General features: G+C 46.6%; 56 protein-coding genes and 1 riboswitch (2 of these 57 cut by a window edge). Of the genes, 41 read left to right on the forward strand and 15 right to left on the reverse strand.

What is annotated here, in order from left to right; translation table 11 throughout:
- Both pheT and zapA read left to right on the forward strand, forming a co-directional pair.
- Nucleotides 1-836 carry the end of a phenylalanine--tRNA ligase subunit beta gene (pheT, locus tag ACIFO6_RS12450; protein ID WP_430040954.1) on the forward strand. 1612 nt of this gene lie to the left of the window's left edge, so 836 of the gene's 2448 nt are visible here — the last part of the coding sequence; its start codon lies off the left edge, out of view; it ends in the stop codon at nucleotides 834-836.
- A 208-nt stretch (nucleotides 837-1044) separates the two neighbouring features.
- Nucleotides 1045-3069 carry a cell division protein ZapA gene (gene zapA, locus ACIFO6_RS12455; protein WP_430040955.1) on the forward strand — a complete coding sequence of 675 codons (2025 nt, stop codon included), beginning with the start codon at nucleotides 1045-1047 and terminating at the stop codon, nucleotides 3067-3069.
- Nucleotides 3070-3220: 151 nt separating this feature from the next.
- On the opposite strand, the gene ACIFO6_RS12460 is transcribed toward zapA, so the two are convergent.
- On the reverse strand, nucleotides 3221-3580 hold the full coding sequence (locus tag ACIFO6_RS12460; RefSeq protein ID WP_430040956.1) for a phage holin family protein: 360 nt from the start codon (nucleotides 3578-3580) through the stop codon (nucleotides 3221-3223).
- 152 nt (nucleotides 3581-3732) lie between these two features.
- Here ACIFO6_RS12460 and ACIFO6_RS12465 point away from each other — a divergent pair, with 152 nt between their 5' ends.
- The 4 genes from ACIFO6_RS12465 to ACIFO6_RS12480 all read left to right on the forward strand — a co-directional run bounded on the left by ACIFO6_RS12465 (nucleotide 3733) and on the right by ACIFO6_RS12480 (nucleotide 8679).
- Nucleotides 3733-6102: an endonuclease MutS2 gene (locus ACIFO6_RS12465; RefSeq protein ID WP_430040957.1), complete on the forward strand. Its 2370-nt coding sequence runs from the start codon at nucleotides 3733-3735 to the stop codon at nucleotides 6100-6102.
- A 59-nt stretch (nucleotides 6103-6161) separates the two neighbouring features.
- Nucleotides 6162-6575, forward strand: coding sequence for a DUF350 domain-containing protein (locus ACIFO6_RS12470; protein ID WP_007429540.1), 414 nt, complete (start codon nucleotides 6162-6164; stop codon nucleotides 6573-6575).
- 54 nt (nucleotides 6576-6629) lie between these two features.
- A complete protein-coding gene (locus ACIFO6_RS12475; protein ID WP_430040958.1) occupies nucleotides 6630-7310 on the forward strand; it encodes a hypothetical protein in 681 nt (226 codons plus the stop codon).
- Between the two features lie 115 nt (nucleotides 7311-7425).
- The gene (locus tag ACIFO6_RS12480; protein WP_430040959.1) at nucleotides 7426-8679 is read left to right on the forward strand and encodes an MFS transporter; all 1254 of its coding nucleotides are present in this window, start codon (nucleotides 7426-7428) and stop codon (nucleotides 8677-8679) included.
- A gap of 75 nt (nucleotides 8680-8754) precedes the next feature.
- On the opposite strand, the gene ACIFO6_RS12485 is transcribed toward ACIFO6_RS12480, so the two are convergent.
- Nucleotides 8755-9993, reverse strand: a complete 1239-nt coding sequence (locus tag ACIFO6_RS12485) for an NAD(P)/FAD-dependent oxidoreductase (RefSeq protein ID WP_430040960.1) — start codon at nucleotides 9991-9993, stop codon at nucleotides 8755-8757.
- A gap of 471 nt (nucleotides 9994-10464) precedes the next feature.
- Here ACIFO6_RS12485 and ACIFO6_RS12490 point away from each other — a divergent pair, with 471 nt between their 5' ends.
- The 12 genes from ACIFO6_RS12490 to ACIFO6_RS12545 all read left to right on the forward strand — a co-directional run bounded on the left by ACIFO6_RS12490 (nucleotide 10465) and on the right by ACIFO6_RS12545 (nucleotide 19119).
- A complete protein-coding gene (locus ACIFO6_RS12490) occupies nucleotides 10465-10701 on the forward strand; it encodes a hypothetical protein (protein ID WP_430040961.1) in 237 nt (78 codons plus the stop codon).
- A 34-nt stretch (nucleotides 10702-10735) separates the two neighbouring features.
- Nucleotides 10736-11122: a spore coat protein gene (locus ACIFO6_RS12495; RefSeq protein WP_430040962.1), complete on the forward strand. Its 387-nt coding sequence runs from the start codon at nucleotides 10736-10738 to the stop codon at nucleotides 11120-11122.
- A gap of 144 nt (nucleotides 11123-11266) precedes the next feature.
- Nucleotides 11267-11767, forward strand: coding sequence for an Lrp/AsnC family transcriptional regulator (locus ACIFO6_RS12500; RefSeq protein WP_014280586.1), 501 nt, complete (start codon nucleotides 11267-11269; stop codon nucleotides 11765-11767).
- Nucleotides 11768-11779: 12 nt separating this feature from the next.
- Nucleotides 11780-12991, forward strand: coding sequence for an aminotransferase class I/II-fold pyridoxal phosphate-dependent enzyme (locus ACIFO6_RS12505; protein WP_430040963.1), 1212 nt, complete (start codon nucleotides 11780-11782; stop codon nucleotides 12989-12991).
- Between the two features lie 113 nt (nucleotides 12992-13104).
- On the forward strand, nucleotides 13105-13311 hold the full coding sequence (locus ACIFO6_RS12510; protein ID WP_430040964.1) for an aspartyl-phosphate phosphatase Spo0E family protein: 207 nt from the start codon (nucleotides 13105-13107) through the stop codon (nucleotides 13309-13311).
- A 103-nt stretch (nucleotides 13312-13414) separates the two neighbouring features.
- On the forward strand, nucleotides 13415-13987 hold the full coding sequence (locus tag ACIFO6_RS12515; protein WP_044646648.1) for a hypothetical protein: 573 nt from the start codon (nucleotides 13415-13417) through the stop codon (nucleotides 13985-13987).
- Between the two features lie 18 nt (nucleotides 13988-14005).
- Nucleotides 14006-14569, forward strand: a complete 564-nt coding sequence (locus ACIFO6_RS12520; RefSeq protein ID WP_430040965.1) for a cob(I)yrinic acid a,c-diamide adenosyltransferase — start codon at nucleotides 14006-14008, stop codon at nucleotides 14567-14569.
- 21 nt (nucleotides 14570-14590) lie between these two features.
- On the forward strand, nucleotides 14591-15553 hold the full coding sequence (locus ACIFO6_RS12525) for an RluA family pseudouridine synthase (protein ID WP_430041037.1): 963 nt from the start codon (nucleotides 14591-14593) through the stop codon (nucleotides 15551-15553).
- A gap of 2 nt (nucleotides 15554-15555) precedes the next feature.
- Nucleotides 15556-15921 (forward strand): arsenate reductase family protein, encoded by a 366-nt coding sequence (locus tag ACIFO6_RS12530; protein WP_430040966.1) that lies wholly within the window; start codon nucleotides 15556-15558, stop codon nucleotides 15919-15921.
- 75 nt (nucleotides 15922-15996) lie between these two features.
- Complete coding sequence (locus ACIFO6_RS12535) at nucleotides 15997-16893, forward strand: 5'-3' exonuclease (RefSeq protein ID WP_283655235.1); 897 nt, start codon at nucleotides 15997-15999, stop codon at nucleotides 16891-16893.
- A 168-nt stretch (nucleotides 16894-17061) separates the two neighbouring features.
- Complete coding sequence (locus ACIFO6_RS12540) at nucleotides 17062-17940, forward strand: ROK family protein (protein WP_430040967.1); 879 nt, start codon at nucleotides 17062-17064, stop codon at nucleotides 17938-17940.
- A gap of 165 nt (nucleotides 17941-18105) precedes the next feature.
- The gene (locus tag ACIFO6_RS12545; RefSeq protein ID WP_430040968.1) at nucleotides 18106-19119 is read left to right on the forward strand and encodes an HRDC domain-containing protein; all 1014 of its coding nucleotides are present in this window, start codon (nucleotides 18106-18108) and stop codon (nucleotides 19117-19119) included.
- 79 nt (nucleotides 19120-19198) lie between these two features.
- Here ACIFO6_RS12545 and corA read toward each other — a convergent pair whose 3' ends face one another.
- Nucleotides 19199-20134 (reverse strand): magnesium/cobalt transporter CorA, encoded by a 936-nt coding sequence (corA, locus tag ACIFO6_RS12550; RefSeq protein WP_430040969.1) that lies wholly within the window; start codon nucleotides 20132-20134, stop codon nucleotides 19199-19201.
- 553 nt (nucleotides 20135-20687) lie between these two features.
- Nucleotides 20688-20813, forward strand: a riboswitch (SAM riboswitch).
- Between the two features lie 121 nt (nucleotides 20814-20934).
- On the opposite strand from corA, the gene metA reads away from it, so the two are divergent.
- From metA to ACIFO6_RS12575, 5 genes are all read left to right on the forward strand, one after another.
- Nucleotides 20935-21852, forward strand: coding sequence for a homoserine O-acetyltransferase MetA (gene metA, locus ACIFO6_RS12555; RefSeq protein ID WP_430040970.1), 918 nt, complete (start codon nucleotides 20935-20937; stop codon nucleotides 21850-21852).
- A 123-nt stretch (nucleotides 21853-21975) separates the two neighbouring features.
- Complete coding sequence (locus ACIFO6_RS12560) at nucleotides 21976-23160, forward strand: PLP-dependent transferase (protein WP_430040971.1); 1185 nt, start codon at nucleotides 21976-21978, stop codon at nucleotides 23158-23160.
- Entirely contained in the window at nucleotides 23157-24335 is a 1179-nt protein-coding gene (locus ACIFO6_RS12565) for a trans-sulfuration enzyme family protein (RefSeq protein ID WP_430040972.1), read from the forward strand. The genes ACIFO6_RS12560 and ACIFO6_RS12565 overlap by 4 nt, the downstream gene beginning before the upstream one ends.
- A 407-nt stretch (nucleotides 24336-24742) precedes the next feature.
- Nucleotides 24743-25876: a cyclic dehypoxanthinyl futalosine synthase gene (gene mqnC / locus ACIFO6_RS12570; protein WP_430040973.1), complete on the forward strand. Its 1134-nt coding sequence runs from the start codon at nucleotides 24743-24745 to the stop codon at nucleotides 25874-25876.
- A gap of 321 nt (nucleotides 25877-26197) precedes the next feature.
- A complete protein-coding gene (locus tag ACIFO6_RS12575) occupies nucleotides 26198-27628 on the forward strand; it encodes a PLP-dependent aminotransferase family protein (protein ID WP_430040974.1) in 1431 nt (476 codons plus the stop codon).
- Between the two features lie 97 nt (nucleotides 27629-27725).
- On the opposite strand, the gene ACIFO6_RS12580 is transcribed toward ACIFO6_RS12575, so the two are convergent.
- The 4 genes from ACIFO6_RS12580 to ACIFO6_RS12595 all read right to left on the reverse strand — a co-directional run bounded on the left by ACIFO6_RS12580 (nucleotide 27726) and on the right by ACIFO6_RS12595 (nucleotide 31165).
- On the reverse strand, nucleotides 27726-28955 hold the full coding sequence (locus ACIFO6_RS12580; RefSeq protein WP_430040975.1) for a benzoate/H(+) symporter BenE family transporter: 1230 nt from the start codon (nucleotides 28953-28955) through the stop codon (nucleotides 27726-27728).
- Nucleotides 28956-28976: 21 nt separating this feature from the next.
- Complete coding sequence (locus ACIFO6_RS12585; RefSeq protein ID WP_430041038.1) at nucleotides 28977-29720, reverse strand: YggS family pyridoxal phosphate-dependent enzyme; 744 nt, start codon at nucleotides 29718-29720, stop codon at nucleotides 28977-28979.
- Between the two features lie 292 nt (nucleotides 29721-30012).
- Nucleotides 30013-30549 carry a pyridoxamine 5'-phosphate oxidase family protein gene (locus ACIFO6_RS12590; protein WP_430040976.1) on the reverse strand — a complete coding sequence of 179 codons (537 nt, stop codon included), beginning with the start codon at nucleotides 30547-30549 and terminating at the stop codon, nucleotides 30013-30015.
- Between the two features lie 505 nt (nucleotides 30550-31054).
- Entirely contained in the window at nucleotides 31055-31165 is a 111-nt protein-coding gene (locus tag ACIFO6_RS12595; RefSeq protein WP_430040977.1) for a hypothetical protein, read from the reverse strand.
- A gap of 237 nt (nucleotides 31166-31402) precedes the next feature.
- Here ACIFO6_RS12595 and ACIFO6_RS12600 point away from each other — a divergent pair, with 237 nt between their 5' ends.
- A complete protein-coding gene (locus ACIFO6_RS12600; RefSeq protein WP_430040978.1) occupies nucleotides 31403-31861 on the forward strand; it encodes a hypothetical protein in 459 nt (152 codons plus the stop codon).
- A 121-nt stretch (nucleotides 31862-31982) separates the two neighbouring features.
- Nucleotides 31983-32072, forward strand: coding sequence for a putative holin-like toxin (locus tag ACIFO6_RS12605; RefSeq protein WP_007429455.1), 90 nt, complete (start codon nucleotides 31983-31985; stop codon nucleotides 32070-32072).
- 206 nt (nucleotides 32073-32278) lie between these two features.
- On the opposite strand, the gene ACIFO6_RS12610 is transcribed toward ACIFO6_RS12605, so the two are convergent.
- From ACIFO6_RS12610 to ACIFO6_RS12625, 4 genes are all read right to left on the reverse strand, one after another.
- Entirely contained in the window at nucleotides 32279-33142 is an 864-nt protein-coding gene (locus tag ACIFO6_RS12610; RefSeq protein WP_430041039.1) for a YitT family protein, read from the reverse strand.
- Between the two features lie 90 nt (nucleotides 33143-33232).
- Nucleotides 33233-34459 (reverse strand): cation:proton antiporter, encoded by a 1227-nt coding sequence (locus ACIFO6_RS12615; protein WP_430040979.1) that lies wholly within the window; start codon nucleotides 34457-34459, stop codon nucleotides 33233-33235.
- Nucleotides 34460-34463: 4 nt separating this feature from the next.
- Nucleotides 34464-34958, reverse strand: a complete 495-nt coding sequence (locus ACIFO6_RS12620; protein WP_430040980.1) for a cation:proton antiporter regulatory subunit — start codon at nucleotides 34956-34958, stop codon at nucleotides 34464-34466.
- Between the two features lie 202 nt (nucleotides 34959-35160).
- On the reverse strand, nucleotides 35161-35556 hold the full coding sequence (locus tag ACIFO6_RS12625) for a hypothetical protein (RefSeq protein WP_430040981.1): 396 nt from the start codon (nucleotides 35554-35556) through the stop codon (nucleotides 35161-35163).
- Between the two features lie 239 nt (nucleotides 35557-35795).
- On the opposite strand from ACIFO6_RS12625, the gene ACIFO6_RS12630 reads away from it, so the two are divergent.
- The 12 genes from ACIFO6_RS12630 to ACIFO6_RS12685 all read left to right on the forward strand — a co-directional run bounded on the left by ACIFO6_RS12630 (nucleotide 35796) and on the right by ACIFO6_RS12685 (nucleotide 48582).
- Nucleotides 35796-36677 (forward strand): putative sporulation protein YtxC, encoded by an 882-nt coding sequence (locus ACIFO6_RS12630; protein WP_430040982.1) that lies wholly within the window; start codon nucleotides 35796-35798, stop codon nucleotides 36675-36677.
- A gap of 61 nt (nucleotides 36678-36738) precedes the next feature.
- Nucleotides 36739-37314: a 3D domain-containing protein gene (locus ACIFO6_RS12635; protein ID WP_430040983.1), complete on the forward strand. Its 576-nt coding sequence runs from the start codon at nucleotides 36739-36741 to the stop codon at nucleotides 37312-37314.
- Nucleotides 37315-37399: 85 nt separating this feature from the next.
- On the forward strand, nucleotides 37400-37708 hold the full coding sequence (locus ACIFO6_RS12640; RefSeq protein WP_430040984.1) for a hypothetical protein: 309 nt from the start codon (nucleotides 37400-37402) through the stop codon (nucleotides 37706-37708).
- A gap of 195 nt (nucleotides 37709-37903) precedes the next feature.
- The gene (locus tag ACIFO6_RS12645; protein WP_430040985.1) at nucleotides 37904-39499 is read left to right on the forward strand and encodes a S1C family serine protease; all 1596 of its coding nucleotides are present in this window, start codon (nucleotides 37904-37906) and stop codon (nucleotides 39497-39499) included.
- A gap of 147 nt (nucleotides 39500-39646) precedes the next feature.
- Nucleotides 39647-40336 carry a response regulator transcription factor gene (locus ACIFO6_RS12650; RefSeq protein ID WP_044647436.1) on the forward strand — a complete coding sequence of 230 codons (690 nt, stop codon included), beginning with the start codon at nucleotides 39647-39649 and terminating at the stop codon, nucleotides 40334-40336.
- Nucleotides 40337-40338: 2 nt separating this feature from the next.
- Nucleotides 40339-41817 carry a sensor histidine kinase gene (locus tag ACIFO6_RS12655; RefSeq protein WP_430040986.1) on the forward strand — a complete coding sequence of 493 codons (1479 nt, stop codon included), beginning with the start codon at nucleotides 40339-40341 and terminating at the stop codon, nucleotides 41815-41817.
- 110 nt (nucleotides 41818-41927) lie between these two features.
- A complete protein-coding gene (locus ACIFO6_RS12660) occupies nucleotides 41928-42884 on the forward strand; it encodes a 4-hydroxy-3-methylbut-2-enyl diphosphate reductase (protein WP_430040987.1) in 957 nt (318 codons plus the stop codon).
- Nucleotides 42885-43153: 269 nt separating this feature from the next.
- Entirely contained in the window at nucleotides 43154-44191 is a 1038-nt protein-coding gene (gene aroF, locus ACIFO6_RS12665; RefSeq protein WP_430040988.1) for a 3-deoxy-7-phosphoheptulonate synthase, read from the forward strand.
- 271 nt (nucleotides 44192-44462) lie between these two features.
- Nucleotides 44463-45887 (forward strand): type I glutamate--ammonia ligase, encoded by a 1425-nt coding sequence (gene glnA / locus ACIFO6_RS12670; RefSeq protein WP_430040989.1) that lies wholly within the window; start codon nucleotides 44463-44465, stop codon nucleotides 45885-45887.
- A gap of 320 nt (nucleotides 45888-46207) precedes the next feature.
- Nucleotides 46208-47299, forward strand: coding sequence for a 3-phosphoserine/phosphohydroxythreonine transaminase (serC, locus tag ACIFO6_RS12675; protein WP_430040990.1), 1092 nt, complete (start codon nucleotides 46208-46210; stop codon nucleotides 47297-47299).
- Nucleotides 47300-47498: 199 nt separating this feature from the next.
- Nucleotides 47499-47963 carry a tRNA (uridine(34)/cytosine(34)/5-carboxymethylaminomethyluridine(34)-2'-O)-methyltransferase TrmL gene (gene trmL / locus ACIFO6_RS12680; protein WP_283655253.1) on the forward strand — a complete coding sequence of 155 codons (465 nt, stop codon included), beginning with the start codon at nucleotides 47499-47501 and terminating at the stop codon, nucleotides 47961-47963.
- A 373-nt stretch (nucleotides 47964-48336) separates the two neighbouring features.
- Nucleotides 48337-48582, forward strand: coding sequence for an AbrB/MazE/SpoVT family DNA-binding domain-containing protein (locus ACIFO6_RS12685; protein ID WP_430040991.1), 246 nt, complete (start codon nucleotides 48337-48339; stop codon nucleotides 48580-48582).
- A 98-nt stretch (nucleotides 48583-48680) separates the two neighbouring features.
- On the opposite strand, the gene ACIFO6_RS12690 is transcribed toward ACIFO6_RS12685, so the two are convergent.
- Nucleotides 48681-49748 (reverse strand): phosphodiester glycosidase family protein, encoded by a 1068-nt coding sequence (locus ACIFO6_RS12690; protein WP_430040992.1) that lies wholly within the window; start codon nucleotides 49746-49748, stop codon nucleotides 48681-48683.
- Nucleotides 49745-50152, reverse strand: coding sequence for a hypothetical protein (locus tag ACIFO6_RS12695; RefSeq protein ID WP_430041040.1), 408 nt, complete (start codon nucleotides 50150-50152; stop codon nucleotides 49745-49747). The genes ACIFO6_RS12690 and ACIFO6_RS12695 overlap by 4 nt, the downstream gene beginning before the upstream one ends.
- 285 nt (nucleotides 50153-50437) lie before the next feature.
- On the opposite strand from ACIFO6_RS12695, the gene ACIFO6_RS12700 reads away from it, so the two are divergent.
- Both ACIFO6_RS12700 and ACIFO6_RS12705 read left to right on the forward strand, forming a co-directional pair.
- Nucleotides 50438-51094 (forward strand): response regulator, encoded by a 657-nt coding sequence (locus ACIFO6_RS12700; RefSeq protein ID WP_430040993.1) that lies wholly within the window; start codon nucleotides 50438-50440, stop codon nucleotides 51092-51094.
- 51 nt (nucleotides 51095-51145) lie between these two features.
- Nucleotides 51146-52399 carry a PLP-dependent aminotransferase family protein gene (locus tag ACIFO6_RS12705; protein ID WP_430040994.1) on the forward strand — a complete coding sequence of 418 codons (1254 nt, stop codon included), beginning with the start codon at nucleotides 51146-51148 and terminating at the stop codon, nucleotides 52397-52399.
- A 116-nt stretch (nucleotides 52400-52515) separates the two neighbouring features.
- Here ACIFO6_RS12705 and ACIFO6_RS12710 read toward each other — a convergent pair whose 3' ends face one another.
- A complete protein-coding gene (locus ACIFO6_RS12710) occupies nucleotides 52516-53346 on the reverse strand; it encodes a DUF2161 domain-containing phosphodiesterase (protein ID WP_430040995.1) in 831 nt (276 codons plus the stop codon).
- Between the two features lie 283 nt (nucleotides 53347-53629).
- Between ACIFO6_RS12710 and ACIFO6_RS12715 the strand changes: the two genes are divergently transcribed.
- On the forward strand, nucleotides 53630-55525 hold the full coding sequence (locus ACIFO6_RS12715) for a PrkA family serine protein kinase (protein WP_430040996.1): 1896 nt from the start codon (nucleotides 53630-53632) through the stop codon (nucleotides 55523-55525).
- Between the two features lie 307 nt (nucleotides 55526-55832).
- Nucleotides 55833-56849, forward strand: a complete 1017-nt coding sequence (locus ACIFO6_RS12720; RefSeq protein WP_430040997.1) for a protoglobin domain-containing protein — start codon at nucleotides 55833-55835, stop codon at nucleotides 56847-56849.
- 112 nt (nucleotides 56850-56961) lie between these two features.
- Here the strand turns inward: ACIFO6_RS12720 and ACIFO6_RS12725 are convergent, their stop codons facing one another.
- Nucleotides 56962-57671 carry the 3' portion of an arylamine N-acetyltransferase family protein gene (locus ACIFO6_RS12725; protein WP_430040998.1) on the reverse strand. It continues 163 nt past the right edge of the window, so 710 of the gene's 873 nt are visible here — the last part of the coding sequence; its start codon lies off the right edge, out of view — the gene reads right to left on this strand; its stop codon occupies nucleotides 56962-56964.

The raw sequence follows: 57671 nt of genomic DNA on the forward strand, positions 1-57671 counted from the left end.
TGACAGAGGGAAGCCATCCGGTACGTTTGGCGATGCCTATGAGCGAAGACCGCAGTGTGCTGCGTACGAGCATTATTCCGCAAATGCTGGATACAGCAGTGTATAACATGAACCGGAAGCAGGAAAATCTGGCGATTTTTGAAATAGGCACTGTATTTTATACCGCGGAACAAACGTTGACCCGCCAGCCGCAGGAAATTCAAGTGCTCAGTCTGCTGCTGACAGGCGTACGCCGTGAAAAACAATGGAACATCGGTGCTGAGAAAGTCGATTTTTTTGATATTAAAGGTGCATTGGAAACCGTATTCGGCTATTTCGGATTGGGTGCAAGCATCCGTTATGTGGCTGACCAGCCGCAAAGCTATCATCCGGGACGTTCTGCCTCCGTATGGCTGGATGTGAATGGAACCTCCCAACGAGTCGGCACCATCGGGCAGATCCATCCGGAGCTGCAACAGTCTTATGGGCTGAATGATACGTATGTAGCGGAAATTGCGTTGCAACAGCTGATCGAACACGCCAACAGTCACATTCAGTTCAGAGAGCTGGCCCGCTTCCCGTCCGTGGAGCGCGATATTGCCCTTGTGGTGGATAAGAGCGTCGAGGCAGGCGAATTGCTGCGTGTGATTCATGCGGCAGGCGGAGAGCTATTGCAGGATGCACGGGTGTTTGATGTATTTACAGGCAGCAAGCTTGGTGAAGACAAGAAGAGCGTAGCTATCTCTCTTACCTACCGTCACTGGGAGCATACGTTGACGGATGAAGAGATTAATGCAGTGCATATTCCTGTCGTTACGTCTCTGGAACAAACTTTTGAAGCGGAATTGAGAAAGTAGCAGGAAATGCGGGGAGCCGTATCGAATCTTAGTGACAGAGGTTCGATACGGCTTTTTGGCCTATCATCATTGAAGCTCTCTACTCTGATATTCACCCGCTGCGGGGAAGCCGGACTAATGGGGTTGAACGCTTCACGAAGGGCGGGTTACCCTAGTACCGGACACAACTTAGAATCAACATACAGTAGTATTGAAGGAGGGCTTAATTGTGACTACACCAGATCGTACTCGCGTCACTGTAGAGATCTACGGTACTTCTTATAAACTCGTCGGCAGTAATACCGATTATATGAAGCAGGTTGCCAATTACGTGGATGAACGCATGCATAGCATTTCTCAGGCTCATTCGCGTCTTGATATGCCCCGAATTGCCGTACTGGCTGCGGTTCATATGGCAGAAGAAGCTGTACAAATTCAGGAAATTCAGAGCCATATGAACCGGTTGGCCGGGGAGCGGGCGGAGCTTCGGGGCGAACTGGCTCAACTCCAGACGGCTCTTGGAGAACAGCAACAAAAAAATACGGATATGCAGCAGTCTTTTGCCCAATTGAAGGAAGAGAAGGAAACGGTTCTGAAAAAATGGAAGGAGAACGAATCCGTATCAGCCAGGGAAATTGCCGAATTAAAGGCGAAGCTGGAACAGCAGCGGAAAATAGCGGCAGAACTCGAAAATGGACAAAAGCAGGCTGAACGTCAATTGGAGGAGTCCCGTCAGGAAGCTTCTCGTAAGCTGAAAGAGCAGCAGGAGGCGGCAAATGCCCGTATCCGCCAGATGGAGGAGCAAACCAAGAAGGAGCTGGCCGAATCGGTCAAGCAGGCGGAAGCCAAGCTGTCGGCTGCGGAAAAGACTCATCAGGAGCGTCAGCGTACAGAGCTGGACAAGCTGCGTTCTGCTTTGCAGCAGGAGCATAGCCGGAAGGTCACCGAATGGCAGGGCAAGTGGTCCGGGCTAAACGAGCAGTTGGAGCAGGAGCGTAAACAGGCGGAACTGGCGTTGAATGAAGAAAAGCTCCAACATCAGGAAGCGGAGAAATGGGCCGAGGAAGCTGCACTGGAGCAGGAAATTCGGATCGAGGAGCTTCAAGAGCAATTGGAGCAGGTACAAGCAGGCAGTACAGAGCTGTCTTCCCGTCTGGGAGAGGCGCAAGAGCAGGTTGCAGCATTGAAGCAACAGCAGTCCGAGCTGGAGTCTATACTGGAAACGCAGCGACAGGCTGCGACAGAACGGGAGCAGGCGGATACGCTTGCGCGTGAAGAACTGCAAAGCCGTTACGATGAATTGGTAGCGGAAGCCAAGGCAACGCAGCAGCAAGCGGCCAAGTTGGAGGAAGAACAGCGACGGATGCAGAAGTTGCTGGAGCAGGCGCATGTGTCCTCCCGTAAACTGCAAAGTGAGCTGGCCACACTGGCCGAAAGCGAGAAATCTTGGAAGAAGCTTGCTGAGGAACGCCAGCTCGCAGTAGATGAGCTGGAGCTTTCGATATTGGAAGTACGTGAACGGAAGGATACTGTACAGGAGAAACTACAGCATGCCGTGGCTGAGGCTGAAGTTGTAAACCATAAGTTTGCTGCACAACAGCAACGTCTGTTGCAGTTGGAAGCGAGAATCAAGGAGCTTTCACCTGAGCTGATTCGCGCTCAGAACGAGCTGGAGAAGGCAATCCTGCGTGAGCAAGAGGGGGCAAAGGCTTACAAAACGCTTCAGGAGCAGTATGGAAGCATGAAGAGCCGGGCAGAGCAACTGGGACAGAATATCAAGCAGCTCCAACGTGAGGATAGCGAACGGCGGAAGGAACTGGAGCGCGCCGAAGAGGAATCACTGGAATGGCAGCTTAAATACGAGCAGTTGAAGGCCGAATCGGAACGTTTGGAGGCCGAGGATGCTGCCCGTAAGAAAGAATTTGCCTCATGGGAACGAGAAATAGCCGTTACTGTTGAGCAAAAGGAACAGCTTCAAGAGGAAATTCGTTTGGCGGTTGAAGCTGCCGAGATGGCGAAGGCTGAACAGCAATCTGTAGTTCAGGAACGGATGGTTTTACAATCCGAGCTGGAGGAAGTCGGTCAGAAGTATGAGCTGGCGGCTCATCAGCTTCGTCTTTTGCAGGTTCAACAGGATGTCGATCGGGAAAATACGGAGAAAATATCAACGGAATTACGTCAACTGCAAGAGGAATATACAAAGCTTCAATCCGAGTACAATGAGTGGATTGAATTAATCGAACAGGATCAGTAGATACGGATAATAAATGCAATGCAATCCCCGGCTGCTTATCGCCGGGGATTATTTGTATGCTGTATCCTATTCGGCTCTTGGATGACAAAAGGCTGTCCAGCGGCAGGAGAAATCTGCTGTGGAACAGCCTTGTCGGGAATGTGACCCTGAATTATTTCTCGCTCTTGCGGCCAGCTTCAAACGGTGTAGATACCGGAATGAACAGGTCGATAATCCCGATAACCAATGCAGCGAGCAATGCGCCCAAAAAGGAAACACTGACACTGGTTACGATATATTGAGCCATCCAGATAACCAGAGCGCTCACCAGGAAGCCTACGATACCGCGTCCGAATGGTGAAACGCGTCGGCCAAACATAGCCTCAATGATGTAACCGATCAAGGCAATGACAATGGCAAGGAGCAGCGCGCTCCAAAAGCCGCCTACACTAAAGCCGGGAACGATCCAGCTTACGACCATCAGAACCAAAGCGGCAACGATGAAACGCACAATGTGCCCGAGAATGCTCACGGAATAACCTCCTTTGTTTTTTGAATGTACAGGGTTATACAAAGGTTATTGTATGGCATAAAGGGTTTTCTTATGTGTAAAACGGAGTTGGCAAATAGCGTAAGTGCGCGGCTTTCGTTATAATATAGATATAAGTGAAAGGAGTAGTGAAGTTGGACTCTAAAATTTTCAAAACCCTAGAATATCAAAAAATTTTAAATAAACTAAGTCACTATGCTCAAACGGCGATTGGTCAACAGACAGCCCAGCGGCTACAGCCCAGCGATGATTTGGAACATATCAAGAAATTGTTGAAAGGCACGGATGAGGCCTATGCTGCCGATCGACTTAAAGGAGTACCCTCTTTTAACGGAGTTGTGGATATTACTCCAGCGGTCAAGCGCGCACGTATCGGCGGAACACTGAGTCCGCAAGAGCTGCTTGGCATTCGGACAACAGTTCAGGCTGCACGCCGTGTACAGGTGTACGTGGTAAGTCTGCATGAGGAAAATCCAGTGGAAACACTGCTGTATTGGAGTGAACAGCTTTCAGAACAGAGAGGTCTGGAAAACTCGATTAAAGGCTGTATCGACGAAAATGCAGAGGTGCTGGATTCTGCCAGTACAGAGCTTTCACAGATCCGTAGAGAACTGCGCTCGGGTGAAGTGCGTATTCGGGAAAAGCTGGATTCCATGATTCGTTCCTCCACCGTATCCAAAATGCTTCAGGATCAGTTGATTACGATCCGTGGAGACCGTTTTGTAATTCCGGTTAAAGCCGAGTATCGTTCTTATTTTGGCGGAATTGTGCATGATCAATCCGGGTCTGGGGCAACGCTGTTTATCGAGCCAGAATCCATCGTGGCCATGAACAACAAGCTGCGGGAAACACGGTTGAGAGAAGAACGCGAAATCGAAGTAATTTTACAAAAGCTGACTGCACTTGTCGCAGAACAAGCGGATATGCTGCTATATGATGTAGATGTTTTGGGGACGCTTGATTTTATTTTTGCCAAAGCGCGTCTTGCTCGTGAGATGAAGGCAACCTTGCCATTGATGAATGATCGTGGTTATTTGAAGCTGAAAAAAGGCAGACACCCTCTTATTCCGTTGGAGCAGGTCGTTCCGATTGATGTGGAGCTTGGCAATTCGTATACCTCCATTATTGTAACCGGTCCGAATACAGGGGGGAAAACCGTTACGCTGAAAACCATTGGCTTGCTTAGTCTAATGGCGATGTCTGGACTTTTTGTGCCTGTAGAGGACGAAAGCCAGCTATGCGTATTTGATGCCATCTATGCAGATATTGGTGACGAGCAAAGTATTGAGCAAAACCTGAGTACCTTTTCCAGTCATATGACCAACATTATCAGCATCCTGAAAAATATGACGCCAAAAAGCCTTGTGCTGCTTGATGAGGTAGGTGCAGGAACCGATCCTGCGGAAGGCTCGGCTTTGGCTGTATCCATTCTGGAGCATATGCATGCTTTGGGTTGCCGTATGGTTGCGACGACTCACTACAGTGAATTGAAGGCCTATGCCTATGAGCGCAAAGGAATCATTAATGCGAGCATGGAGTTCGATGTTGCTACATTAAGCCCGACATACCGCCTTCTTGTAGGTGTACCCGGTCGAAGTAACGCTTTTGCCATTGCTGAGCGCTTGGGATTGCCGGGCCGTATTTTGGATTATGCCCGTGGTGAGGTGACGGAAGAAGATCAGCGCGTAGAGCATATGATTGCGTCACTGGAACAGAATCGTCTGACAGCCGAGCAAGAGCGGGAAAAGGCGGAACAATTGCGCGGTGAAATGGAAGAACTGCGCACCCGTCACCAGAATGAACTGGAAAAGCTGGAAGCACAGCGGGAGCGCTTGCTGGAGAAAGCTACGGACGAAGCGAGAAGTCTCGTGGACAAAGCTCGCAGTGAAGCGGAGATAATCATTGCTGATCTGCGTAAGCTGGCTCAGGAAGAAGGAGCTTCCGTTAAGGAGCATAGGCTGATTGCAGCCCGCAGAGAGCTGGATGAAGCGGAACCGAAACAGCGTAAGAAAAGCGCAGTCAAGCGCCCAGCGGCGACACGTACTCGCTCTATCGTAGCGGGTGATGAGGTATCCGTTCACAGCCTGAATAAAAAAGGCCATGTGGTGGAACTGTCTGGCAGCAAGGAAGCCGTGGTGCAGTTGGGCATCATGAAAATGAAGGTCAGTCTGGACGATCTGGAGCTGCTGCAACCCGCCCAAACAACTACACCTAGAGCCCAGAAACCGGTAACCGGCATTAAGCGAACACGGGATGATCATGTGCGAAACGAGCTTGATCTGCGTGGTGCGAACGTAGAGGAAGCACTGATGGAGGTAGATCGCTTCATGGATGAAGCGTTTCTGGCCAATCTGGGGCAGGTACACATTATTCATGGCAAAGGTACAGGGGTTCTTCGGACCGGTATTCAGGAGTACCTTCGCAAGCATAAGCATGTGAAAAGCTACCGTATCGGGAATTACAATGAAGGCGGCACAGGCGTGACGGTTGCTGAATTGGAATGAGCTACGGGTTACCGGCTCCGGCCGGGAACGCTTTGTAGAACGGGAGGGACAAAGTGAAGATGGCGATTGATGAATTGCTGTCACATCCGTTAGGAATGATGCTGGGCTATTTCTCGGTGGCGGTGCTGGAGCTGATTGTATTTTTGTCTTGCTTTGAGCTGGTAACCCGGTATAAATGCTGGGAAGAGATCAAACGCGGCAACATTTCGGTAGCGATGGCTACGGGCGGGAAAATGTTTGGCATTTGCAACGTACTCCGCTTTGCGATGGAGGCCAAATCCAGCGTGTACGATACGATGATTTGGTCGTTCGTTGGCTTTTTACTGCTGCTTGCGGCGTACTTTCTGTTTGAGTTTCTGACACCGGTATTTTCAATCGATCAGGAAATTAAGGAGGACAACCGCGCTGTCGGCTTGTTCTCCATGATTATCTCGATATCGTTATCTTATGTGATTGGTGCCAGTGTAACTTGACACATCCTGTATACTAGAGCTTGGTATACGCTTGGAACGGAAGGATGATGAAGCTTGGAAATGACTATTTGTCCATGGTGTAACATGGAAATTATTTGGGATGAAGAATTGGGACCTGAAGAAGAGTGCCCTTATTGCCATAATGACCTGAAAGGGTATTCGGATATCACCGATGATGAAGATGAAACGGAGTCTGATTCTGCACATGACCACAGCCATGATGGCGTGACTTCTGTGGGTCAAGCAGCGCCTTCCCCTATAAACGAAGACCTAAAGGGCTATCGTACGTTGAGCATTCAGCTTGGGGATGAGGATGAGCAGGATATTTTATATGATGCAGAGGATGAAGTCGTAGTTGAAAAGCCGGCTGACGCTCCATCGTTGCAGGACAACGAGCTTCACAAGCTGCCTGTGCTGCATACCCTGCAAAAATTCGAAGAAAGCGGTGCGGATCTAATGGCTTATGAACAAGGCGCTGAACAAATACTCGACAGACAAGATGAGGTTCTAGAATGTTCCCAATGCAGTGAATACATGCTGCATGCAGGTTCGCAAACCGTGACTGGAGAAGGCTTTGTACCGTCGATGTCTCCTGCGCTTGGCAGACCTGTTCTGGATTTGCCGTTTGTCTTAAATGTATATGTATGTCCAAGCTGCTTCCATGTTCAGCAGACGTTGTCAGAGGATGACCGATTGCGTTTGTTACAGAAGCTGAGTGGTATTTCCAACAATTAAATTGTATTCCCCCGGATAAGCCCAAGTTGAACTCGGGCATCTTAAACCGAAGAAGCTCTGAAGCAAGCTGAGATAAAAGGAGCTGAATGGTGATTTTCGGTTAGGGGGAACGACATTGAAATCAAACCTGAACGGACAATCCATTCTGCTACTAAGCCTGAATGGATTGTTTGTGTTTGCGGCAGCTCTGTCAGGTACTTTTCTTAACGTATATCTGTGGAAAAGCAGGCAGGATTACGCAATGATTGGCTGGTTTAATGTCAGCCAGCAAATTGCGCTGGGAATCACGGTTTGGGTAGCTGGAAAATGGGTCAAGGAGCATAACAAAATGAATGCTCTGCGCGTAGGGACCGCATTGTCTGGATTATTTTATCTGGTGGTTTTATATACGGGATCGCAGGCTGTACACTACATATGGCCGTTAGGGATGATATTGGGTGCAGCATTGGGTTTGTTTTGGCTGGCTTTTAATGTGATTTTTTTCGAAGTCACAGATCAGGGAAGCCGGGATCATTTTAATGGCTGGGTCGGTCTGCTGGGCTCGTTTTCAGGTATTGTTGGTCCCTTGCTGTCCGGCTGGATTATTGCCCGTATGGAGGATGATGCGGGATACCGTGTGATATTTAGTATCTCTCTGGCATTTTATGTGATAGGGGTAGTGCTGAGTTTCTTTCTACACAAGCGTAAGACGACAGGAAGTTACAATTGGCTGGAGTCCAAGCAACGTTTGTCGCAAAAAGGAAGTATGTGGCGGCCATTGTCGTTGTCGCTTGTTACACAGGGTATTCGTGAAGGAGTTTTTGCATTTCTGATTACGCTGCTTGTGTACGTCGCTACTCAGCAGGAGTGGAAGCTGGCGCAGTTTTCACTTATTACATCCGCAGTTTCATTTTTTAGCTTTTGGGCTGCCGGAAAATGGCTCAAGCCACAATATCGCTCGGTTGGCATGCTGTTGGGGGCTGTGCTACTGGTGATTGTGCTTTTGCCGTTACTGTGGCGGATGCAATATAGCACGCTGCTGATTATGGGCATCGGAACCGCCTTGTTTTTGCCGTTATATTTAATCCCGATGATTTCTGCGAGCTTTGACCTGATGGGCGTGAGTGAAGAGGATGTTAATCAGAGGGTGGAACTGGTCGTACTGCGCGAGTTGTGTTTGATGGTAGGTCGATTGTCCGGAATGCTTATCTTTCTGGGTGTGTTGAGTATAAGCAAGGCCCCTGTAGCCATGATCTGGCTGTTGATTGGGCTTGCGTTAATGCCCGTGGCGGGATGGGGTTTTATGCGCAATGTGCTAAAGAAGGAGCAAACAACGAAGCAGAGCAAGTCTCATTCCAAGGCACGACGCTGGCACAGGCAAACCGAGTAGCTTACAATATATATTCAAAAAGAGCCTCTAAACCCACGAAAATGGGAATTGGAGGCTCTTTCGGTTTTGGATTTACTAAGTCAGCGGCTCCGTGATTTCGGGTGAAGGCTTGGTGGTACGCGTTAGTGAAAAAAGCTCTATCTCAGGTCGATGTGTGCCCGTCAGTTCATCAGCCAAAAGCTGCGCAGCCATCATACTGGTGACTGTGCCGTTTCCCCCGTAGCCCTCCAAAAAGTAGCAGTTCGGAAAGCGCGGGTGCGGGCCAATAAACGGTAAGCCATCATGGGAGGAGCCAAAGACGGCTGCCCACGCGTAATCAATCTTGAATGGTATATCGGGAAAATGCTCCTGTAATGCTTGCAGCAGCTTTTTCTGTTGGTGCAGCAGTCTGACTTCACGCTGTCTCGGGTCGAGTACAGGCTCATCCAACCCCCCGATAATCACGCGTCCATCCGTAGTGGAGCGTATATACAAATAAGGACGGGCGGTTTCCCAGATTAGACATTGTTCATGCCACATGGCTGAATCTCCAACCGGCTTGGTGGCAATCGCATAAGAGCTTTCCAGTATGGCTCCGCGATCCTTTTTAATTTCCTGCGATTCATAGCCTGCCGCAAAAATAACCTTTTTCGCCCGGATGGTTCCACCGCTGGTATGACAAACAACCTCGTTGTCGCCAAATTCAAAATGCTTTGCTTCGGTATGTTCATATAAGTGTACACCAAGATGGCTGGCAGATTGCAGGAGTCCCTGTGCAAAACGAAACGGATTTACCTCTGCATCTTCATGTGTATACAGCGCAGCCGGTTTTCGAAAAGGAAAACGTGCAGCCACCTGTTGCTCATCCCAATATTCCACTGGGAATCCAAAGCGGATTAGCTGTTCGAACTCGTTTTGGAGCACCGACACATCCTCCGGCGTACTCGCATAATATAGGCTGCTGCGCCGGATAAAGGACGGGTCGATGTCCACTGTGCTGGCCAGCTTTTCCAACTGATCCAGAGCATCCTTGCACATCCGATAAAACAGCACCCCAATAGCTTCGCCAAAAGTGTTAATAAAAGAGGTCAGCGTCTTATCATTGCTATATTGTAGCAATCCGGTATTGGCCGAAGAACTTCCGTGCGCCAGCTTACGCTTGTCAATGACCACCGTATCCACCTGCCGTTCTCCCAGCAGTCGGGCACAGAGTGATCCACCCATCCCACCCCCGACGATAAGCACATCACAAGTCAAATCTTCTGTTAAAGAAGGAAAATCCAGTTTGTGCTCCAGGGTGCTAGGCCAATACGTATTCCCACTAATCAAATCCATAACAAAACACTCCTTATTAACAATAAGTAATATTCAGGTACACATCGTATTTTCAATCACACTTTTAGTTCTAAAGGGCGTTAAAGGTTGTCAGTAGTTCCGAGAAGCCATCAAACAGCTCATATTCTAATACCCTTCACTTTCCACCCAAGGGGAGTTTTGTCGAAATCTTGGCGCCTTAGGGGGCAATTCCCGTCGAAGCAGCGAAGCGATCCATTTGAATCTGAAGAAGCGACAGCGTTCGCCTTTGCCATGGAATTCTTACCTCTAAATGTTTTATACAATCCAAAGAATCCCGTGGCAACAGCGATCGTAAGATCAAATGGAGCGCATAGCGTCCTCATCAGCAGAACCGCCCCTCACTAATTCGTCAAATTTCGATAAACTCCGCTCTTCTCCACATATACATATAATTCCGCCAAACGGACAAGCTAACCAGCGTGCAACAAAACATTTAAGGAGGCACAGACCATGCAATCTACGAACATGCAACCTTTGACTGGCAAAGAACTGGAGTACATCGTGGACTCCATTTCCAATGAAGAACTGCTGCTCAAGCAATGTGCGGCAACGGCAGCATCCGTTCAGCATCCTGCCATTCAGCAAGCTTGTCTGCAATTCGCGAGAACTCATGAGAACCACCTAAATCTGCTTTCAAATGCTCTTCAACAGCACCAGCAGATTGCCCCTATGCAACCACAGCAGTAACGATGGATTAACCAACCAAGGAGGTAATATCACGATGTTTTCACAGAACAATACGTCATTTATGCCCGAAGAAGATTTGCTCTATACCATACTTGCCGATATGAAACGCACGGTAGGAGAATATACAACGGCGACAACTGAATCCAATTGTCCGTCTGTGCGTCAGCTTTTCACCGACCTTACGAGCGATACACTGCGTCTGCAAGGTGATTTGTACCGTTTGATGAGTCAAAACAACATGTATTCCACCACGACCAAAGCGCTGCGCACCGATTTGGACAAACAGATTCAGGAAGCCCGAAAAACCCAACAGGAATGCCAGCAGTTCATTCAGCAAAAATCGTCCTCCGCGGGAGTGTATAGCCAGCCTATGCATCAACAGGGCCAGCCTGCTCACCAAAACAACCCTTACTATATGTAAACGGGGCAATCCGCTTTTGAAGCCTATTCTCATAGCAAGCCGTCCGTCTACCGGGTTCACCGGGGCGGGCGGTTTTTCTTTGCAGGTTTAAAGCACGTATTGTATGATGTATAGTAATCTCTTTTGATGGAGGCCTTATGTAGAATGACAGAACTGAATGATTTGAAATTAAAAGTGCTGGAATTGTTAAAAGAAGATGCAAGAAGGACGCCTACTCTGCTTGCTACCTTGCTGGGAGTTGCCGAACAGGATGTATGTACCGCGATTAAAGAGCTTGAAGACCAACATGTGATCGTCAAATACGCCGCTGTGGTCAATTGGGATAAAGTTGACGACGAAAAGGTTACTGCTTTAATTGAGGTGCAAATTACACCGGAGCGGGGAAGAGGATTTGAAGGCATCGCTGAACGGATTTATTTGTATCCACAAGTTAAATCGGTATATCTCATGTCTGGTGCATACGACTTGTTAGTGGAAGTAGAAGGACGCAATCTTCGCGAGGTAGCGAACTTTGTGTCGGAAAAGCTGTCGCCTATTGATTCGGTCCTGTCTACCAAGACCAATTTTACGCTCAAAAAATACAAACAGGACGGAATTATCTTCGAAGATCATCAGGAAGATAATCGTCTGATGATTTCGCCGTAAAGGAAGATCATGATGAATATCAAACCTGAAGCATTGACTGACAGTAACAAAGCCATGAGCTCGTATTTGTCTCCATTGGTGCGCGAGATTCCATCCTCGGGTATTCGTAAGTTTTTTGATCTGGTGGGCGGCAACAAGGATATTATTACTCTGGGGGTAGGCGAACCGGATTTTACAACCCCTTGGCATATGCGTGAAGCCTGCGTCTATTCATTGGAGCGGGGTTTTACCAGCTATACTTCCAACGCAGGGACGCCTGAACTGCGTGAGGCGATTAGTGAATATCTGGATGAGCAATTTGCAGTCCGCTATGATCCAAAAAGTGAAATCATCGTGACGGTGGGCGGCAGTGAAGCGATTGATCTGGCTTTGCGTGCGTTAATTGTACCTGGTGACGAAATTCTCGTTCCTGAGCCATGCTACATTTCGTATTCTCCGATCACTTCGATTGGCGGCGGTGTTCCCGTAGGGATTGAAACCTTCGCCAAGGATGAATTCAAGCTGACAGCAGAGGCGCTGGAGGCTAAAATCACACCTAAATCCAAAGTGCTGATTTTATGCTATCCGAGCAATCCAACCGGAGCGACCATGACCTATGAGGACTGGCTTCCGATTGCGAAAGTTGTAGAAAAGCATGATTTGATCGTCATTTCTGATGAAATTTATGCAGAATTGAACTATGGTGAGAAGCATGTCAGCTTCGCGGCTATGCCAGGCATGATGGATCGTACCATTCTCGTCAGCGGTTTCTCCAAAGCCTTCGCCATGACGGGCTGGCGTATTGGATATACATGCGGGCACCCTGATTTAATTGCCGCTATGCTTAAAATCCACCAGTATACCGTGATGTGTGCGCCTTCGATGGGTCAGGTTGCGGCTCTTGAGGGTCTACGCAATGGTTTGGGCGAGAAGGATCGCATGGTGGAGGCTTATAATCAGCGTCGCCGTCTGATGGTTGAGGGGTTCCGGGACATTGGTCTGGAATGCCACGAACCGAGAGGGGCTTTTTATGTTTTCCCAAGTATTCAAAGCACAGGGCTGAGCTCGGATGAATTTGCGCAGCGTCTTTTGGCAGAGGCCAAGGTTGCGGCGGTGCCGGGGAACGTATTCGGTTTGGGGGGCGAAGGATACCTTCGTTGCTCATATGCGACCTCTGTGTCTCAACTGACGGAAGCATTGGATCGGATTGGTCAATTTGTAGAAAAATTAAAAAAAGAAGGTTGAAATTATTTTTATGGGTATTTCATAGAGAAAAGTATTTTATTTCTAAATTTATATGCTATAATATAAAATCGAAAGCAGGAAGTTCAATTTTTTCAATTGCAGGAGGAATGCTCATGTCATATGTTGGATATCATTCATCGAGTTCAATAGGATACGACATTTCCCTGGAAGATGAAATTTTGTTCCTGCGCAATGAGATGATGCGGACGTTTCAGGAAGAAAAGTCCTTCACCTCTGATCTTGTCATTGAGATCAGTTGCAAGCTCGATTTGAAAATTAACGAATACATGAAGCTGTACGGTACGGAATGCAAGGTGTAACCGTGTGAAGCCAAGCCGTACGTATAGAGAAGGCCGCAGGGCCTTCTTTTTTTGCGTTCACAACTTATGATATATTAGTGGCATGGAAGAGAGGGGCGTACATATGAGAGCAGGGCTGAAAAGGCTGTCGCCATGGATCATCGGAATGCTGGCACTCGTGCTGTTGGCGGGATGCGGGGGGCGTGACAAGGACAGTTTCACCATTTTTATCATGGATAAGCAAGGGGATGCTTCAATTATTCGCGATGAGTTGGCGCAAAAGCTTAAGGATAAACTGGGCGAACAGGCTCCAACCATCGAGATTGCAGTTAGCCCATTGTATAACCAGCAGAAACTGGTCGTTGAATATGCGGCCGGGGAAAACGATCTGTTTATTTTGCCAGAAGAGGATATGAAGTTGTATGGACAGAATGGTTCGAATTTGCCCTTAGACGATGCTTTTGACAAGAAAACGTATGCTCGGGGTGTATTCGAGGGCGGCGTATTTAAGGAGAAGGAGCAGGGGGAAAAAGGAACAGATATGATCAAGGAAACTCATTTGTTCGGGATTCCGGTGGAGCAGATGAAGATGTTCAAGGATGTAAAATATAACTCCAAAACATTATTTGCTACCGTGCCACCGCGTACGAGTAATAAGGAAGAAGCCATTAAGGTATTAAAAGCACTGACGGAATGATAGAGGGGATGAGATACCATGGGGATTTATACAAGAACAGGTGATGAGGGACAAACCTCGGTGATCGGCGGTCGGGTGGCCAAGGATGATGACCGTGTGGAGGCATACGGTACGATTGACGAACTGAACAGCTTTGTAGGACAAGCGATCAGCTTTGCCGAAGGAGAAAAGTTTGCAGATATTCGGGTCCAATTGGAGGAAGTACAGCAGGAACTGTTTGATTGCGGCTCGGATTTGGCGTTTGTCAAAATCAACGAAAGCAAATACAAGGTGAAGGATGAACTGGCAGAGCGGCTTGAAGGCTGGATTGATGCATGTCAGGAGGAAAATCCGAAGGTCGAGCGTTTTATTATTCCGGGTGGTAGTACGTTGTCCTCAGCACTTCATGTTTGCCGTACGGTTTGCCGCCGAGCGGAACGTCGTGCGGTCACACTGGGTAAGCATACGGAGATCAATCCTGCGGTACGTCGGTATTTGAACCGTCTGTCCGATTATTTCTTCGTCGTGGCCCGCACCGCGAATGTACGTCAAGGGGTGCCGGATGTCGAATATGTGCGCAGCAAAAAAGTGTTCCGCAAATAAGGAGGCAACCGGGATTTTGTGATGAGCTTGTACTATGAACCTATCGTGTATACGATCCCTCCTGAGGAGGAGGGAATGCTGTTGAAGACCATTTTGCAAAAACGTATGAATGTTTCACGCAAGCTGATATCCAGACTCAAGCTGACGGAACAAGGTATTATGCTGAACGGAGCACGAGTGTATATCAGTGTTAAGGTACAGTCCGGGGATCGGGTGGAAATTCGTATGGAGCGCGAGCGTTCCGATGATATTTTGCCTGAACCGATTCCTTTTGACATTTTGTTTGAGGATGAGCATGTATTGGTTGTCAACAAGGCGGCGGGTATGATTGTCCATCCGACTCACGGCCATTACACGGGAACACTGGCTAATGGGGTTGTGCATTATTGGCAGGCTAAAGGTGAGCTATTCCGGTTTCGCCCCGTTCATCGTCTGGATCAGGAGACGACTGGCGTTCTTGTGGTGGCTAAAAATCCATATGTACACCAGCATATTTCCGAGCAAATGATTATGGGAACGGTGGATAAGCGTTACACTGCCCTGGTGCACGGTTGCCCTGACCCACAGGCAGGCAGGGTGGATGGGCCAATTGACCGTAATCCGGATGATCCACATTTGCGCATGGTGACCCCTGATGGTTATCCGGCCCTTACACTGTATAAGCTGGAGGAAGCCTGGAATGAGGGGAGCCGCATCGGGATCAAGCTGGAATCCGGGCGTACGCACCAAATCCGGGTACACATGACTTCTATCGGATGTCCGTTGATCGGAGATAAAATGTACCGAAATACGCCTGCTGACGCTGCGCAACGTGAGCGTTATGATCAGCTGGATGCCCAGATGCCCCGACAGGCATTGCATGCCTCAGAGCTGTCCTTGGTGCATCCTGTGACCGGAGAGCAGTTGACGTTTTGCGCCCCATTGCCGGACGATATGGCCCAGTTGCAGGATCTGTTAAGAAATCAAAATGGAGGGTTAACATAACGATGAGCCAGTTGAAAGTATACCAGTACTCCAAATGCAGCACTTGCCGCAATGCAGTGAAATGGCTGCAAAGCAAGGAACATGAAACGGAATTGATTCCTATTTTTGAACAACCTCCCGGCCCGGAGGAATTAGCTGATTTAATCAGCATAAGTGGACTGGAGCTGAAAAAGTTTTTCAATACGAGCGGTGAGGTTTATAAGGAGCTAAAGCTAAAGGACAAGCTGGCAGACATGAGCCGTGAAGAGCAAATCTCGCTTTTATCCTCGAATGGAAGATTGATCAAGCGCCCGATTGTAACAGACGGGAACAAAGTAACGGTAGGCTTCAAAGTGGAAACATTTGAGGAAGCATGGGGCGCTCAATAACGTCCAATTCGACTCCGCGATATGTTATACTGTTGGGGTTAAATAATAATATCATGAATGGGAGCAATACAATCTGTGACACAACGTAAAGAACAATCCATAATGCTGGTTGACGGCATGGCTCTGTTATTCCGCGCTTATTATGCAACTGCTGCAAACGGTTATATAAGGCGTACAAAGGCCGGAGTGCCAACGAACGCCATATATGGTTTTATTCGATATTTTTGGGATGCGGTACAAACCTATAATCCGACGCATGTCGTATGCTGCTGGGATATGGGAGGAACGACGTTCCGCGGGGAACATTTTGCTGCGTACAAGGGCAATCGGGCTGACGCGCCAGATGATTTGATTCCTCAATTTACATTGATCCGTGAAGTGACGGACAGCCTCGGCATTCCTAACATTGGAGCGGCAGGTTTTGAAGCGGATGATTGTATCGGTACGCTGGCACGCCTTTATACGCAGACTGAGGACATGGATGTAATGATTCTCTCCGGAGATCATGATTTACTCCAATTGGTGGATGAGCGGACACGGGTCATTATCATGAAAAAAGGCCACGGCAATTATATGGTGTATACCCCGGAAACGCTGCTGTCTGAAAAAGGACTCAAACCTCGCCAAGTCGTGGACCTCAAGGGCCTAATGGGGGATGCAAGCGACAATTACCCGGGAGTACGAGGCATTGGTGAAAAGACGGCACTCAAGCTGGTACAGGAATATGACTCCATTGAAGGTATTCTGGAGAATCTGGATCAATTGACGCCGGCGGTGCGCAAAAAGATTGAGAGTGATCTGGATATGCTGCATTTGTCACGTAAGTTGGCTGAAATTCACTGTGGTGTACCTGTAGCATGCGAACTGGACAGCTGTCTGCTGACACTGGATCATGTGCAAATTGTAGACAAGTTTGAGGAGCTTGAAATGAAAAGCTTGTGTACGTTAATGGGTGTGGCAACTGGATCATAACGAAGCCAGTTTGGCTTCACAGGTACAACCCGGAGCTCGCATTACACATATGAGGATGCTGGCGCTTTGTGCGTTAGTGTCCTTTTAAGGGGATTGACCTTGGACGCGTTTCAGGCGAATATAGGGTAGAGAGAACCGGATCATGACTGAGAGGGGACAACAGCAGCTATGACAGTATTGGGAGCAATTGAGGCAGGTGGTACCAAATTTGTATGTGGAATTGGCAACGAACAGGGAGAGGTGCTGGAACGCGCGAGCTTTCCTACAGCCACGCCAGCAGAAACGATGGCGAATGTCGTTGCATTTTTTGAAGGGAAGGGTATTGAAGCGCTGGGCGTAGGGTCGTTCGGGCCGATTGATCCTATCGAAGGCAGTGATACATATGGCTATATTACAACAACGCCAAAGCCGCATTGGGGCAATTATAACCTGATTGGCAAACTGAAAGAGCATTTTGACGTACCTATGGGATTTGACACGGATGTGAACGGTGCAGCATTGGGCGAATCCATTTGGGGGACGGCTAAGGGACTGGATAGCTGTCTCTATATTACGATAGGTACAGGTATCGGAGCGGGTGCTTTGGTCGGTGGAAAGCTGATTCATGGATTGTCACATCCTGAAATGGGCCACATCCTGGTGCGTCGTCATCCAAAAGATACTTATGAAGGGACATGTCCTTATCACGGAGATTGTGTGGAAGGATTAGCAGCAGGTCCTGCACTTGAAAAAAGATGGAAGGTCAAAGGACATGAGCTTTCTGTGGATCACCCGGCTTGGGAGATGGAAGCTTATTATCTGGCACAGGCTTTGATGAGCTATGTATTGATTCTTTCACCGCAAAAAATTATTATGGGCGGTGGAGTGATGAAGCAGGAGCAGCTGTTCTCACTCGTTCGCGCCGAGCTTCAAAAACTGTTGCACGGATACGTACAGCATCCGAGTCTGACTACAGAAATTGATCAATATATCGTGGCCCCAGGCTTGGGAGACAATGCCGGATTGTGCGGTGCTCTTGCCTTGGCAAAGGAAAAGCTGAACAAATGAAAATTTCGGGTTGACGGCGATACGAGGTACGGTTATCATATAGGCAACAGCATAGTACGGCTCAAAAAGGGAAGCACCTTTCTTGCAAATACGCGAGATAGGTGCTTTTTTGCGTTTGGCGTTGTACCGGACTGTAACCCAATTATAAGCATGGAGGAAAAAAGCATGGAAATCGTATTTTTAAACCGCTTGTCCAAACGGAATGAACAGGGCCATGAGCTATTTGCCCAGGTATGGATTGGACAACATGATGGGGTATGGAGTGCAGGATGGAGCACACAACACAGCTTGGATGAAAGTACAGATGATCTTTGGTACGAGGGTAGCTTGTGGCAGGAGTTGCTGCATGTATACCGCCATGAGCTGGCGCTGAAGATGGCAGAGGGCTACAGACCCTTAATCCATGGTGTTTTTCATGAGCAGGAAGGGGCAGGAGCAACAGGACGTGGACAAACATTACAAAAGCTGTATTGCTATAGTGATTTGTTTCCGCGTGATGATGTGTATGAGCAATTGACGATGTGGAGGCGGCAAAAGGCGGCTGCCGAGCGAAAGGCACCTTATTTTATTGCCACCAATCGTCTGCTCCGGTTGATTAGCGTATATCTTCCCCATACCGAGGAGGAGTTGCTGGAGCTACCAGGGATGGGGCAGGGTAAAATATCTCAATATGGGCCAGAGCTGCTGGCTATTACGACACAAAATGACCGGACTACGCCATTTCCGCTAAATTGGGTAACAGAGACGCTGGATGAGGAAGTTTTCTTATCATGGCTTTACAAGCAAAAAGAGAACCAATATAAGCAGGAACTGAATAAATTCAGTCTGACAAAAACCATTATTGAAGGTATTTCAGACGGTCTTACATTGGAGCATATTGGACTGAAGGCGGGGTTACATCGTAGAGAAATGATTGAAGCAGTAGAGCATTTGGATCGAGATGGAATCGATATGGAAAAACTGATCCGTCAGGAATTAGTGAACGTATCTGAAGAAGAGCAGATGGCGATCTGGTCTGCGTATGAAGAACTGGGGGATACGCTGCTCAAGCCCGTCATGCTGCGGGTATATGGTGAGGAACAGGCTGCGGAAACGGGACTGGATCAAGTTTATGAGCGGCTGCGTCTGATTCGTATCCGTTTTCGCCATCAGGTAGCATCAAATCGACATGCGGGATAACATAGCGAAAATATAAAAATAACCACACAAAAAAAGCGGCAGCTATATCCTGTGAGGATACGGCTACCGCTGATTCTTTTCAAACCCAATCCTTCTTGCGGAAAATACAAAACATGCTGACACCCAGCGTCACCATAATACCAATGACGACAAAATAACCATAACGTGTATGAAGCTCAGGCATATTATCAAAGTTCATACCATAAATTCCGGTAATCACCGTCAACGGCATAAACACGGTTGTAATCGCTGTAAACACGCGCATGATTTCATTCGCACGGTTAGCGATACTGGATTGATAAGCTTCTCGAAGGTTACCCATTAGATCGCGGTAAGTTTCGAAAGTCTCCGAAATTTTCACGGCATTTTCATAAATATCGCTGAAATATTTTTGCAATTGATCGTCAATCAGTCGTAAATCCCGTTTGTTCAACGTATTGATGACTTCTTTTTGTGGACCAAGCACTTTTTTTAGCCACAGAATCTCACTGCGTAAGCCGATAATTTCATTCAAATGCGATTTTTTCGTATGCATCAAAATGTCTTCTTCCAGCTTTTCAATGCGAACCTCAATCCGGTCACCAACCAGAAAATAGTTGTCAACGATCAAGTCGATCAACAGATACATAAAACGGTCAGGCTGGCTGACCTCCTGCTCCCATAGCATAGGCTTGAGGGTGCGTAGCTCATTGATTTTCTGCTTTGTCACCGTAATGATAAAATGGCGGCCCAGGAAAATGTTCAAAGCACGTAAAAATATTTCTTCATCATCAAAACGAATACTGTTTACAACGATAAAATAATGGCTTTCGTAAATTTCAATCTTCGGACGCTGCTCTTCTTCACTCAAACAGTCCTCTACCGCGAGATCATGCATGGAGAACAAAGGCTGGAGCACTGCCAGATCATCAACATCGGCATCAATCCAATAAAAGCCTTCTGTTGGCGGAGTAAGCGCCATTTCAATTTCTTCGACAGGGGTAAAAACCCCGTTGTTTACCAAACGGATTTTCATATATGTCACTCCTTATGCTCCGTCGTAACGGAAAATACGTGTACCTAAAAGCATAAGGAATGACTCAGTTAGCCAGTTAGCCGGAGCGGTTAAGCGGATCCCCATCAAAAGCAAGAGGCTTTTGGAGCATGCAGAGCCTGGCGTCCCGTCTTTCGGCAAGCTGAAGTCATTCCTATGCTGTTGTTCAGGGATCGCCGCCTATTCGGACTCGGGTCGCCTTCCATTCCGGATTCACCTCACACATGTTCTTTTTTAGGTTGCCACAGGATCGCAGAAAGCACTCTAAATCTGCACCACTGCTTTAAATTTTCGCCTATAGCACTTGTATAGTATAACGCTCGGCCTACAGCCTTTCAAGCGCAAAATCATGGGCTAAACAACACGAGTGACAAGAGCTTCGACGATAGGGTAATGTATGATTTAACATATGGAAATATTAGACGAAGTGTGAATGCAGGGGTGAAAAATTACAAGTCTCATCTTGACGAAGCCCATCGGATGCATTAAAGTGAACAACAAGAACTTTTTATGAACCCAAATTGAATATAGCGAAATCTTATCAAGAGCAGGTGGAGGGACTAGCCCGATGATACCCGGCAACCGGCGATTTTAATCGCACGGTGCTAATTCTTGCAGGACGCGCGCTTTTTACAAAGAGCGATGCCCTGACAGATGAGAGAGGCGCATATGGATACAAATATGACCTTTCTCGTAACCGAGGAAGGTCTTTTTATTATATGCCCGGCATCTCAACATGACGATTTTCGCAAAAAACTTCACCGAACAAGGAGTGAATTTACATGCCGATTAAAATTCCGGATACACTACCTGCCAAGGAAGTGCTGGAGGGCGAAAATATTTTCGTAATGGATGAAAGCCTTGCTTATCATCAGGATATTCGTCCGTTGCGTATCGCCATTTTGAATTTGATGCCTACCAAAGAGACAACGGAAACCCAACTGTTGCGTCTGGTCGGCAATACTCCGCTTCAAGTGGACGTTACGCTGGTGCACATGAAGTCACATGTATCTAAAAATACATCGCAGGAATATTTGAACATGTTTTATAAAACCTTTGACGAGATCAGAAACAGCCGCTTTGACGGTATGGTTGTTACTGGAGCACCCGTTGAACAGCTTGAGTTTGAAGATGTGAACTACTGGGAGGAAATCCGGCAAATTTTTGAATGGACGAAAACGAATGTAACTTCGACCATGCATATCTGTTGGGCCTCACAGGCGGGTCTGTACCATCATTTCGATGTTCCTAAATACGGACTTGATTACAAATGCTTTGGCGTGTTTTCACATAGCGTTATTAAACCTAAAGTGAAGTTGCTACGCGGTTTTGATGAAATGTTTTATGCACCTCATTCCCGGCATACAGAGGTTCGGCGCGAAGATATCGAGCATATCGCCGAACTGGAGCTTTTATCCGAATCTGAGGAAGCCGGAGTGTATTTGGTAGCTACGCGTGATGGCAAACAAATCTTTGTGACTGGACATTCCGAATACGATCCACTTTCTCTGAAATGGGAATATGATCGTGATGTCGCCAAAGGGATGGATATTGAAGTACCGAAAAATTATTTTCCCAACAATGACCCTGAGCGTACACCGCCCTCAACCTGGCGTGCGCATGCCAATTTATTATTTTCAAATTGGCTCAACTACTATGTATACCAAGAAACTCCTTTTGATATCGGGCCCCAGATTTAAAATGGGGCTTAACGTTTATATCTACGCAGTACCACCTTGCAGCAGCGCAGCAGTATAGATATGATAATCCAATTTTGCGGCATATGTTATGCACCTATTGTGGAAATGAACAGGAGGATTCATATGAGTGAGAAACAGTGGAAAATCGAAAGCAGATTAGCACAAATTGGTTCAATCGAAGAGCCGGTAACCGGAGCGGTGAATTTTCCGATTTATCAATCTACGGCGTTTCGCCATCCCCGTTTGGGTCAAAGCACAGGATTTGATTACATTCGGACGATCAATCCGACACGCAAGGTGCTGGAGGAGGCGTCCGCTACACTGGAATCCGGTGATGCAGGCTTTGCATGCAGTTCAGGTATGGCGGCGCTGCAAACGGTATTTGCCCTGTTTGGACAAGGGGATCATCTGATTGTATCGCTGGATCTGTATGGAGGCACGTATCGTTTGCTGGAACGTATTTTATCCAGATTCGGCGTGACGGCGAGTTATGTGGATACGAACGATCTTGAAGCCATCGAGCAGTCATGTCGACCGAATACCAAAGCGGTATTCATTGAAACGCCTACGAATCCATTAATGATGATTACGGATATTCGGGCTGTAGCCGAATGGGCGTCACAACGTCAGCTGCTTACCATTGTAGATAATACGCTGTTAACACCGTATTTCCAGCGTCCTTTGGAGCTGGGTGCCGATATTGTGGTACATAGCGCAACCAAGTATCTGGGCGGACACAATGATGTGCTGGCAGGCTTGATCGTAACCAAGGGTAAGGAGCTATCAGCCGAAATTTCCTTCCTGCACAATTCCATTGGTGCTGTACTTTCTCCGAGCGATAGCTACCAGTTGATGAAGGGCATGAAAACATTGGCGCTGCGTATGGATCGGCATGAGCACAATGCGACGGTGCTGGCCAATTATCTGCTGACGCATCCGGCGGTGGCTGAGGTGTTTTATCCGGGACTTGAGGGTCATCCAGGGCGTGAGATTCAAAACAAACAATCCAGCGGCAACACAGGTATTTTCTCTTTTAAAGTAAAAGATGCCCGTTATGTGGAGCCCTTGCTTCGAAACATTAAGCTTATTGCTTTTGCAGAAAGTCTGGGCGGTGTGGAATCGTTAATGACTTATCCTGCTGTACAGACACATGCTGATATACCGGCTGAGATTCGGGATGCAGTGGGAGTAGATGATCGGTTGCTGCGCTTCTCCGTCGGCATTGAGCATACGGATGATTTAATTGAAGATTTGCATTCAGCGTTGGAGGCGGCGCGCCAGGAAATTGAAGGAGGACAACAGCAATGATTGAGGACGTACGGAAAATCGGGCAAGAGTCGGAAAAAGAACGGAAATTCGCTACCAAGCTGCTACATTTTGGCTCTGAAATCGATAGTGTTACGGGTGCATCGAGCGTACCGATTTATCAGGCGTCCACCTTTCACCATCACGATATTTTCAATCCTCCGCTGCATGACTACAGCCGTTCCGGCAACCCGACACGGCAAGCTTTGGAGGACTATATCGCCTTACTGGAAGGCGGGGCCAGAGGGTTTGCCTTTGCATCAGGCATGGCGGCAATATCCAGTACGTTTATGCTGTTGTCCGCAGGGGATCATGTCATTGTTTCGGAGGATGTATATGGGGGGACCTACCGTCTGCTGACTTCGATTTTAAAACGGATGAATATTGAAACCACCTTCGTCGATATGACAGACATCAGCCTTGTGAAAGAAGCATTGCAGGAAAATACGAAGGCAGTGTACATGGAGACTCCGTCCAATCCAACCCTCAAAATCACCGATGTGGCAGGGGTAACAGCTTGGGCACAGGATAAAGGACTGCTGACACTGCTGGATAACACCTTTATGACGCCATATTATCAACGTCCAATTGAGCAGGGTGTCGATATCGTGTTGCACAGTGCAACCAAATTTCTCGGCGGCCATAGCGATGTATTGGCAGGTCTTGCGGTAGCACGTACGGAGTCGTTGGGCAGACAAATCAAGCAGCTTCAAAATGGGCTTGGAACCGTATTGGCCCCACAGGAGTCGTGGTTGCTTATGCGCGGGATGAAGACACTGGAAGCGCGTATGGCTCACAGCGAAAAGAGTGCAGCGAAGCTGGCCAATTGGCTGAACGAGCGAAGTGACATTGAGGCGGTATACTATCCGGGTCTGGAAAATCATCCGGGGCGTGCCGTACATGAGAGCCAATCCAGTGGATACGGAGCGGTGATCTCGTTTGATGTAGGTTCCGGTGAGCGTGCAAAAGAGGTACTCAATCGCATACAAATTCCGATTGTGGCGGTAAGTCTGGGCGCTGTGGAAAGTATCTTGTCGTATCCGGCGATGATGTCACATGCTGCAATGCCGCATAGTGTACGTCTGGAGCGTGGAATCACGGACGGTCTGCTACGTTTCTCCGTAGGTCTGGAGGATATTGATGATCTGATCAGTGATCTGAATGAGGCTCTTCGCTAAAACAAAAACACAGCAACATAAACATAAAATCTAAATAAGCAGCAAGCTTCTGTGTAGTGGGAAGCTTGCTGCTTTGTGTAGGACGACATGGCGGAGGACAATATGAACGGTGTTGCACAACCCCATTTTCCATTTCCATGAGACAATGTACCGTAGAATTATAGCTTGTTCGTCGCATCATCCCCTGGGTAGAAAGCAGAAAGAAACGGGAATAAGTATGGTTCCTTACCTAAAGATATGTTAGTATTATCATTAGGTTTTACTATGCTATATAGCACAGACAAATACAAAGCCAGTCATGAACACATATAATACGACAGGGTTCGAACGCAGGTTTGTGAAATCATTCTCGTTCATAAGTCCTGTCTTTCATTTCGTCCCCCTGTGAAAGCGAAGGAGGATACACCATGAGTGTAATCGACCATATTTTAGATAAAGCCCTGCGCAGCGAACGCCTGAATTTAGAGGACACCGTTGCTTTGTTCGAGTCGGACGAGGTAGAAAAGATTGGTCACGCGGCGAACAAAGTGATGAACCGTATGCATCCTAATCCGATCAAAACCTTTGTCATCGGACGAAATATTAACTATACGAACGTCTGTGACGTATACTGCCGCTTTTGCGCTTTTTACCGCAGACCGGGTTCAGATGAAGGCTATGTCCTCCCCGATGAAGTGATTTTCCAGAAAATCAAGGAAACGCAGGATGTAGGCGGCACCGAAATTCTGATGCAAGGCGGTGTGAATCCTAATCTGCCGTTCAGTTATTATACCGATTTGCTCAAAGCGATCAAGGATCGTTTTCCCGATATTACGATGCACTCCTTCTCGCCGGCTGAAATTCATAAGATGAAGGAAAAATCCGGCTTGTCCATGGAAGATACGATTCGAGCCATTCATGAAGCCGGATTGGATTCCCTGCCAGGCGGGGGCGGAGAAATTTTGGATGACCGCACACGCCGCAAAATCAGCCGTCTCAAAGGCTCTTGGCGGGATTGGATGGACGTGATGCAGACCGCTCACAAGGTGGGTATGAACACGACTGCCACGATGGTTATCGGCTTTGGCGAGTTGATGGAGGAGCGTGCGCTGCATTTATTGCGTGTTCGTGATGCCCAGGACGAATGCATTGCAAACAAATATGATTCCGAAGGCTTCCTGGCCTTTATTCCATGGACCTTCCAACCGGATAATACGAACCTGAAAAAGGAACGCCAGACGCCAGAGGAATATTTGAAGACTGTTGCAATCAGCCGTCTTGTACTGGATAACATCAAGCATATTCAGTCTTCGTGGGTAACGATGGGACCAGAGATCGGTAAAAAATCACTGTATTACGGTTGCGACGACTTCGGCAGTACGATGATTGAGGAAAACGTCGTTTCCGCCGCAGGTGCAACGTACAAAGTCAACATCGAATCCATTTTACAGCTGATTCGTGAAACGGGTCATGTTCCGGCACAGCGCAATACCCGCTATGATATTATTCGTACCTTTGACGGTGCCAGCAGTATTGAACATGACTTTATTATGCAAAATTAAGACAAACACACCATAACTAAATTAACACATAATGGAGCATATAACCTGTTATTTTGCGATCGTAACACAAAACTTGTCTATCATTAATCCAAATGGAAGGATTAATGATAGACAAGCTTTTTTGACGTTGGCTTCCATCATGATTTGGCTGCTTAAAGTTTAGAGAAACGCTCTAGTTGTCCTCTTTTTCTAAATACTATCGTATTGAAAGGCAGCTATCGTCATGATAGTATATTAATTAATGGAGTGTTATAATCATACATTAATAAGTCATTTAAGCAATCCACATGTTGAATTCAAATACATATGAAGGTGAATCTTATGCTCAAAGTTAACCGAAACGACCAACGTCCCCTATGGCAGCAACTTCTAGACCAAGCGATTCATAATATTAGAACAGGAAAATGGCCACCAGGGGAATTGCTACTCCCATCTCGTGAGCTCGCTTTATTAGTCGGTGTCTCGCGCTCAACCATACAGATTGTTTATGAGGAATTATTCAGCCGTGGATACACCGTGACATCTCGGCGCGGTGGAACAAGGGTAAGTGAGTGGAGCTATATAACAGGCTCTTTTGAAGATGTTATGCCTCAAGGGCCAGTCACCCCTGAATTACCTGTATTAAAGGCTGCAGTCAATCATCTACACGGCTGGCTTAGAGGCAAAGAAGAGCAAAATGTGGAGATTGATTTCTGTCCCCACGAGCCTTATTTGGACCAACATTTTCAAAGAAAATGGAGACAATCATTTTTACAAGCCTCCACAGAAATGGACTTGGGGAATTGGGCTTATGGTAACGCCTACGGTTTTGTATCACTTCGCGAACAGATACAACGGTATTTGTCACTTGAACGAGGAATCCATGTGCATATTGATCAAATTATGTTAACCTCAGGAGCGCAGCATAGCCTTGATTTGATCGCCCAAGCGCTATTAATGGAAGGGGACACGGTTTCTGTTGAAGATCCCGGTTTTCCTGCCGCTTGGATGACCATGAAATATAGGAGTATGAATGTGGTGCCCGTTCCTGTTGACGAGTACGGATTACAGGTAGATCGCATTCACCCACAATCCAAGCTAACTTTTGTCACGCCTTCGCATCAGTGTGCAGTTGGAGTCATAATGTCGGAACCCCGGAGGCAACAATTGTTACGTAAGGCTTCACAACATCAATTTTGGATTGTTGAGGACGATTATGATAGTGAATTTCGATATCGTGGGGACCCACTTCCTACGTTATTCAGCCATCAACCCCAAAATACGTTATATATGATGAGCTTTTCCAAAATGGTTGCTCCTGGAATCCGAATATCGGCGATTGTTGGGCCAAAAGGGGCCATCCAACAGCTTGCTCATGTCCATGCACTCACTTATCGTCATCTTCCAATTATGGAACAATTGACGCTTGCTCATTTTATTGAACACGGGCATTTCATGCGCCACATGAGAAGAGTCAGAAATGTATATCGGCGCAGACATGCAGCCATGACAAAGGCCATAGCTGCTACTGGTCTGGACAAACGTTTTAAACTCAGTGGGGTAGAAACAGGATTGCACATGCTTCTCGAAGCTGAGGAATCGTTTGACGAAGAAGCTGCGACGAACCAAGCGCTCAAAGAAGGAATACGTGTTTATCCCCTAAGCAATTATTGTCTAAATAGCGACCGAAAAGGATGGGTACTTGGTTTTGCTAAAGTAGATGAGGAGGCAATTGAAGTCGGTATTTATCGCCTTGCGGAGATGCTTTTATAAGACGCCGTCTACGCCGAGATGCATCATTAAAGCGCCTCCACAATATATCTGCCATACCTTTGTGACTTTATCTGTTTCTGTACTGATTTCAAGCCTTCTATTGTTTCTGCTCGGCTTGTTGTATTACATTCGTACTATACTGCTTTTTTCGAAACTGTCCATGTATCAAAATATGTGCCGTCAAACCTGTAATAAGTCCCCAAAATGCACCTCCAACTCCAAGTAATGTAACATTTGCGGCTGTTGCCAAAAAAGTAATTAATGCTGTCTCACGTCCCTTGGGATCTGTTAATGCGTTGGCAAGGCTACCGCCAATTGTACCCAGGAGTGCCAATCCTGCTAAGGTGGCGATAAAGGTAGCAGGAAGAATCAGAAACAGAGCAGACAGCGTCACACCAAAAATGCCGACAACAATGTAAAAAATGCCACAGGCAATACCTGCAATGTAACGTTTTGTTGAATCCTCGTGCGCGTCTTTCCCTGTACAAATCGCCGCTGTAATTGCTGCTACATTAAAGGCGTGTGAACCAAAAGGCGCTGTTAAGAGCGAGCCTAAACCCGTTACAGTCAAAATCGGATTCGCGCTCGTTTTAAATCCGTCATTTCGTAACACTAGCATTCCAGGCATATATTGTCCTGTCAAGGTAATAATAAACAGCGGTAATGCAACACCCAATAAAGCATGAAACGAAAACTCTGGAACGACAAATACCGGCGATGCAATTGCCAATTTGATATTACTGAAATCTACTTTCCCCACACTAATTAAATAAATAAGTCCGATTGCCAAAATACCCACGATAGCGTAACGGGATGTAAACCTTCTTAATACTACATACGCAGTAAACAGGACAACTACAAGCAGGGGGTCAACTTTCGCGCCACCAAAGGCTGAAATGCCAAACTGCAGTAAAATACCTGCCAGCAGCCCTGAAGCAATGCCTGGAGGGATTAGCCGGACGAAACGTTCGAACATCCCCGATAACCCCAAAATAATAAATCCTAAAGCAGAGATAATATAGGCGCCAATCACTTCTGGATAGGGGGTTACAGCTAACGCCGAAACAAGAAAAGCTACGCCTGGTGTTGACCAAGCGGTAATAATCGGTTCACGGTATCGGTAACTTAGCCATATACCAGTTACACCCACACCAATAGAAATCGACCATATCCATGAAGCGGTCATTTCAGAGCTTAGACCTGCTACTTTTGCTGCCTGAAATACGAGAATAAATGTACCCCCATAATTGACAATGACAGATATTAAAGCAGCTATAGTGGGTGAAATTAAATCGCGGCCGCGCAGTGAAGTTGATGTTGTGTTCATAAGCTCTCTCCTGCCTCTCTCCTAATCGTTCTGACGCGCGTTTTCGTTCCAGTAATACGTGTCTGGCAAATAACGTTGGCCAAATACGCTTGTCCCTACGCGTATGATTGTAGCTCCTTCTTCGATGGCAACCTCGAAATCCCCTGACATGCCCATCGAAAGAGTGTCTATTTCTACACGTGGAAATTTTTCTACCATAATCTGTGCTTGAATTTGTTTTAACAATCGGAAGCAATGTCTGGTTTCGTCATTTGAGGCATTCAGTTTTCCAATAGTCATCAAGCCTTTAATGTTTAACGTTTCGAACTGAGACAATTGTTCAACTAACTCCAGTGCTGCTTCCGGCGGAGCGCCAAATTTGCTTTCTTCGTAGGACGTATTGATTTGCACCAAAATATCCATGGTCTTGTTCTCTTTCAAAAGCTGATGATGCAATGCCTGCCCCAATCTCAAACGGTCCACAGAATGAATGAGCTTGACATATTTTACAACGTCTTTTATTTTATTCGTTTGTAGATGTCCGATAAAATGCCATTCCACCTGGTTGTACTGCTGCATAAGCGGTAATTTCCCCAAAAGCTCTTGAGCTTTGTTTTCACCAAATAAAGTTTCGCCCGCTTGAATGGCAATTTTTAATTTTTCAAGGGGTACGGTTTTTGTCGCTAACAACAATTTCACATCTTCTTTCTTGCGCCCTGAAGCCTGGCAAGCCAATTCCATCCGTTGTCGTACGGATTCAAGATTTTCTTCGACTAATTGGCCCATGTTCGTTCTACCCTCTTTCTGCTTCTCACCCATGTATTTTGTTCAAGTATTTTAGCTTTTCGCATTTCTGATGCCTTCTTATCAAAATTTTTGGTTCTAACATCAGTAAAGAGCCACAGTCCTTATGATTAGGATCCATGGCTTTTGGTCATTACTCGACATGGCTGGTTTAACTTTCATCCCAAACCCTGTTTTATAGATGTAAGTACCTTCTATATTGGTTCAGGAATGGAGATCACGAAGATAGACACATGAAATTGGCAAAAATAAATGTTTTCATTAGAGACCGCTATTAGACTGTTTTTGCTGGTCTATACATTTTTTCTTCTTCGATTGGATTTTCTTTCGCCGTTATATGATAGGGGTCAATTCGGTATACCTGAACTGGACCTCCGAATACAGCGGACCTGTATTTGTCAACGTGCTGTTTGGCTAATGGGCGGTTATAATAATCAGGCACATATTTTCGAATCATTTCCTGCAACATAAGTGTAACTTCGTCCAGATCGACAATAGGCTCAGCCTTGCCGAAAATCATAACACTCATATATGCGGTGTCTGTCTTGGCTGGTACTGGATCAGTAATAGTTCCATATTCTTCGCAAACTGTAAAACAAACCTCTGGATTTGTACTCATCACCTGATTTCGTCTCCCGCCTGTAGCTCCATGAAAATAAAGCTTTCCGTTTGACCAAACATAATTGAGCGGAACAACGTATGGCAACTTACCATCAACCATACCCAGATGCCCAATCCTCGCTTTATTCAAGAAAGAATCAATTTTGCCACTGTCTGATACTTCTCTTATCTTGTAACGAACCTTATCCATTTTCAACCACTCCTATAATGTTGGATTGTTTTCGTTAGTATATCAGTCATTGGATTGAGTTAGTACATCCATAATATAATAATCGAGCAGTCCATATTTTTTGCTAAGCAGATTCTTTTCAAAGCCGAGGAGTGGCTTCAGCTTTGCTCAAGTTATGAAGCTGTTTAACCAGCGGCGGCTTGAAACGGGACTTTCATTTGATCAGATGGGATAAATGCATGGGAGTACACGCTCACTATGCGCATGATCAACCGCTACTTATACTAAGATGTATCTTGAAACAAGCTACTAATAGTTCACGTTTCTGCCGCAGGCACAAAGCAATACCCGCTATGATATTATTCGTACCTTTGACGGTGCCAGCAGCATCGAACATGATTTTATCATGCAAAATTAGGAATACTTTCGTTAATATAGCGTAATCACGACAAAACGCTTATCTTTCATTAATCCGTGAAGAGGGATTAGTGTAGATAAGCGTTTTTTTATGTGTTTATATTATTGATTATTCTTTTTCCTCAAATCGCATTAATATAGATATGTCTTTGATATGTAATGCATGGGCAATTTTTTCGATGTTGTTTATATTCAGTTCTTGAAATTTATTGTTGCACAAATTAGATATTTTGGATTGTGGAACTCCCGAGAGTTCCTCTAATTTTTTTCTGAGTTATTCCACGATCTTTTAGAACCTCTTTTAGTTTAATTCTGAACTTTAACATATAAATGTCCTCCGAATACCGATACAGAATTGCACTACTACCATATTACAGATTCCCTAAACCGCAAATGGAGCACTATCAGAATTAATGTCTCTGATGCTATTCAAGTATTTGAACAAGGGAACGACAATGTGTGGACACATATTATTGAGCCAGCACCGTTTAATTCTTATCTGACGACTAACGATTTAATCAATATACTCAACGTTGGCCCAGATGCTCGTGATATTCGCAATGCTTTACAAATCATACTGAATAATGTCGAACGGCGCAATGCATTCTTAAATCGAATTGTAAATGTTAATGCTCAAGATATATCCATTTTGCTCTATAAAATGAAGAACGATTATCTTAAGTATGATCAACTTTCCAACGAGGATTTTATAAAAATGTATGCTGTTAATCCAATCGAAGCCTTGTCAGTTTATTTTCTGGAGACGGTTGATGTGCATAATTACTGGGAATGGAGAGCGGTAGGGGGCACAGGTGAAAAGGCTATTCAGTACAAAAGAGATCAACCTTTATTTACCTTTATTCAAGCTATTGAAAGGGCAGAAGATGAGTCACAAAACTATGTATCAGGGTACTAATCTCAAATTTAGACTTAAAACAGGCGTTTTTCTTCCTCTAAGTAATATCTATATGGTATAATATCCCTTAACAACAGAATGGCTTAGATGGGCGGTCGGCTAGTCTCCTGCAAAGGAGGTGATGCCTGTGGAGGTTAAAGATACGCTGATGTTGATGATTCAATTTGCAACGTTAGTTATCTTGATTATTTCCTTCAACAAAAAGAAATAGACCGCCCTCTCCAAAGGTAAACGGTCTATTTCGATCGACAAATCTTTGAACAGCCACCGCCCTTATAAGCGGCTGTTGCTAAAGAGTAAGGATGCTACAACATCCTTACTCTTTTTTAGTGTATACATCTTAGCTATATTTTATCATATTGCCAACCAGCATGACAATGGAGTAAAGACGTATTACGGTAAATATACTTGGCCTTGCTACACTTCCCATCGCTTCATATACATAATCTCAGCCTGCGGGTCTGCCATTTGGATGACTGCCTTAAAGCGCTGCAAATCCAATAGATGAACGCTATAGACGATGACCTGTTCATCTTTTCCCTCTGTCCGTTCACCTCTATTTTTGCCCTCCATCTGTGCAGGATTTCCCACAGGCGTACTGTAAATACGGAGTCTGCGGTTTAAGGCTTCTTCGACGGTTTGCTGATCCTTGCTGACGACGCAAATCATCCGAGTCAGACCGGTAAACATCAGTCGGGTCGTTTCATAGGCAGCAAGGCAGGATAGGGCTGAATACAGAGCTGGCTCCCAGCCTAGCACGAAACCAGCCGTAATTAGCAGCAAACCATTACAAAGCATCACAATTTGTATCAACGGAATCTTCCGATGCGTCAATAACAGATTGGACGGACGGCCATCGGAAGATTCGTTCAGCCCCAGAGAATCGAGCAAACCTCCGTGACGGGCCGCCAGCCCTGCGCCAAGTCCGATGCAGATCCCCCCGCCCAGAGCGCATACTACCGGGTGGCCACTCACTGCCGGGAAAGGGGACAGAATAATGGCTGAGCCTGAAAAGGCAAACAGACCTGGAAGCGCCCGAAGTAGCATGGGCTTGTGGGTCGACAGAGAATACAGCAGCATAAGCGGCAAGTTCAAAATGAACAGCAGTAATCCAAAATGCTCTTGTGTATAAAGCGACATGAGTCTGGAGATGCCTGTGACGCCACCAGCGATCATATCATGCGGATGCAAAAACAATTCCAGACCGACGGATGCCGTAATACCGCCAATCACCGTATAAAAGACAGGGAACCTGCTCGCATCTCCCGAAGCGGGCTTCACAAGCCGCCTCATAGAGCTTCGGCATGTTTTACAGCGTGCGGCATAGCCTTCCCTCCTATTGGATTGTCGTATCCAGCTTTTACATTTCAGTTACACCGAGTTCCTCTCTTCATTTCGAAGGCGGTGGTCCTTGAATTTGAAAACCTTATTCATCATATTAAAAATAGGTTTTGACTGTTTTGCCAGTAACGGAGCCATAATCGCCAATATAAGTACATAGATAGCTGCAAAGGGCTGAACAATATCCAGCAAACCGCCCTCTTTGCCCAAATTAGCCATAATGATCGAGAACTCACCGCGGGCCACAATCGTCAAACCGATATTTGCCGACGCCTTGGGTGACAGAGAGACAGTGCGTCCAGCCAGCATCCCGGCCCAAATGTTACCGATTAACGTAAGAATGACTGCTGCCAGCGCAAGCCAGATTGCGTTTCCGCCCAGAGACAGTGGATCAATAGATAGTCCGAAGCTGAAGAAGAATAAAGCGCCGAAGAAATCGCGGAAAGGAACAATTAAATGCTCAATCCGTTTGGCATGTTCTGTTTCGGCCAGCACGAGTCCGATTAATAAGGCTCCGATGGCTTCCGCCACATGAATCGTTTCCGAAAAACCTGCCACAAGAAACAGGGAGCCAAAAATAACAAGTCCGAATACCTCATTGGAGCGAATACGAAGAATTCGATTTAACAGAGGGACGGCCTTCCGACCGATAATAATAACTGCGAGCATAAAACCAAGCGCGATTAGTGCCGATAACAGCACACCCCCGAGCGAGGATGAATCGCTGAGAACCAATCCGGAGAGGATGGAAATGTAGACGGCGAGGAAAACATCCTCAAACATAATAATGCCTAAAATCATTTCAGTTTCAGCATTGGCGGTTCGCTTCAGATCGACCAACACCTTGGCAGCAATGGCGCTGGAGGAAATCGTCGTGATCCCGGCAATGACGAGTGTCTCTGCAATGGGAAAACCAGTTAGAAAGCCGAGCGCCAGCCCTAATGTAAAATTAATGCCGATATATATGGTGCCGCCCACTGCGATGGAACGGCCTGATTTAATCAAACGGCCTACCGAGAACTCCAGTCCCAGGTAGAAGAGAAGAAATAGCACCCCGATTCTTCCCATAAAATCAATTAAAGGCGCGCTTTCGATAAATCGGAAATCAAAGTGCCACAGTTCCATCGCATGTGGTCCGACGGCCATTCCAATCAGGATATAAAAAGGGATGACCGATAAGCGCAGTTTGGTGGAAATAAGTCCGGCTGCGGCGATCAGAGCAATAGCCAATCCAACCTCAAATACCAGATGATCCATCCAATCACCCGCTTCCGTTCATAAGAATTTGTTTAAAGCGTTTTTGCTGATCACGTTCCCCGACCACGACCACAGTAGCATCTTCGCTAATAATCACTTCCGGGCCGGGATTTACATACTTGTTGCCTTTTTTCTCAACAATGGCAATAACCGTAGCTCCTGAATTTTGGCGTACATCCAGCTCACCGATGGACTTGCCAACACTGGCATAGTGAGGTTCGACTCTGTACCATTCAATAATAAAATCGTCGAACGTCATTTCTACGCTTTCAAGCTGCTTGGGCTTATACGTCATGCCACCGATTATGGAGGCCACCAATCGCGCTTCCTGATCACTTAGGGTCGTCATGGAAATACTTTGTTCCAAATCCTCATAATCAAAATGATACAGCTCACGTCTGCCGTCATCATGAATAATAATGACTAGGCGATCGCCATTTTCCGTATCTATTCGATATTTAATCCCGATTCCTGGCAAAATAGATTCTCGAATATCCATTTGTAATGCCTCCTGTATTGTACATTTGTTTAAAATTGGTATGGGAAATAAATCACATACATTAGGTGTGACATGGAACTTTTCTTCACATTATAAAATTACATTAATTGGCATGAAAATAGACAGAGAACAGACTTACTTATTAAACTATTAGGAAAATTTTACAAAAAGACATGCAAATATGATGTGCATGTAAATGGGGTTAAGCCACATAACTGGAGGTGAATTTAATGGGGAACAAGTAGAGTTGCTTTTTCAGCTTGTAGATGACAGGAATAAAAGGCAAGCGCAGTTTTGGAATACTCAATAGTAGCACCAACGCCACCAAAATAACAAAGGGAAGTGATTTGGCCGCAGCAATTACCAGATGAAGGACCGGAGAGGATTTGCGGATGGCTGGTTTGGAGTGATGCTCGAGCCCATGGGAGTCTGTTTCCAACGAAGAAGTTTCAACAATCGGCATGAGAGAAGATCCCGCAGTAAACTGGAGGGATTGAGTAGTATCTTCCGCATGAAACGTCACAGGAAGGGACAAAATCTGAACGAGGCTCAATAGGACAATCATGAGTGTACGCAGCATGTTCAGCATCGTTGACATCTAATCCCCTCCCTCTTGTGAAAAATTCATATTAATATAACCTTAACATACCCAACCCTAAATATTCAAACGTATTCTGGTTTTGTCCTGAGTTGTAGCCATTCTTTATAACACCAAAACCTTCTCTTTGAAACCTGATTTTTCTCATTTTACGCTGTATCCTGTTTCCAGTCGTTCACTTCGTATAACCCTTTAGAGCCCGCCATATACTGTAATCAGTGATCGAAAGGAGTGAGCCAATGGAACTGTTTACAGTGTGGACCCATACAGACGGAAATCAGGAAAGCGACCGTTTTTATCAGGTGGTCAAGAGTAGAAACAAAGGACTACATATGTCACGGCGCGGATTTCGATTCACTTTCAGACAACTGGAAAACAAAGTGTCATGGACCTGCAAGGGTATAGAGAGCAATCCGGCGTTTGAAAGCTTTCTCCCCTGTGTATACAGCATCATGGCTTCCGCAATAGCGGATTATATTATCAAAGTGAAGGAATGGGGGATGCTCAATCTGATCCTCGCTAAAGCCTGTTCGCTACTGGAGGAAGAGGATACGGAACAGATTCGCAGCATGGTGCGTTCTTTGTTAAAGGATGATGGCCGAAGAGGGCGTATGAAGCGCCACGGCAAACTGGCGGCCTTACTGGAAAAGGATTTTATGGAGCTGCGCGTGGTTAATCTGGAAGGGCTTATTCAATTCAGGCTGAACGCATATAAAAAGGAGCTTGAGGAAATCGTCGACTATGCCATGGAAGAATTTTGGGCAGATCGGCAGTATGAAGAATTTATGGGATTGCTCAAATATTTTGTGTTTTTCCAGGAAAGTAAAGTTCCACTGGTGCATGTGCTTCATCAGGGTGGACATGATTTTACCATCCTCGATAGCTCCATGGTGCCGATACCGACACCTGAAGGAGATGATATTATTGTGGAGATGCCAGGGGTTGAACTTGAAATGGAGGTCGAGGACAGAATCGTTAGTACACTCATTTCGATTTCGCCTGCTTCCATTATATTACACACAGATGATGAGCACACCCCTATTGTGCGGACGCTCCTGCATATTTTTGAAGATAAAATGAAGCTCAGCAGGCTCTATCCCGGGCAGGATATTCAAAAATAATCAAGTGCTCGTATAAACCAACGGATTTCTGGAAAGCCTTTGCCTCAAGGGGAGGTTTTTTATGAGATCCATGTTGGTATGGAAACGGATTTTGGGAACCGTGTTAACCCTCACTTGTCTGGTATTGCCTGGCAATGAGGTTTACGGTCACAAAGAGCCGGTCCAGCATAAAAAAGGGCAGTCAACGCCTGTTTTGTCTCCGCGGGAGGAGCAGGTGATTACGACCATGACGGTCACGGCAACGGGATATACAGCAGGCTATGAATCCACTGGCAAGCGGCCAACTCATCCGGGTTACGGTATTACGTATTCCGGTGTTAAAGTGCGTCGTGACAAAAACACATTGTCCACGATTGCAGCTGATCCCAAAACATTTCCTTTGGGCAGCATTTTGTACATTCCAGGTTACGGCTACGGCATTGTAGCAGATACGGGATCAGCGATCAAAGGCAATAAAATCGACCTGTATTTTAAAACTACCCGGCAGGTCTATTCTGAGTGGGGTAAGAAAGAAGTGGATGTGCAAATTATTAGAAAAGGAAGCGGAAAATGTACGGAGAAGATGCTAAATTCGCTCCAAAAGGTGATCGAGACGCACAAATCCATTCCGGCTTCTACGCTGGATGATTCCATATAATTCGTGTATATTGTCCTTCCTGACTTCACATACTATGTTGCGGGGTAAAGCTTATCCCGAAAAACATATTGGGAGGTTGAGAATTATGGCAAATCAAGGCGGAAATTCGTACACCAATCAAGGTAACAAGTCAAACGCAGGAAATCAGTACAAAGCGGAATTTGCCCAAGACAACTCAGTAGGTGTCGTTTCTCAAAAGGTGAAAAAGTCCGAGCAGAATAAAATTCAGGACAACTACCAGACACCAAATGAGAAATATAGTGAAGAATTCGCAGCAGATCAAGGCGGCACAAGCTCTGTATCACAAAAGGTACAAAACTCCAGTCGCAGCAAAGTTCAAAATAATGCTCAAACACCGAACGAAAAATTTGACGAAAACTTTAACACGAAATAAAAAGCATATACGATTGACAATGCTCCGGACTCATATCCGGGGCATTTCGTGTTTGAACAAGGCGTGAGCGATCATGGAGTAAAAGGTTTTATCTCCTTTTTAATTGTTTTTAAGGTGGAATTAAGGTTTAAAGTGCAAAATAAAGTCAGCTAAACAACACCACCTTGAAGCATAGGGTTTGGGAGGAGATAAACAATGGACGAATTTAAAAATAATAATTCCGGACGCCGGGATGACAATGATCAGGTTGAATCCGATAAAACAACTCGGCAGAATGATTCAAACGGTTCCTCATATTACTATTCGTACGGTCCTTTTTCTTCGGTTCAATCAGATGGACAACGCAAGGATGGGAAGCTTGTAGAGAAGGACGTTGAGATTACGCCACCGCAGGCGGTAAGGCCACTCCCTTCCTCTTACCATCGTGCCGGGGCTGAGCAACAACAAGACGGCTCAGGCCGGAACGGCGGTAACTGGCAATTTAAACAAAATAAACCCAAGTCCCAGGTAAAGACGATTTTCCTATCCTTTTTGGCCGGGATGCTGGTTATTACGGTTCTGATGTACACGGCCGACCGCACGAATATGTTCACTCCTGAGACGGCGATGACTTCGGCGGCAGCTGAAAGCGGAGAAACGACTAATTCGGGAACGACGAGTCAGGCGCCTAACGCAGTTCCGGCTGTAATGCCTTCCGGCACGGCAGACGTTCAATCCGTTGTGGCCAAAGCGGGTCCGGCAGTCGTCAAAATTGAAACACTGGCTAAGCAATCTAGTAGCAGTGGCAGACAAAGCAGTCCTTATTATAATGACCCGCTATATCAATATTTTTTCGGTAATCAGTATGGAGACAGTGGCAATAGCGGAAACAACGGCAGCAGCAATGAAAATGATGGCAGCAACAGCGGACAACTGACTCCGCTTGGTATTGGTTCCGGCTTTATTTTCGATAAAACGGGCTACATCCTGACAAACAATCACGTTGTTGAAGGCGCGAATGTGGTCCAGGTCACGGTAGAGGGAACCAATAAGCCATATGAAGCCAAAGTACTGGGCAAAAATGCAGATCTGGATTTGGCTGTGCTGAAAATTGAAGGCAAGGATAACTTTCCGACAGTAACGTTAGGCAACTCCGAAAATGCTAAAGTCGGTGAGTGGATGGTAGCCATCGGTAACCCTGAAGGCTTCGAGCATTCGGTAACAGCCGGGGTGCTGAGTGCGAAGGAACGTACGATTACCATTAACAGTGAGTCTACGGGAAAACCTACTCAATATAAACATTTAATTCAGACCGATGCGTCCATTAACCCTGGGAACTCTGGTGGTCCTCTGTTGAATCTGCAAGGACAGGTTATCGGCATGAACGTAGCTGTCAGTGCTGACGCACAGGGAATCGGGTTTGCGATTCCGTCCAATACGATTTTGGAAGTCGTCGACAAGCTGAAAAATAATCAGCCTATTCCGAAAGAACCCGTTCCTTTCATTGGCGCAAGTCTGTTGAATCTGAGTCCCGAAGTAGCCAAAGAATTGGGGACAACCCTGACTGAAGGCTCAGTGGTGCGGGATATTATCTACAAATCACCAGCTTATCAGGCGGATCTGCGTCCTTATGATGTGATTATCGGAGCTAATGGTACTCCTTACAGCACATCACAGGAGCTGATCAATTTCATTCAAAAGCAAAAAGTGGGTACAGCACTGACGCTTAACATTGAACGGGCAGGACAGAAAAAGGATGTCCAGTTAAAAGTGGGTAACAAGAACGACTTTAGCTCGACTCTTCAACAGTGATCCAATCCTTCTTTAAAAGTGAAAATGTGGCAAGAAACGGAAGGGAGTTACCTTTCGTTTCTTGCTGTATACGGCGGCAAGATGCTACACGCGTCTACTCCTGCTACAATAGAGTGAAAAGAAGATAATAAAGGAGCTCGATGGTGTATGCGTTCTACCATTCTGATTATTGATGACGATGAAAAAATTGTGTCCATGCTGCGCAGAGGGCTGGCCTTCGAGGGCTATGAAGTGATGACGGCTGCCAACGGCGCAGAGGGATTGAATAAAATGCTTACAGCTGAGCCTGATGTTGTCGTGCTGGATGTGATGATGCCGCAACTGGATGGCTTCGAGGTATGCCGTCGCATGCGGGAGGGAGGAAGTACGGTGCCCGTTCTGATGCTTACAGCCAAGGACGAGGTGGAGAACCGGGTCAAGGGGCTGGATCTGGGTGCAGACGACTATCTCGTCAAGCCGTTTGCTCTGGAGGAGCTACTGGCTCGTGTGCGGGCGCTTCTGCGCCGTAAAACCGAGCAGCAGGATCATAATGGACATCGACTGACCTTCGAAGATTTACAGCTGGATAACGAATCGCGTGAAGTGGTTCGCGGCGGCAAGCGGCTGGAGCTGACGGCAAAGGAATTTGAACTGCTCCACTTGTTTATGCAAAACCCGAAGCGCGTTCTGTCTCGTGATCTGATTATGGACAAAATTTGGGGCTATGACTACAGCGGAGAGTCAAACGTGCTGGAAGTGTATATTGCCATGCTCCGACAAAAAACGGAGCAGGATGGCGGCAAACGGCTCATTCGTACGATTCGGGGAGCGGGTTATATTTTAAGAGGTGATGTGTAAATATGTCTATTCGTTGGCGACTGACAGCTTGGTATTCCAGCATCTTGGCTATAGTACTTGTTATGTTTGGACTGGCTATTTACGGACTGGTATATTATTACACCTATAATGAAGTGAAAAGTCAGCTTATGAACCAGACGCCACGTATTAACAAGCAGTTACTGCTCACCGTCAAAGGAGGACTGTTTGAGGTCCCCAATCTGGATTTGGGCTTGGTGCAGGGTCGTGGAATTGATGAATCACAGCTATATGTACAAATTTATAATTATACATCCGGTGTCACCAAGACGACGCAAAATATGAAAAATCTCGATATTACCTTTCCGGTTCCATCCACAGCGGCTGGAGCGGTTCAAAATGAGGGAATTCGACGTGTAAGTGTGGATGGGGATTCCTTTATGATTTATCAGCAACCGATCAAATCCGAGGAACTGGGATTAGTGGTTGGACTGTTACAGGTGGGGCAATTTACAGGCTCTCAGGATCGGCTTATGAACAGGCTGCAAAGTGTGCTTGTGTACGGTTCGTTATTTGCATTGCTCGCCGCTGCGACCTCAGGCCTCTTTTTAGCTCGCAAGTCCATGAAGCCGCTGGTCAAGGTGATCGAAGGGGCTAATCAGATTCAGTCCAGTAATGATTTGAGTGTCCGCATTGAATATGATGGACCGCCAGATGAAATTGGACAACTGATCGCGACGGTTAACAAGATGCTGGGGCGTACGGAGGTTTTTTATAAGGAGTTGGAGGATGCTTATGGAGCCCAGCGCCGCTTTGTAGCCGATGCTTCCCATGAACTGCGTACGCCGCTTACGACAATCCGAGGCAACGTTGATTTTTTGCTCAAAATGTGGACTACCGAGCCGGGAGACCGTCCCAATATGGATGAAGCGATGATTCGTGAGCTCTCTATGGAGGCCCTGAGTGATATGGCGGATGAAGGAAAACGGATGAGCCGTCTGGTTGGCGATATGCTATCGCTCGCCAGAGCAGATACAGGGAAAACATTCGAGAAGGCCCCGGTGGCGCTGGAGCCACTCGTAAGTGAGGTTGCCCGGCGTGCTCAATTTTTGGAGCGGACGTCCGAATGGAACGTGGGTGACTTTTCGATACTGAATGGCGTTTATATGGATGGCAGTAAGGATTATTTGCAGCAAATGCTGTTCATTTTCATAGATAATGCGTTCAAATATACACCAGAAGGTACGGTCCGGTTTGATGCTATCGTCTATCAGGGACAGGTAGGTCTGCGGATTAGTGATACAGGCATCGGGATGGACAAGAGTGAGGTTCCCTTTATTTTTGACCGCTTTTATCGGGCGGATGAGTCGCGCGGGGTGACGGAGGGTATTGGCTTGGGTTTGTCCATTGCCAAGTGGATTATAGATGAGCATCACGGGTCTGTGGAAGTGGTTACACGCCAAGGGGAAGGGACGACATTTATCATCTGGCTTCCGGTCAGCTTTTCCGCGCCTTTGGAATAGGCTATAATAGGAAGGCAACTACATCATAGAATTGGCCGGTAAAGGCTTGGATGCCGCAGCTACTCAATTTTTGGAGCTGTCTACTGTGTCGAAGAAAGCGGGTGCTATTTTTGGAAGTGCTCAGAATTTCGCCCCGGGGTTACTGCTACGGCGTAGTCGATGCCATGGTATTGGCTCGTCAGGCGGCCAAAAACTTGGACTTACCTCGGCCTATTTATATACTAGGCATGATTGTGCATAACAGTCATGTCACAAATTCCTTCGAGGATGAGGGAATTATTACACTGGACGGCCCTAACCGCATGGAGATTTTAAGCCAGGTGGAGAGTGGTACCGTTATTTTCACCGCCCATGGTGTATCCCCTGAGGTTCGCAAGCTGGCTCGCGATAAGGGGCTGACTACGGTTGATGCAACTTGCCCGGACGTGACGAAGACTCATGATCTGATTCGGGAGAAGTCTGCCGAGGGATATCAGATTATTTATATCGGCAAAAAGAATCATCCCGAGCCGGAGGGAGCTATCGGCATTGCTCCCGACCATGTTCATCTGATCGAGAAGGAAGAGGAGATCGACAGCCTTATGTTGTCTGCGGGCAAAATTCTAATCACGAATCAGACGACCATGAGTCAGTGGGACATCAAGCACATTATGAAAAAGCTGCTGGAGAAGTTCCCGGGTGCCGAAATACACAATGAAATCTGTCTGGCCACGCAAGTGCGTCAGGAAGCGGTAGCGGAGCAGGCGGGACAGGCGGATCTGGTGATTGTCGTTGGTGATCCGCGCAGTAACAATTCAAACCGATTGGCTCAGGTGTCTGAAGAAATTGCGGGTACAACAGCTTACCGTATTTCCGATGTAACAGAGCTGAAGCGGGAATGGCTGGAGGGCGTTCACAAGGTAGCAGTGACCTCTGGAGCTTCTACACCTACGTTGATTACGAAAGAGGTTATTTTGTACCTGGAGCAATATGATCCGGCTAACCCGGATACATGGGAGATTCGTCGGACGATTGATATGAAGAAGCTATTGCCCCCTGTGCGTGAAAAGTCAAAAACGACTAAATAATTTGTAACAGATCATGGCTGCTATTCGGGAAGGGACTCTCGGATGGCAGCTTTTTTTGAATTGGACGATAGACTTCATCCAGACCAAATCGGCATCACGAGGATCGAAATTGCAGGCCGGTATTCAGGATAATTAAGTCTTGACGAGTACAAGCAAAACAGGTATATTTACTTTAACGAATAAAAGCTTAAAAGCGAACAAGCGTTTAAGTGATATAATGTCATCTGTAAATGATTCATTAAATATGTTAAATAGAGAGGAAGAAAAATATGATCGTTATCGCTGGTGTCCAAACACCTGAAGAACATATCCAGGCTATTGTTGCAGTTATCGAAAAAGAAGGTTTGCAGGCTCATGTTTCCCATGGATCGGATCGTACGATTATCGGGCTGATCGGAAGTGTAGAGCCCAAGTTGGCTGAACACCTGCGCCAAATGAAGGGCGTAGAGAATGTAGTCAAAATATCGAAGTCTTACAAATTGGCGAGCCGTGATTTTCATCCCGAAAATACCGTCATCTCTATTAAAGGTGTGAACATCGGCGGAGGCGAGCTTGTGATTATGGGTGGACCATGCGCCGTTGAGTCTGCTGAGCAGATTGATGAAATTGCTGCATTGGTTAAAGCTGCGGGCGCACAAGTTCTCCGTGGAGGTGCTTTTAAGCCGCGTACGGGTCCTTACAGTTTCCAAGGAACGGGCGTAGAAGGTTTGATCATGATGGCCGAGGCAGGCAAGAAGCATGACCTGCTGACCATCACAGAGGTTATGACACCCGAATACGTGGATATCTGTGCGGAATATGCGGATATTTTACAAGTAGGTACACGTAACATGCAAAATTTTGATCTGTTGCGCAAGCTGGGAACCTGCGGCAAGCCAGTGCTGCTCAAACGTGGTTTCAGTTCGACTTACGATGAGTTCCTGAATGCTGCCGAGTATATTTTGGCGGGTGGTAACCCGAATGTTATGCTGTGTGAGCGCGGAATCCGTACATTTGAAACCTACACTAGAAATACGCTGGACCTGTCAGCTATTCCTGTTCTGCAACAACTGAGCCATTTGCCGGTTATTTCCGACCCGAGCCATGGCACTGGGCGCCGTGAGCTGGTTGTCCCTATGACGAAGGCTTCGGTGGCTGCTGGTGCAGACGGGTTGATTATTGAAATGCACACAGACCCCGACAATTCGATGACGGGTGATGGTGTACAATCCCTTTTCCCGGATCAATTTTCAGATTTGCTGAAAGACTTGGAATTGCTTGCTCCGGCTGTAGGAAAAACATTTCATACACCCAGTACCATTTCTTAAATCCAATACTTAACATTAATGTATAAAAGTTTTGCCGTAACGCAGTCATTTGATTAAAATCGCCCCAAAAGCCCGATATTTCGGGCTTTTTGTGCTTTTCAAATGTTATCAAGAGCGTAAGCATATCTAACATTAGTTTAAAAAATACCTTACATAGCTATTGACCCGTGTCATGTTTGGGATTTATAATGACGACAGAAAAAAACATTCGATCATGAACATTTCAGGGTTGTATAAGACTTAATGTTCGGAAAATTGGGAGGAAGAAGACATGTCCGTTGAAAATGTATTAAAAACAATTCAGGAAAATAATATTGAGTGGGTAGATTTTCGCTTTGTAGATTTGTCCGGCCGTGCTCACCATATTTCGTTGCCAGCTTCCGAAGTAGATGAAGAAACATTTGTTAATGGTGTTGCTTTCGACGGTTCTTCCATTCCCGGCTATCGTGGCATCGAGGAATCCGACATGGTTATGCTGCCCGATGCGGAAGCGGTTTTTATCGACCCTTTCACTCAGCATCCTACACTGAATATTCTGTGTGACATTGCTACGCCAGACGGCGAAAAATACGACCGCGATCCTCGCGGCATTGCAAGAAAAGCAGAAGAATTCCTGAAAACTGCTGGTGTAGGTACGAAAGTTAACTTTGCACCTGAATCCGAATTTTTCATTTTTGACGAAGTGCGCTATGAGACCAGTATGAACAGCTCCTCCTTTTTCGTGGATTCCGAAGAAGCAGCCTGGAATACGAATCGCAAGGAAGAGGGCGGAAATCTGGGCTTTAAAGTAGGAGTGAAGGGCGGATATGTGCCTGTAGCGCCAGTAGACACCCAACAAGACATCCGTAGTGAAATGTGCCGTTTGCTTGAAGAAGCAGGTCTGAGAATTGAGCGCCATCACCATGAGGTTGCTACGGCAGGTCAGGCGGAAATTAACTTCCGTTTTGATACACTCAAGAAAACAGCTGATAATTTGCTTGTTTATAAATACATTGTACACAACACAGCTCGTCAATATGGTAAAGTGGCAACATTTATGCCAAAACCACTCTTTGGAGACAACGGAAGCGGTATGCACGTTCACCAATCCATTTTCGATGGAGACACCCCTTTGTTCTACGAAAAAGGTGCTTACGCTAACCTGAGCGAACTGGCCCTTCATTACATTGGCGGTATCCTGTACCATGCACCAGCGCTGATCGCTTTGACGAACCCAAGTACGAACTCGTTCAAACGTCTCGTTCCAGGCTATGAAGCTCCAGTTAACCTGGTATTCTCCAAAGGTAACCGTTCTGCGGCTGTCCGTATTCCAGTAGCGGCTGTTACGCCTAAAGGCTGTCGGATCGAGTTCCGTACACCGGACTCCACAGCTAACCCTTACCTGGCCTTCTCTGCAATGCTGATGGCGGGTCTGGATGGCATCAAGCGCAAGCTGAACCCGATCGAATTGGGATATGGTCCACTTGATACGAACATCTATGAGCTGTCTGCCGCTGAAATTAGTAAAATCCGCAGTGTTCCTGCTTCGCTGGATGAGGCTTTGGACGCTCTGGAAGCCGACTATGAGTTCTTGACAGAAGGCGACGTATTTACGAAGGACTTTATTGATAACTATGTAGAGCTCAAACGTTCTGAAGCTAAATCGGTTAACATCCGTGTTCATCCGCATGAATACAGCCTGTATTTCGACTGCTAATAGCAGATAATAAATGAGCTGCATGGTTGCTCTCGAATGACAACACGAGCTAACAAAACGAGCAGCATAGCTGCTTTGAATACTAACCATTTGCCTATGGGTAACGGTTAGTATTCAAGATAGGTCTCCGGTTTTTAAGCCGGGGACCTTTTAACATTAAATTAAATACCATAAAGTTAAGATGTTAAATACACTTACATTCACATCTTTGTCACATCGTAAATGAAATCGGCAACTTTTTTTAACAAGTCTTGAACGCTCTTATGATTACTGCTATCATAGCGATAATATCCGCACCAGAGTAGAGAAGGGATGGGAATTTGTTGAGTAAGAGAGCCTATAATTTTAATGCAGGACCAGCGGCATTGCCGCTCAAAGTGCTGGAACGTGTACAAGCTGAATTCGTAGATTTTCAGGGAACAGGTATGTCCATTATGGAAATGTCTCACCGTGGAGCTGTGTATGAATCTGTTCATAATGAAGCGCAGGAACGTCTGTTATCTCTGCTAGGCAATCCAGAAGGCTATAAGGTGTTATTTTTGCAAGGAGGCGCTAGTACGCAATTTGCTATGCTGCCCTTAAATTTCTTGAGCGAAGGGCAGACAGGAAGCTATATCATGACAGGAAGCTGGTCAGACAAGGCTTATAAGGAAGCCAAGCTTTTGGGCAAGGCCCACATTGCTGCATCCTCTGCTGATGAAAAGTATATGCGTCTTCCAAATGTGGATTATTTGGACTTGCCTGACAATACTGCTTATGTGCATATTACGTCCAACGAGACGATTGAAGGCACGCAGTTCAAGCAATTCCCGGATACCGGCTCTGTGCCGTTAATTGTGGACATGTCCAGTGATATTTTTTGCAAGCCGTTTGATGCTACTCAATTCGGATTGATTTATGCTGGAGCACAAAAAAATCTGGGACCTTCCGGCGTAACGGTCGTGATCGCCCGTGAAGAACTGTTGACATCTTCACCGGACAACGTTCCTACAATGCTGCGTTATAGCACTTATGAAAAGAATAATTCTCTCTACAATACACCTCCATCCTTTGCTATATACATGGTAAATGAGGTACTGAAATGGATTCAGGAAGAAGGCGGCCTGGAAGGTATTGAACGTATCAACCAGCAGAAAGCTGCTTTGCTCTACGACCGTATTGACAGCAGTGAAGGCTTCTACCGTGGTTGTGTAGACGTCGCTGACCGTTCCATTATGAATGTGACCTTCCGCCTCGCAAATGAGGACTTGGAAAAGCAATTTATTAAGGAATCCGAGCAGGCTGGTTTCATCGGTCTGAAGGGACATCGTAGTGTAGGAGGGCTTCGCGCTTCAATCTACAATGCTGTTCCACTGGAGAACTGTCAAGCGTTGGCCGAGTTTATGGATAGTTTTAAGCAGCGTCATAGCTGATTGTAACGGACATATATTTCGATACACAATTGTTGGAAATCGAAAAAAAGTAAAGCCTTCCCTGAACGTGTATAGGGGAAGGCTTTTAGTGGTGAGGAGCGATTATTTTTTGGATTGGATGTTCAACTCTCACTGATTTTGTTAAAATAATAAAATGTGTACATTTTTTCAGTTCAAAAAGTGAAGGGAACGAAACGTGATGCCATTACATATTGTGCTTGTTGAGCCGGAAATTCCGGCGAATACAGGGAATATTGCTAGAACGTGTGCTGCTACGGGAACACATTTGCATCTGGTAAAGCCGCTGGGCTTCCGTACCGACGATGCCACGTTAAAACGTGCTGGACTTGATTACTGGTATGCGGTTCACATCGAATACCATGAATCCTTTGCTGAGGTGCAGGAGAAGTATCAGGAAGGTCGCTTTTTTTATGCCACCACGAAAGCAAATCAGCGTTATAGTGATATTGCATTTCAGGATGGAGACTTTTTGGTATTTGGCAAAGAAACGAAGGGGCTGCCTCCCGAGCTTCTGGCTGCCAACCCGGATACATGCATCAAGATGCCTATGTCAGATAAAGTAAGATCGCTAAATTTGTCGAATTCCGCTGCGATTATCGTATATGAAGCGTTGCGGCAAATGGAGTTTCCAGGTTTATCGTGAATAATATCAAGTGAGTGGGCATAAGCGCGAATAAAGAACCAGGACCTTAGTTGCTAATCAAGCCTTGTGCCTCTGTTGTTCAGACAAACCCGACGAAGGGCTTGAAAATAAGGCTATAATTATTAATTTGTAAAATCCTCAGAGAAAGCTAATGATAATGGACATTTCGGTCGATAAAAATATTACAGACATTCTGTGCCATACTTTGATATGGTTCATGATTTTATGAAAAAATGTAATAAAATTTCCTGTGATCAGCAGGATTCGACAAAAAGACAGCGAATACTACATAAAGAATAGTGTCTTTGTACCTAGTTTTTCGCGGGGAAGAAAATTGCAATTCATAATGAAATAGGAGAGGTGTACGATCACGATGAAACCTGCTGGTGTGGTGCGTAAAGTTGATCAACTGGGGAGAATAGTGTTGCCCAAGTCACTGCGCAAAAGATATCAAATGAATGAGGGAGATCCTGTCGAAATTTTGGTTCAGGGTGACCATATTATTTTGGAGCGTTATCGTCCGAAATGTGTATTTTGCGGATCAGTTGAGCAAGTGAACAATTTTAAAGAACGTTATATTTGTGCTCAATGCTTGACTGAAATGACACAGTACTCCTAAAATGGGGCAAAAGCATCACGACATTCGTTCGTGATGCTTTTTTTCTTATAAAGTATAAGTAAGCAGACATAGTTTACATGCTTGTAAACGATAAGCTCCTATTTATAGAACAAAAAATGAGTAGGGACTGGACGCAGTTTGCCATCCGATGGCTTGTTCACGACTCGACCGTTCAGGATGAGTGAGGAGGAGCCTCCCCCGTCCAGATTATAAGCATTCTGAACGCCGAGATTGTACATTTTTCCCTGTAGTTCTTCCAGTGTTGCACCTGAACCCCCGCTTTCATTGTAGCCGTCTACGACAATAATGAGCAGCTGGTCATCTTTATAGTTGCCGATGGCTGTACGTGGCGCTCGTTTGGGCGAAACCTGCCATTTATCCGGAATCGGCATCTTTTGGCCGCTTTGCAGCAGTACGGGAACGAAGGTAGCTCCAAAGGCAGGCTTTAGGCTGTCCAGAGCGCCCTGACTGTAAAACTTGCCGCCGATGAGCTTGCCGGTGTTGCTCAATCCGACGAAGGACAAATCCTTAAAGCTGGACTGAAAGCCGGTCAGGTAATGGCCGTTCATGACGGTAGTGCTTAATGGATAGCGTTTGCCGTCTCCATCCGCAAAGCCGCCTGCATTAATACCAGCGACAGCTCCGTGTCTCAGGACAGCACGCATGGTCGTTTCGGAGCCGCCGAGTTTGTCGCTCCCCAGAGACATTTTCATAGCGGCAGGATCCTTAAGCTTGACCTTCATGGCATAGCCATGATAAATCCCCGGGTTCACCTTAAACAATTCAATAGTAATCCGGTTGCTGTCTACCCGCGCATAGGGAACCCCGAGCTTGGCGGTGATGCGCCGATTATAGATTTTTTCGGGACGCTTGGATTGAGTGGAGGCCGTTTGGACAAGCTGGTTCATCGTTTGGGTTGTTTGCTTGTACAGTTCCGATGTTCGGCGAATAGTAGACAAGGTGTATGTTGCCGTTTGGTTGGCTTCATCGAGCTGCTTGCCTACTGAGTGCGTTTGTAGAACGACCTCGGTTTTTTGCAGACTAGGGACGGTAGACCCGGAAAAACTAAATGTGGGATGAATTAACAAAACACACCCCAACAAACCGATAAAAGGAGCAAGGGCCAGCATGAAGAAACGATTTACCTGTTTTGTATCCATATTCATTTCAGCAGGTCCATTTTTTTCTGAAGTGCATTGAGCTGCTGCTTCACTTCGTTCAGTTGGGTGTACAGCTTATTGCTGTTGTCGGTTTTATTGTTTGCATTATCCTTGGTAAAGGTCAGCAGCTCATTGAAGGACTGAACTTTGCCCTCTAATCCGTTAACTTCCTCGGAAAGCGCAACCAACTGTTTTTCATAGTCGGTTTTGAGCGCTTGAATCTGCTGGTTTGTATGGGTTTGCATTTCGTTCAACATTTCCTGCTTCAAATGATTGCTGTACAGATAGGTAGCGAGAGCACCTAGTATAATAAGCAGGAACCAAAATAGCAGAAAAGCCTTTACGGGTATCCCCTTTCTTGAAGTGCCCCGCCGTGATTCGGCAGGAGGGTGTTCAGGTGAAGCTTGCATGCGATTTTTCAACTCCCATGTAAAATCAAATTTCCAGTCTTTATTTTGCAGTTCCAATTCTATCATGGGCCTATTTATTTCGCAAAAGCGAAATAGATGCATAAAATTATTTGGAAAAAGAGATTGCACCGTAAGGAAGTCCTAGGATACAATTTCCTTAAACGATTTTCGCTTCTTATGCGTTCATATTTGCGCAATTTCTATATATGCAACCCCAAATTATAACTTCAATTTTTTTTAACTATGTATTTTATGTATTTTTTTGTGAAATCAGGAGGTTTAGACATGAGAAAAGTATGGCAGGTGGTCATCATAGACATCCATCCTACAAGTATGCTTGGAACAAAGCTTATTTTGGAAGACCAGCAGGATTTGCTTGTCAGAGGGATGTCCTCCTCCGGGACGGAAGGTCTGGAATTGGCTTGCTCCATTCGGCCGGAAATCATTTTAATGGATTACAGGTTGCCTGAGGGAACGGCGGAACCGTTCCTAACACAAATACGGGCCTTGTCTCCAGACAGCCATATTGTTATTATGACGGATGAGGATAATATTACGCTGTTCCAACAGCTGATTTCGCTGGGAGCGAATGGAATGCTATCCAAACAGGCGTCACCAAGCCAGTTGATCCATCTGATCAACGGTTTGCGCGAAGGTTTTGCTTCGTTACCAATGGATTGGATTCGTTGTGGAAATTGGCCGTTTATGCCGCTCATGGCTTCTGAACCTTTCGACGAATTGACAAAGACCGAAATTTTCATTATGGAGCGTATTGTGCAAGGAATTACATATGACAAAATTGCGATCGAGATCGAAGTCAGTCGGCGCTCCATTGATAATTATCTACGTAAAATTTATGCTAAATTGGGCGTGTCCAGCCGGGCACAGGCGATTGAACGTTATGCCTTGTACGCGCGTCAAGCAAAGCAGCTGTATGCCTGACGTGCCAACCCGGAGGTCGTGAGCCTATTTTTCAGGAGAAGGAGGATGTTCATGCAATATTCCTTTGCTTCACGAACCGCTGCAATGTTGGCTTCTCCAGTGCGTCATATCCGGGAAAATGCGAGAAGACACTCCTTTATATCTTTGGCTGAAGAATTGCCTGCACAAGAGCTATTTCCAGTGAAGCTGCTGGAAGAAGCGGCTCATGATGTATTTGGTTCTGGCCCTGACGCCCTCCAGTATGGTGAACCGGAGGGCTATTTTCCTTTGCGGGCGTGGCTTGCAGGAGAGTGGGAACAGCGCAAAGGAGTTAGAGTGCCACCAGGACAGATTCTCCTGACAACAGGCAGTCAGCAGGCCATTGACCTGATTGTAAGGCTGATGGTGGATGAACGCGACCCTGTGTTAGTCGAAAATCCGACATCGCCCGGATGCCTGCAAGTACTCTCCATGCAAGGTGCGCAGATCGTTCCCGTTGAATCTGATGGAGATGGTGTGCGTCCCGATCAGCTTGAAGCCTTAGTCATTCACCACCAACCCAAGTTTTTTTTCGCCACACCCACGTTCACGAACCCGACCGGTTCCTTATGGAGCGCGGCAAGACGTCAGGAGATTTTGGAGCTGTGTAGGCGCTATCAGGTGCTGATCGTGGAGGACGACTCTTACGGAGAGCTACATTTTAAACAAAAAAATGAATTCGGCGACAAAAGCCAGCACGGGCAAAGTCGGAAATTTGCAGAAGCCTATCCTTCGCTATTTGCGCTGGATCATGCAGGGCAGGGTGGACAGGTGCTATATATCGGTTCCTTCAACAAAACGATTGCGCCCGCACTGAGAACCGGCTGGGCGGCAGGCCCCGCTCCGTTGATCGAAGGTATGTACGCTTTGAAGCAGTTGGCCGATATGCAGTCCAGTACGATGAACCAGCGACTCCTGTTCCAGTTGCTGACCAGCTCGCGGTTTCAATGGCACGAGCATTTAGCCATGCTGAACAAAGAGTACTCGACACGTCTGCAATTAATTTTGGAGCTGCTCAAACGTCCATTTTGGAAAGATGTGACGTACCATATTCCGTCCGGCGGCATGTATGTGTGGGTTCGGTTGCCCGATGGGCTGGACAGCGCACTGCTGCTAAAGGCGGCCTTACCCAAGGGTGTAGCCTTTATGCCAGGAGAGTTGTGCGCGGTTGGCAGCGAAGGCGCGTCCCATATCCGCCTGAACTTCAGCCATCCGGGCCGCGAGCAGCTACTCATGGGCATGAATTTGATCGGTGAGACGATTAGTGAATTCACTGCGCGAAGTTAGCTGGGGCCGAATGCTCTGCTTGCTACAGCAGAGCTTCCGGCAGTCGTGGCGTCAGAAGTAAGCGGTAGGATTTTCGGCGATCCCCAGTATTGGAAGGGTGGTGAGTGGCAGGCTTCTCAGTGATCTTCCGCATTCGTAGTGGCAGAGTACACGGCTGTCGCTTCCGCGATTCGCTGTTGTCCGCTGCCGTCATCTGGCTCTACAGCCTTGCCAGCGGCCGTTTCGGCACCTTGCTCTTGCAGTACCGCCGCATACTCGCTCAGGGCAACCTCGCCAAACGGGGTCAGCCTGTAGCGGCCCCGGGCTACGCGTTCAAACCAGCCGTAGTAGTTGCGCTGGAGAACGGCTGCGGCCCCGCTGACGGCTGCTGTACGGGCGAGCTGCGTCGGTGCGGCTTCCCCCAGACCCTGCAAGGCCGCGGCCACGCGCAGCGCTTTTTCCCGGTAGGCCGTGACCAGCTTGCGCCGGGTACTGCCGCCGGTGTTGTGGTCGCCGCTGCGTGCGTGAAACTCCCGCAGCAGCCTTTCCTTGCGCGAGCCGAGGCGGACTGCCGCCGTTTTGCGGTCACCACCGTTCGTGATCGCTGGCTTGCAAAGTACCTCTACGAGCGGCGGCTTGGTCTTGTAATGGGTGACGGTGAGCAAGCCGAGCTCTAACTGGCGGCACAGTCCGACCAGCTCATTCCAGCGCTGATTGACAGCCCCTTTTTTCGCACGGTTTCGTTCTACCGCCACATACACATTGCTGCTTAGCTTCAGACGCTGCATGCCTTGCAGCACAAGCGCCAGATTGAACGTCTTTTTAATCTCCACAATCAGTGGCTCCTGCTGTTCTGGCTTTATACCCACCAAATCGCAGTTACGCACTTCTCCCTTGATTTCGTATCCCAAGCTCTCAAAAAAGGCTTTGATCGGAGCGTACAGCTCCGTCTCATGCCGAACCGCCATGCTTCTCCCGCTCCTTTATCCCATTATTCCGAGCTTATATTGTACCATAATGCGTCAGGTCCGCGTCGTTGTTGTATATTTTAGCACAGTGTATCTCTCTGTTTTTCGAAAAAGCAGGGGAACCCGTGACAAAAAAAAGGTCAATTCTGAAATCAATCTGCATAGGTATGTATTACACTTTTTTTAAGAGGATTGCATCATATCCTGAAAGGCGTGGACGAGTGTAGCCATTAACCATCCGGAGTGGTGGATAGTCATTACGCAGTCATGGGAGGAACCGAGCATGAATATTTTTGAACGCGTTGCGGAGTACCGGGCGGAAAACAACCGTCTGGCCTGGAGCGGCACTTTTAGTGAGTATATCGAGATACTCAAGAAAGACCCGACGCCGGCGATGACCGCTCATGCACGGGTTTACAAGATGATTGAATCTTTTGGTGTAGAAGAGGTTGGGGGACATAAGCGATATAAATTTTTCGAGCAGGAGATTTTTGGGCTGGACCGTGCGCTGGAAAAGCTGGTGGAGGAATACTTTCACTCCTCAGCTCGGCGACTGGATGTGCGCAAACGTATTCTTCTCTTGATGGGACCTGTCAGTGGGGGGAAATCGACGCTGGTCACTTTGCTCAAACGCGGTCTGGAGAAATTTTCGAGGACGGATCAGGGAGCGGTATACGCTATTGAAGGCTGCCCCATGCACGAAGATCCACTTCATCTCATTCCTCATGAACTGCGTCCGGATTTTGAGAAGGAGCTTGGCGTACGAATGGAAGGCAATCTATGCCCATCCTGCCAGATGAGATTGCGTACAGAATTTGATGGAGATATTGAAAAGGTGCGTGTGGAGCGGGTATTTATATCGGAAGAAAATCGGATTGGCATCGGTACGTTCAGTCCTTCTGATCCGAAGTCACAGGATATTGCTGATTTGACGGGCAGTATCGACTTTTCTACGATTACGGAGTATGGCTCGGAATCCGATCCGCGCGCGTATCGTTTTGACGGAGAACTGAACAAAGCCAACCGTGGACTGATGGAGTTTCAGGAGATGCTGAAATGCGATGAAAAGTTTTTGTGGAATTTGCTGTCTCTGACCCAGGAGGGTAATTTTAAAGCGGGGCGTTTTGCGTTAATCAGTGCAGATGAATTGATCGTTGCTCATACCAATGAATCGGAGTATAAAAGCTTTATCGCAAACAAAAAGAACGAGGCTCTCCAATCGCGGATGATCGTGATGCCCATTCCCTACAATCTTAAAGTCTCGGAAGAAGAAAAAATTTACGCCAAGCTCATTGAACAAAGCGACATGAAGCATATTCACATCGCCCCTCATGCGCTGCGGACGGCTGCTATTTTCTCCGTGCTTACCCGCCTGAAGGAGACGAAGAAGCAGGGCATGGATCTGGTCAAAAAGATGCGCATGTATGATGGTGAAGAGGTGGAAGGCTACAAGACAGCCGATCTGAAGGAAATGCAAAGTGAGTTTCTGGAGGAAGGCATGTCCGGGGTAGATCCAAGGTACGTCATCAATCGCATTTCCAGTGCGCTCATTAAGCAAAATGTAGAGTCCATCAATGCACTGGACATTTTACGAGCCATCAAGGATGGTCTGGATCAGCATGCTTCTATTACGAAGGAGGAAAGGGAGCGCTATCTGAATTTCATTTCCGTGGCCCGTAAGGAGTATGACGAGCTGGCGAAAAAAGAAGTCCAGAAAGCCTTTGTGTACTCGTTCGAGGAATCAGCCAAGACGCTGTTCGACAACTATCTGGATAATATCGAAGCTTTCTGCAATTGGGTGAAAATCCGCGACCCGCTTACGGATGAGGAGCTCGACCCGGATGAGCGGCTGATGCGTTCGATCGAAGAGCAGATTGGGGTATCGGAAAATGCGAAAAAGGCGTTCCGCGAAGAAATTCTCATCCGGATTTCCGCTTACTCACGCAAGGGACGCAAGTTCGAATATCATCATCATGATCGGCTGAGAGAAGCGATTGAGAAAAAGCTGTTCGCTGATTTGAAGGATATTGTGAAAATTACGACCTCGACCAAAACACCCGATGCTAATCAGCTCAAACGCATGAATGAGGTGATTAAGCGATTGATTGAGGAACACGGTTATACAGGTGCCAGTGCCAACGACCTGCTTAGGTATGTAGGCAGTCTGTTGAATCGATAAAAATCGGTAAGTAAGGTAAGCAAAAGCAACAAGCTGGAGTAATGAGTTGTGATGGACGGCGTCGTAGCTGAACAGAGATTTCTATCGGCTGTGTAACCTATGAGGAATCCGGTAGTAAGCACTGGGAGTTTCAAGTGCTTGCTACCGGATTCTTTTTTTATCATGAAGGAGTTATTTCAGGTGCTTGTCCATCATTAATATGTGAAAAGTCACAATGAATCCACTAATTTATAACATTTTCCAAAAAAATGCGTCGATAAATATGGTAATGTTAAATGGATGTAAACTATTTATTTGGAGGAACCTTATGATTGATGTAGCTGAAAGTAGATTAAAACAGATTCAATATATTGGAATCACGGATGATGATTTGGCTTTATTGCATCTCCATCAGGGTTTGTTCCAATCTATTGTGGATGAGGTGGTGGATCGATTTTATGATCATGTGGAAAAGGTCCCGCACCTCATGTCGATTATCTCCAAATGGTCCAATATTGAACGCTTAAAGGAAACACAACGAGAATACTGGCTTTCTCTGGCAGACGGGAAAATAGATGAACCATTTATAGAGCACCGTCTTTTTGTAGGTCAGGTGCATTCCCGCATTGGTCTGTCCTCGGATTATTATTTGGGCACATACATAACTTACTTGGACATTGCAGTAGATATTTTGAAGCATTCGGGGATCGACGATTGGTATCCGATTGTTCATGCTCTTTCCAAAATGTTCAATCTGGACTCCCAGCTTGTGCTGGAAGCTTATCAGAAGAAGGAAAAGGAGCAAATTAACGAGCTGGCTGATGAGCAAACACAAGTATTAACCGTTGTTTCCCGAATTGCTCAAAATTTGACTGGAATGATTGCCGAATTGCGTGGAAATACAGATAATATAGCAGATAGTGCCCGTACAACAGTCTCTTCGCAAGAGCATACGGAAGAATTGGTACAGCAGTTGGGTGATGAGATCAAGCATATTGAGCAGATGAGCGGCACGATTCGCGAGCTGTCGGATCAGACACACTTGCTGGGACTGAATGCGGCGATTGAAGCAGCACATGCGCAGGAAGCAGGGCGCGGGTTTCAGATTGTGGCACAGGAAGTACGCAAGCTGGCATCCAATTCCAAGCAGGCTCAGGAGCAAATTCAGTGCAAGGTACTGGATATTACCCATATGTTGAACAGTGTGCAATCCGAAACGGCTGCCACAACAGCCAGCGCCCGACAACAGGCCTCTAGTTCTGAGGAATTGGCTTCATTCACAAAGCTGATCGAAAATATGGTGAAGGAACTGGAAACGCTTCAACATCCTGGTGAAATGATGTAGGTGTGAGAGGATAGAATGAGATATCGGTATGTTCTTTCTTTGAGCAAGACGGGAAAATAACGCTCTTCCTCCGTGGCGGTCCAATCAACGCAACCGAGGAAGAGCGCAAAACTTATAAGGAAATGATTGATTTCTTCCATTCAGTATGAGCCGCAAATACCCTTTTCCATAACTCGTCCCGTTCCTGGTGACTATAGTTAACAAGCGGCTCACCAAACACATCTGCCAACACTTCCAGCCACTGCGATTTATGATCCAGCTCTATTTTTTCCAATCCGTTCAGCCCGTGGTTTTTCCAAATGCAGCCTCTTAGTTCATTCGTCTCTAATGCTTGTCTTTGCCGAATTAGAAACAGGTTGAACCATGGAGAATCCGCTGAGCGGCTATAGAAATGATGTTTTGGCATAAACTCTTCCAAATCCCGAACAACCGTAGGGTCATAGTCAACGCCGACAAATGAAGCAAGCGAATCATGCTCTAACCGCCAGCCTTTTGCAACAACCCCGGACTCCGTAACCTTATATTGAAGAGGGGCTTGTTCATAAGTGCCCATACGGAGTGGAACAGGCTCATATGGCATATCGCCTAAACCGACATCAACAATCCATACTTCATCTTCTTGCTGCTCATTTAGCAAGTTCACCGTTAACCCAAGATGAAATGAATTGATGCGTGGCTCTGCCCCTAAAGGCTGAACCCCTGCACGATGCAGGCTGACCTTGTAGCCCAGTGAATGTAGTAGTGCGCTGAAGGCACCATTCAGATGAAAACAATAACCGCTTCTCCCCTGTAAAATAAGTTGAACGGATTCTTGAAAACCAA

The organism is Paenibacillus sp. NRS-1781 (assembly GCF_050467745.1).
Lineage (GTDB): Bacteria > Bacillota > Bacilli > Paenibacillales > Paenibacillaceae > Paenibacillus > Paenibacillus terrae_A.

What these genes read in the sequence shown, in the direction of transcription:
- ACIFO6_RS12470 (WP_007429540.1), top strand. Translation starts at nt 6,162, where the DNA reads ATGGCGATTGATGAATTGCTGTCACATCCGTTAGGAATGATGCTGGGC.
- ACIFO6_RS12485 (WP_430040960.1), bottom strand. Translation starts at nt 9,993, where the DNA reads ATGGATTTGATTAGTGGGAATACGTATTGGCCTAGCACCCTGGAGCAC.
- ACIFO6_RS12490 (WP_430040961.1), top strand. Translation starts at nt 10,465, where the DNA reads ATGCAATCTACGAACATGCAACCTTTGACTGGCAAAGAACTGGAGTAC.
- ACIFO6_RS12495 (WP_430040962.1), top strand. Translation starts at nt 10,736, where the DNA reads ATGTTTTCACAGAACAATACGTCATTTATGCCCGAAGAAGATTTGCTC.
- ACIFO6_RS12500 (WP_014280586.1), top strand. Translation starts at nt 11,267, where the DNA reads ATGACAGAACTGAATGATTTGAAATTAAAAGTGCTGGAATTGTTAAAA.
- ACIFO6_RS12505 (WP_430040963.1), top strand. Translation starts at nt 11,780, where the DNA reads ATGAATATCAAACCTGAAGCATTGACTGACAGTAACAAAGCCATGAGC.
- ACIFO6_RS12510 (WP_430040964.1), top strand. Translation starts at nt 13,105, where the DNA reads ATGTCATATGTTGGATATCATTCATCGAGTTCAATAGGATACGACATT.
- ACIFO6_RS12515 (WP_044646648.1), top strand. Translation starts at nt 13,415, where the DNA reads ATGAGAGCAGGGCTGAAAAGGCTGTCGCCATGGATCATCGGAATGCTG.
- ACIFO6_RS12520 (WP_430040965.1), top strand. Translation starts at nt 14,006, where the DNA reads ATGGGGATTTATACAAGAACAGGTGATGAGGGACAAACCTCGGTGATC.
- ACIFO6_RS12525 (WP_430041037.1), top strand. Translation starts at nt 14,591, where the DNA reads ATGAGCTTGTACTATGAACCTATCGTGTATACGATCCCTCCTGAGGAG.
- ACIFO6_RS12530 (WP_430040966.1), top strand. Translation starts at nt 15,556, where the DNA reads ATGAGCCAGTTGAAAGTATACCAGTACTCCAAATGCAGCACTTGCCGC.
- ACIFO6_RS12540 (WP_430040967.1), top strand. Translation starts at nt 17,062, where the DNA reads ATGACAGTATTGGGAGCAATTGAGGCAGGTGGTACCAAATTTGTATGT.
- ACIFO6_RS12545 (WP_430040968.1), top strand. Translation starts at nt 18,106, where the DNA reads ATGGAAATCGTATTTTTAAACCGCTTGTCCAAACGGAATGAACAGGGC.
- corA (WP_430040969.1), bottom strand. Translation starts at nt 20,134, where the DNA reads ATGAAAATCCGTTTGGTAAACAACGGGGTTTTTACCCCTGTCGAAGAA.
- metA (WP_430040970.1), top strand. Translation starts at nt 20,935, where the DNA reads ATGCCGATTAAAATTCCGGATACACTACCTGCCAAGGAAGTGCTGGAG.
- ACIFO6_RS12560 (WP_430040971.1), top strand. Translation starts at nt 21,976, where the DNA reads ATGAGTGAGAAACAGTGGAAAATCGAAAGCAGATTAGCACAAATTGGT.
- ACIFO6_RS12565 (WP_430040972.1), top strand. Translation starts at nt 23,157, where the DNA reads ATGATTGAGGACGTACGGAAAATCGGGCAAGAGTCGGAAAAAGAACGG.
- mqnC (WP_430040973.1), top strand. Translation starts at nt 24,743, where the DNA reads ATGAGTGTAATCGACCATATTTTAGATAAAGCCCTGCGCAGCGAACGC.
- ACIFO6_RS12575 (WP_430040974.1), top strand. Translation starts at nt 26,198, where the DNA reads ATGCTCAAAGTTAACCGAAACGACCAACGTCCCCTATGGCAGCAACTT.
- ACIFO6_RS12580 (WP_430040975.1), bottom strand. Translation starts at nt 28,955, where the DNA reads ATGAACACAACATCAACTTCACTGCGCGGCCGCGATTTAATTTCACCC.
- ACIFO6_RS12585 (WP_430041038.1), bottom strand. Translation starts at nt 29,720, where the DNA reads ATGGGCCAATTAGTCGAAGAAAATCTTGAATCCGTACGACAACGGATG.
- ACIFO6_RS12590 (WP_430040976.1), bottom strand. Translation starts at nt 30,549, where the DNA reads ATGGATAAGGTTCGTTACAAGATAAGAGAAGTATCAGACAGTGGCAAA.
- ACIFO6_RS12605 (WP_007429455.1), top strand. Translation starts at nt 31,983, where the DNA reads ATGCCTGTGGAGGTTAAAGATACGCTGATGTTGATGATTCAATTTGCA.
- ACIFO6_RS12615 (WP_430040979.1), bottom strand. Translation starts at nt 34,459, where the DNA reads ATGGATCATCTGGTATTTGAGGTTGGATTGGCTATTGCTCTGATCGCC.
- ACIFO6_RS12620 (WP_430040980.1), bottom strand. Translation starts at nt 34,958, where the DNA reads ATGGATATTCGAGAATCTATTTTGCCAGGAATCGGGATTAAATATCGA.
- ACIFO6_RS12625 (WP_430040981.1), bottom strand. Translation starts at nt 35,556, where the DNA reads ATGTCAACGATGCTGAACATGCTGCGTACACTCATGATTGTCCTATTG.
- ACIFO6_RS12630 (WP_430040982.1), top strand. Translation starts at nt 35,796, where the DNA reads ATGGAACTGTTTACAGTGTGGACCCATACAGACGGAAATCAGGAAAGC.
- ACIFO6_RS12635 (WP_430040983.1), top strand. Translation starts at nt 36,739, where the DNA reads ATGAGATCCATGTTGGTATGGAAACGGATTTTGGGAACCGTGTTAACC.
- ACIFO6_RS12640 (WP_430040984.1), top strand. Translation starts at nt 37,400, where the DNA reads ATGGCAAATCAAGGCGGAAATTCGTACACCAATCAAGGTAACAAGTCA.
- ACIFO6_RS12645 (WP_430040985.1), top strand. Translation starts at nt 37,904, where the DNA reads ATGGACGAATTTAAAAATAATAATTCCGGACGCCGGGATGACAATGAT.
- ACIFO6_RS12650 (WP_044647436.1), top strand. Translation starts at nt 39,647, where the DNA reads ATGCGTTCTACCATTCTGATTATTGATGACGATGAAAAAATTGTGTCC.
- ACIFO6_RS12655 (WP_430040986.1), top strand. Translation starts at nt 40,339, where the DNA reads ATGTCTATTCGTTGGCGACTGACAGCTTGGTATTCCAGCATCTTGGCT.
- aroF (WP_430040988.1), top strand. Translation starts at nt 43,154, where the DNA reads ATGATCGTTATCGCTGGTGTCCAAACACCTGAAGAACATATCCAGGCT.
- glnA (WP_430040989.1), top strand. Translation starts at nt 44,463, where the DNA reads ATGTCCGTTGAAAATGTATTAAAAACAATTCAGGAAAATAATATTGAG.
- trmL (WP_283655253.1), top strand. Translation starts at nt 47,499, where the DNA reads ATGCCATTACATATTGTGCTTGTTGAGCCGGAAATTCCGGCGAATACA.
- ACIFO6_RS12685 (WP_430040991.1), top strand. Translation starts at nt 48,337, where the DNA reads ATGAAACCTGCTGGTGTGGTGCGTAAAGTTGATCAACTGGGGAGAATA.
- ACIFO6_RS12690 (WP_430040992.1), bottom strand. Translation starts at nt 49,748, where the DNA reads ATGAATATGGATACAAAACAGGTAAATCGTTTCTTCATGCTGGCCCTT.
- ACIFO6_RS12695 (WP_430041040.1), bottom strand. Translation starts at nt 50,152, where the DNA reads ATGCAAGCTTCACCTGAACACCCTCCTGCCGAATCACGGCGGGGCACT.
- ACIFO6_RS12700 (WP_430040993.1), top strand. Translation starts at nt 50,438, where the DNA reads ATGAGAAAAGTATGGCAGGTGGTCATCATAGACATCCATCCTACAAGT.
- ACIFO6_RS12705 (WP_430040994.1), top strand. Translation starts at nt 51,146, where the DNA reads ATGCAATATTCCTTTGCTTCACGAACCGCTGCAATGTTGGCTTCTCCA.
- ACIFO6_RS12710 (WP_430040995.1), bottom strand. Translation starts at nt 53,346, where the DNA reads ATGGCGGTTCGGCATGAGACGGAGCTGTACGCTCCGATCAAAGCCTTT.
- ACIFO6_RS12715 (WP_430040996.1), top strand. Translation starts at nt 53,630, where the DNA reads ATGAATATTTTTGAACGCGTTGCGGAGTACCGGGCGGAAAACAACCGT.
- ACIFO6_RS12720 (WP_430040997.1), top strand. Translation starts at nt 55,833, where the DNA reads ATGATTGATGTAGCTGAAAGTAGATTAAAACAGATTCAATATATTGGA.